57 protein-coding genes and 1 riboswitch (2 of these 58 only partly in view) are annotated in these 55,852 nt (G+C 71.1%); of the genes, 19 read left to right on the forward strand and 38 right to left on the reverse strand.

What is annotated here, in order from left to right:
• Nucleotides 1-251 carry the start of a 1-deoxy-D-xylulose-5-phosphate synthase gene (gene dxs, locus BM290_RS32755; RefSeq protein WP_093619798.1) on the reverse strand. It extends 1,660 nt beyond the left edge of the window, so 251 of the gene's 1,911 nt are visible here — the first part of the coding sequence; the start codon lies at nt 249-251; the stop codon falls past the left edge of the window.
• A gap of 143 nt (nt 252-394) precedes the next feature.
• Nucleotides 395-477, forward strand: a riboswitch (ZMP/ZTP riboswitch).
• 13 nt (nt 478-490) lie between these two features.
• Here dxs and BM290_RS32760 point away from each other — a divergent pair.
• Entirely contained in the window at nt 491-1,351 is an 861-nt protein-coding gene (locus tag BM290_RS32760; protein WP_093619799.1) for a bifunctional 5,10-methylenetetrahydrofolate dehydrogenase/5,10-methenyltetrahydrofolate cyclohydrolase, read from the forward strand.
• Nucleotides 1,352-1,573: 222 nt separating this feature from the next.
• Here BM290_RS32760 and BM290_RS32765 read toward each other — a convergent pair whose 3' ends face one another.
• The gene (locus tag BM290_RS32765; protein WP_093619800.1) at nt 1,574-2,887 is read right to left on the reverse strand and encodes a class I SAM-dependent RNA methyltransferase; all 1,314 of its coding nucleotides are present in this window, start codon (nt 2,885-2,887) and stop codon (nt 1,574-1,576) included.
• A complete protein-coding gene (locus BM290_RS32770) occupies nt 2,884-4,914 on the reverse strand; it encodes an APC family permease (RefSeq protein ID WP_093619801.1) in 2,031 nt (676 codons plus the stop codon). Before BM290_RS32770 ends, BM290_RS32765 begins: the two co-directional genes overlap by 4 nt.
• Nucleotides 4,915-5,027: 113 nt before the next feature.
• Between BM290_RS32770 and BM290_RS32775 the strand changes: the two genes are divergently transcribed.
• Nucleotides 5,028-5,693, forward strand: a complete 666-nt coding sequence (locus tag BM290_RS32775; protein ID WP_093619802.1) for a potassium channel family protein — start codon at nt 5,028-5,030, stop codon at nt 5,691-5,693.
• Nucleotides 5,690-6,376: a potassium channel family protein gene (locus tag BM290_RS32780; protein WP_177320006.1), complete on the forward strand. Its 687-nt coding sequence runs from the start codon at nt 5,690-5,692 to the stop codon at nt 6,374-6,376. Before BM290_RS32775 ends, BM290_RS32780 begins: the two co-directional genes overlap by 4 nt.
• Here the strand turns inward: BM290_RS32780 and BM290_RS32785 are convergent.
• From BM290_RS32785 to dut, 4 genes are all read right to left on the reverse strand, one after another.
• A complete protein-coding gene (locus BM290_RS32785; protein WP_093619804.1) occupies nt 6,344-7,156 on the reverse strand; it encodes a DUF3159 domain-containing protein in 813 nt (270 codons plus the stop codon). The two genes, BM290_RS32780 and BM290_RS32785, sit on opposite strands and share 33 nt — an antisense overlap.
• Nucleotides 7,153-7,530 (reverse strand): OB-fold nucleic acid binding domain-containing protein, encoded by a 378-nt coding sequence (locus BM290_RS32790; RefSeq protein ID WP_093619805.1) that lies wholly within the window; start codon nt 7,528-7,530, stop codon nt 7,153-7,155. The genes BM290_RS32785 and BM290_RS32790 overlap by 4 nt, the downstream gene beginning before the upstream one ends.
• 88 nt (nt 7,531-7,618) lie before the next feature.
• Nucleotides 7,619-8,293 (reverse strand): DUF3710 domain-containing protein, encoded by a 675-nt coding sequence (locus BM290_RS32795; protein WP_093619806.1) that lies wholly within the window; start codon nt 8,291-8,293, stop codon nt 7,619-7,621.
• 28 nt (nt 8,294-8,321) lie between these two features.
• Nucleotides 8,322-8,765: a dUTP diphosphatase gene (gene dut / locus BM290_RS32800; protein ID WP_373871102.1), complete on the reverse strand. Its 444-nt coding sequence runs from the start codon at nt 8,763-8,765 to the stop codon at nt 8,322-8,324.
• A gap of 101 nt (nt 8,766-8,866) precedes the next feature.
• Between dut and BM290_RS32805 the strand changes: the two genes are divergently transcribed.
• Nucleotides 8,867-9,361 carry a DUF3093 domain-containing protein gene (locus BM290_RS32805; protein WP_093619808.1) on the forward strand — a complete coding sequence of 165 codons (495 nt, stop codon included), beginning with the start codon at nt 8,867-8,869 and terminating at the stop codon, nt 9,359-9,361.
• Here BM290_RS32805 and BM290_RS32810 read toward each other — a convergent pair.
• Together BM290_RS32810 and BM290_RS32815 are read right to left on the reverse strand one after the other, a co-directional pair.
• Nucleotides 9,330-10,145, reverse strand: coding sequence for a hypothetical protein (locus tag BM290_RS32810; protein ID WP_239143834.1), 816 nt, complete (start codon nt 10,143-10,145; stop codon nt 9,330-9,332). The genes BM290_RS32805 and BM290_RS32810 overlap by 32 nt on opposite strands.
• 143 nt (nt 10,146-10,288) lie before the next feature.
• A complete protein-coding gene (locus tag BM290_RS32815; protein ID WP_045743100.1) occupies nt 10,289-10,585 on the reverse strand; it encodes a DUF4193 domain-containing protein in 297 nt (98 codons plus the stop codon).
• A gap of 347 nt (nt 10,586-10,932) precedes the next feature.
• On the opposite strand from BM290_RS32815, the gene BM290_RS32820 reads away from it, so the two are divergent.
• Nucleotides 10,933-11,484 carry a LytR C-terminal domain-containing protein gene (locus tag BM290_RS32820; protein WP_093619809.1) on the forward strand — a complete coding sequence of 184 codons (552 nt, stop codon included), beginning with the start codon at nt 10,933-10,935 and terminating at the stop codon, nt 11,482-11,484.
• Nucleotides 11,485-11,504: 20 nt separating this feature from the next.
• Here BM290_RS32820 and BM290_RS32825 read toward each other — a convergent pair whose 3' ends face one another.
• Nucleotides 11,505-12,326, reverse strand: coding sequence for an inositol monophosphatase family protein (locus BM290_RS32825; RefSeq protein WP_093619810.1), 822 nt, complete (start codon nt 12,324-12,326; stop codon nt 11,505-11,507).
• Between the two features lie 255 nt (nt 12,327-12,581).
• On the opposite strand from BM290_RS32825, the gene BM290_RS32830 reads away from it, so the two are divergent.
• The gene (locus BM290_RS32830; RefSeq protein ID WP_093619975.1) at nt 12,582-14,141 is read left to right on the forward strand and encodes an RNA polymerase sigma factor; all 1,560 of its coding nucleotides are present in this window, start codon (nt 12,582-12,584) and stop codon (nt 14,139-14,141) included.
• A gap of 246 nt (nt 14,142-14,387) precedes the next feature.
• Nucleotides 14,388-14,630, forward strand: a complete 243-nt coding sequence (locus tag BM290_RS32835; RefSeq protein ID WP_093619976.1) for a DUF7455 domain-containing protein — start codon at nt 14,388-14,390, stop codon at nt 14,628-14,630.
• Nucleotides 14,631-14,698: 68 nt separating this feature from the next.
• On the opposite strand, the gene BM290_RS32840 is transcribed toward BM290_RS32835, so the two are convergent.
• The 4 genes from BM290_RS32840 to BM290_RS32855 form a co-directional block, all read right to left on the reverse strand.
• A complete protein-coding gene (locus BM290_RS32840; protein WP_093619811.1) occupies nt 14,699-16,294 on the reverse strand; it encodes a GGDEF domain-containing protein in 1,596 nt (531 codons plus the stop codon).
• A 60-nt stretch (nt 16,295-16,354) separates the two neighbouring features.
• Nucleotides 16,355-18,085 carry a DEAD/DEAH box helicase gene (locus BM290_RS32845; protein WP_093619812.1) on the reverse strand — a complete coding sequence of 577 codons (1,731 nt, stop codon included), beginning with the start codon at nt 18,083-18,085 and terminating at the stop codon, nt 16,355-16,357.
• A 93-nt stretch (nt 18,086-18,178) separates the two neighbouring features.
• A complete protein-coding gene (locus BM290_RS32850) occupies nt 18,179-18,793 on the reverse strand; it encodes a trimeric intracellular cation channel family protein (protein WP_093619813.1) in 615 nt (204 codons plus the stop codon).
• 7 nt (nt 18,794-18,800) lie between these two features.
• Complete coding sequence (locus BM290_RS32855) at nt 18,801-19,025, reverse strand: DUF3039 domain-containing protein (protein ID WP_177320007.1); 225 nt, start codon at nt 19,023-19,025, stop codon at nt 18,801-18,803.
• A 103-nt stretch (nt 19,026-19,128) separates the two neighbouring features.
• Between BM290_RS32855 and BM290_RS32860 the strand changes: the two genes are divergently transcribed.
• Both BM290_RS32860 and BM290_RS32865 read left to right on the forward strand, forming a co-directional pair.
• Nucleotides 19,129-20,079: a pseudouridine-5'-phosphate glycosidase gene (locus BM290_RS32860; protein ID WP_093619815.1), complete on the forward strand. Its 951-nt coding sequence runs from the start codon at nt 19,129-19,131 to the stop codon at nt 20,077-20,079.
• The gene (locus BM290_RS32865) at nt 20,079-20,969 is read left to right on the forward strand and encodes a carbohydrate kinase family protein (RefSeq protein ID WP_177320008.1); all 891 of its coding nucleotides are present in this window, start codon (nt 20,079-20,081) and stop codon (nt 20,967-20,969) included. The genes BM290_RS32860 and BM290_RS32865 overlap by 1 nt, the downstream gene beginning before the upstream one ends.
• A gap of 583 nt (nt 20,970-21,552) precedes the next feature.
• On the opposite strand, the gene BM290_RS32870 is transcribed toward BM290_RS32865, so the two are convergent.
• The 14 genes from BM290_RS32870 to BM290_RS32935 form a co-directional block, all read right to left on the reverse strand.
• On the reverse strand, nt 21,553-21,933 hold the full coding sequence (locus BM290_RS32870) for a DUF3099 domain-containing protein (RefSeq protein ID WP_093619817.1): 381 nt from the start codon (nt 21,931-21,933) through the stop codon (nt 21,553-21,555).
• A 67-nt stretch (nt 21,934-22,000) separates the two neighbouring features.
• Nucleotides 22,001-22,579, reverse strand: coding sequence for an HhH-GPD-type base excision DNA repair protein (locus BM290_RS32875; protein WP_093619818.1), 579 nt, complete (start codon nt 22,577-22,579; stop codon nt 22,001-22,003).
• Nucleotides 22,576-23,103, reverse strand: coding sequence for a GAF domain-containing protein (locus BM290_RS32880; RefSeq protein WP_093619819.1), 528 nt, complete (start codon nt 23,101-23,103; stop codon nt 22,576-22,578). The genes BM290_RS32875 and BM290_RS32880 overlap by 4 nt, the downstream gene beginning before the upstream one ends.
• Nucleotides 23,100-23,372 (reverse strand): hypothetical protein, encoded by a 273-nt coding sequence (locus tag BM290_RS32885; protein ID WP_093619820.1) that lies wholly within the window; start codon nt 23,370-23,372, stop codon nt 23,100-23,102. Before BM290_RS32885 ends, BM290_RS32880 begins: the two co-directional genes overlap by 4 nt.
• Nucleotides 23,373-23,405: 33 nt before the next feature.
• On the reverse strand, nt 23,406-24,452 hold the full coding sequence (locus tag BM290_RS32890; RefSeq protein ID WP_093619821.1) for a methyl-accepting chemotaxis protein: 1,047 nt from the start codon (nt 24,450-24,452) through the stop codon (nt 23,406-23,408).
• Nucleotides 24,453-24,481: 29 nt separating this feature from the next.
• On the reverse strand, nt 24,482-24,853 hold the full coding sequence (locus BM290_RS32895; protein ID WP_093619822.1) for a response regulator: 372 nt from the start codon (nt 24,851-24,853) through the stop codon (nt 24,482-24,484).
• Nucleotides 24,850-25,125 (reverse strand): hypothetical protein, encoded by a 276-nt coding sequence (locus BM290_RS32900; protein WP_177319994.1) that lies wholly within the window; start codon nt 25,123-25,125, stop codon nt 24,850-24,852. Before BM290_RS32900 ends, BM290_RS32895 begins: the two co-directional genes overlap by 4 nt.
• Complete coding sequence (locus BM290_RS32905) at nt 25,106-27,481, reverse strand: chemotaxis protein CheW (protein ID WP_093619823.1); 2,376 nt, start codon at nt 27,479-27,481, stop codon at nt 25,106-25,108. Before BM290_RS32905 ends, BM290_RS32900 begins: the two co-directional genes overlap by 20 nt.
• The gene (locus BM290_RS32910) at nt 27,478-27,876 is read right to left on the reverse strand and encodes a response regulator (protein ID WP_093619824.1); all 399 of its coding nucleotides are present in this window, start codon (nt 27,874-27,876) and stop codon (nt 27,478-27,480) included. Before BM290_RS32910 ends, BM290_RS32905 begins: the two co-directional genes overlap by 4 nt.
• Nucleotides 27,876-28,742 (reverse strand): CheR family methyltransferase, encoded by an 867-nt coding sequence (locus BM290_RS32915; RefSeq protein WP_093619825.1) that lies wholly within the window; start codon nt 28,740-28,742, stop codon nt 27,876-27,878. Before BM290_RS32915 ends, BM290_RS32910 begins: the two co-directional genes overlap by 1 nt.
• Nucleotides 28,742-29,365: a HEAT repeat domain-containing protein gene (locus BM290_RS32920; RefSeq protein WP_093619826.1), complete on the reverse strand. Its 624-nt coding sequence runs from the start codon at nt 29,363-29,365 to the stop codon at nt 28,742-28,744. Before BM290_RS32920 ends, BM290_RS32915 begins: the two co-directional genes overlap by 1 nt.
• 23 nt (nt 29,366-29,388) lie before the next feature.
• Nucleotides 29,389-30,450 carry a chemotaxis-specific protein-glutamate methyltransferase CheB gene (cheB, locus tag BM290_RS32925; protein WP_093619978.1) on the reverse strand — a complete coding sequence of 354 codons (1,062 nt, stop codon included), beginning with the start codon at nt 30,448-30,450 and terminating at the stop codon, nt 29,389-29,391.
• A 14-nt stretch (nt 30,451-30,464) separates the two neighbouring features.
• Nucleotides 30,465-32,036, reverse strand: a complete 1,572-nt coding sequence (locus tag BM290_RS32930; RefSeq protein ID WP_093619827.1) for a chemotaxis protein CheW — start codon at nt 32,034-32,036, stop codon at nt 30,465-30,467.
• Nucleotides 32,037-32,058: 22 nt separating this feature from the next.
• A complete protein-coding gene (locus BM290_RS32935; RefSeq protein ID WP_093619828.1) occupies nt 32,059-33,999 on the reverse strand; it encodes a methyl-accepting chemotaxis protein in 1,941 nt (646 codons plus the stop codon).
• Between the two features lie 247 nt (nt 34,000-34,246).
• On the opposite strand from BM290_RS32935, the gene BM290_RS32940 reads away from it, so the two are divergent.
• Together BM290_RS32940 and dtd are read left to right on the forward strand one after the other, a co-directional pair.
• Nucleotides 34,247-34,495 (forward strand): hypothetical protein, encoded by a 249-nt coding sequence (locus BM290_RS32940; RefSeq protein WP_177319995.1) that lies wholly within the window; start codon nt 34,247-34,249, stop codon nt 34,493-34,495.
• Between the two features lie 65 nt (nt 34,496-34,560).
• Nucleotides 34,561-34,980 (forward strand): D-aminoacyl-tRNA deacylase, encoded by a 420-nt coding sequence (gene dtd, locus BM290_RS32945; RefSeq protein WP_093619829.1) that lies wholly within the window; start codon nt 34,561-34,563, stop codon nt 34,978-34,980.
• On the opposite strand, the gene BM290_RS32950 is transcribed toward dtd, so the two are convergent.
• Nucleotides 34,977-35,765 carry a sporulation protein gene (locus BM290_RS32950; protein WP_093619830.1) on the reverse strand — a complete coding sequence of 263 codons (789 nt, stop codon included), beginning with the start codon at nt 35,763-35,765 and terminating at the stop codon, nt 34,977-34,979. The genes dtd and BM290_RS32950 overlap by 4 nt on opposite strands.
• 275 nt (nt 35,766-36,040) lie before the next feature.
• Here BM290_RS32950 and sigB point away from each other — a divergent pair, with 275 nt between their 5' ends.
• On the forward strand, nt 36,041-36,994 hold the full coding sequence (sigB, locus tag BM290_RS32955; protein ID WP_239143833.1) for an RNA polymerase sigma factor SigB: 954 nt from the start codon (nt 36,041-36,043) through the stop codon (nt 36,992-36,994).
• Here the strand turns inward: sigB and BM290_RS32960 are convergent.
• The gene (locus BM290_RS32960) at nt 36,991-39,546 is read right to left on the reverse strand and encodes a bifunctional acetate--CoA ligase family protein/GNAT family N-acetyltransferase (RefSeq protein WP_093619831.1); all 2,556 of its coding nucleotides are present in this window, start codon (nt 39,544-39,546) and stop codon (nt 36,991-36,993) included. The two genes, sigB and BM290_RS32960, sit on opposite strands and share 4 nt — an antisense overlap.
• A gap of 3 nt (nt 39,547-39,549) precedes the next feature.
• On the reverse strand, nt 39,550-40,731 hold the full coding sequence (locus BM290_RS32965) for an acetoin utilization protein AcuC (protein WP_093619980.1): 1,182 nt from the start codon (nt 40,729-40,731) through the stop codon (nt 39,550-39,552).
• Nucleotides 40,732-40,882: 151 nt separating this feature from the next.
• On the opposite strand from BM290_RS32965, the gene BM290_RS32970 reads away from it, so the two are divergent.
• Nucleotides 40,883-41,572, forward strand: coding sequence for an iron-dependent transcriptional repressor DtxR (locus tag BM290_RS32970; RefSeq protein WP_093619832.1), 690 nt, complete (start codon nt 40,883-40,885; stop codon nt 41,570-41,572).
• Here the strand turns inward: BM290_RS32970 and BM290_RS32975 are convergent.
• Nucleotides 41,569-42,135 carry a hypothetical protein gene (locus BM290_RS32975; RefSeq protein ID WP_093619833.1) on the reverse strand — a complete coding sequence of 189 codons (567 nt, stop codon included), beginning with the start codon at nt 42,133-42,135 and terminating at the stop codon, nt 41,569-41,571. The genes BM290_RS32970 and BM290_RS32975 overlap by 4 nt on opposite strands.
• Before the next feature lie 67 nt (nt 42,136-42,202).
• On the reverse strand, nt 42,203-42,424 hold the full coding sequence (locus BM290_RS32980) for a C1orf53 family protein (RefSeq protein ID WP_093619834.1): 222 nt from the start codon (nt 42,422-42,424) through the stop codon (nt 42,203-42,205).
• A gap of 53 nt (nt 42,425-42,477) precedes the next feature.
• Here BM290_RS32980 and BM290_RS32985 point away from each other — a divergent pair, with 53 nt between their 5' ends.
• The 4 genes from BM290_RS32985 (at nt 42,478) to BM290_RS33000 (ending at nt 45,500) form a co-directional block, all read left to right on the forward strand.
• Nucleotides 42,478-42,936, forward strand: a complete 459-nt coding sequence (locus BM290_RS32985) for a MerR family transcriptional regulator (protein ID WP_093619835.1) — start codon at nt 42,478-42,480, stop codon at nt 42,934-42,936.
• Nucleotides 42,933-43,835 carry an alpha/beta fold hydrolase gene (locus BM290_RS32990; RefSeq protein WP_093619836.1) on the forward strand — a complete coding sequence of 301 codons (903 nt, stop codon included), beginning with the start codon at nt 42,933-42,935 and terminating at the stop codon, nt 43,833-43,835. Before BM290_RS32985 ends, BM290_RS32990 begins: the two co-directional genes overlap by 4 nt.
• Before the next feature lie 81 nt (nt 43,836-43,916).
• On the forward strand, nt 43,917-44,465 hold the full coding sequence (locus BM290_RS32995) for a hypothetical protein (RefSeq protein WP_093619837.1): 549 nt from the start codon (nt 43,917-43,919) through the stop codon (nt 44,463-44,465).
• Nucleotides 44,466-44,534: 69 nt separating this feature from the next.
• On the forward strand, nt 44,535-45,500 hold the full coding sequence (locus BM290_RS33000) for an SGNH/GDSL hydrolase family protein (protein WP_093619838.1): 966 nt from the start codon (nt 44,535-44,537) through the stop codon (nt 45,498-45,500).
• A 157-nt stretch (nt 45,501-45,657) separates the two neighbouring features.
• Here BM290_RS33000 and BM290_RS33005 read toward each other — a convergent pair whose 3' ends face one another.
• From BM290_RS33005 to BM290_RS48710, 3 genes are all read right to left on the reverse strand, one after another.
• Nucleotides 45,658-48,558 (reverse strand): vitamin B12-dependent ribonucleotide reductase, encoded by a 2,901-nt coding sequence (locus BM290_RS33005; RefSeq protein WP_093619839.1) that lies wholly within the window; start codon nt 48,556-48,558, stop codon nt 45,658-45,660.
• Nucleotides 48,559-48,640: 82 nt separating this feature from the next.
• Complete coding sequence (gene nrdR / locus BM290_RS33010) at nt 48,641-49,159, reverse strand: transcriptional regulator NrdR (protein WP_093619981.1); 519 nt, start codon at nt 49,157-49,159, stop codon at nt 48,641-48,643.
• A 364-nt stretch (nt 49,160-49,523) separates the two neighbouring features.
• Nucleotides 49,524-49,661 (reverse strand): hypothetical protein, encoded by a 138-nt coding sequence (locus tag BM290_RS48710; protein ID WP_177319997.1) that lies wholly within the window; start codon nt 49,659-49,661, stop codon nt 49,524-49,526.
• Between the two features lie 251 nt (nt 49,662-49,912).
• On the opposite strand from BM290_RS48710, the gene lexA reads away from it, so the two are divergent.
• Nucleotides 49,913-50,689: a transcriptional repressor LexA gene (lexA, locus tag BM290_RS33015; protein ID WP_093619840.1), complete on the forward strand. Its 777-nt coding sequence runs from the start codon at nt 49,913-49,915 to the stop codon at nt 50,687-50,689.
• 447 nt (nt 50,690-51,136) lie between these two features.
• On the opposite strand, the gene BM290_RS33020 is transcribed toward lexA, so the two are convergent.
• On the reverse strand, nt 51,137-52,903 hold the full coding sequence (locus BM290_RS33020) for a hypothetical protein (protein WP_093619841.1): 1,767 nt from the start codon (nt 52,901-52,903) through the stop codon (nt 51,137-51,139).
• Nucleotides 52,904-52,994: 91 nt separating this feature from the next.
• Nucleotides 52,995-54,407 (reverse strand): GTPase HflX, encoded by a 1,413-nt coding sequence (gene hflX, locus BM290_RS33025; protein ID WP_093619842.1) that lies wholly within the window; start codon nt 54,405-54,407, stop codon nt 52,995-52,997.
• A gap of 153 nt (nt 54,408-54,560) precedes the next feature.
• On the opposite strand from hflX, the gene BM290_RS33030 reads away from it, so the two are divergent.
• A protein-coding gene (locus tag BM290_RS33030; RefSeq protein WP_093619843.1) for an NAD-dependent malic enzyme crosses the window boundary here: on the forward strand, nt 54,561-55,852 show its 5' portion. Its footprint extends 169 nt past the window's final position; the window shows 1,292 of its 1,461 coding nt (coding positions 1-1,292); its start codon is at nt 54,561-54,563; its stop codon lies beyond the right edge, outside the window.

Below are 55,852 nucleotides of genomic sequence, written 5' to 3' on the forward strand. Positions count from 1 at the left end.
TACGACTGGTGGCCGGTGTCGAAGAGGATCTTGTCGCGCGGCGAGTCGAAGACGCGGTGCAGGGCCAGGGTCATCTCGACCACACCGAGGTTGGGCCCGAGGTGGCCCCCGGTGCGCGACACCTTGGCGACGAGGAAGTCACGGATCTCGGCCGCGAGCAGGGTCAGCTGCTCCGCGGTCAGTCGCTTCAGATCACCCGGATTGGTGATGCTGGTCAGCAGGCCGGCCGGGGTCGAGGGGGAGTCGCTCATGGGGGAAGAGTCTATCCGTGTGCCGCCCGCACGCGACTTGAGCGAACGGACCGTCACCATTCCTCCACACAATCGCGACCTCCCCCGACCGGCGTACCGCCGCACCCCGGGTGGGCGGCGGGCCGGGCCGTCCGGCATCCTGGGAGGCACGCAGCGACTGGCGGCACAGGGATGGTCCAACCATCGGGGAGCTCGTCACGAGGAGTCGACCGCCTGGGCTCCCGGCCGAGGAGTCACACATGTCCACTGCTCGTCTTCTGCCCGGCGCGCCCGTCGCCGAGGCCGTCCTCGACGACGTCAAGGCCCGGGTCGCCAAGCTCAAGGACCGCGGCATCCGGCCCAGCCTCGCCACCATCCTGGTCGGCGACGACGACGCCTCCGCCGGTTACATCCGGATCAAGCAGAAACAGGCCGCCGAGCTGGGCTTCGAGTCCCCCCACGAGCACCTGAGCGGCGACGTCGGCCAGGCCGACCTGCTCAAGGTCATCTCGGCGTACAACGACGACTCCGACGTGCACGGCGTCCTCATCCAGTACCCGATCCCCGCCCACCTCGACTACGACGCCGCCCTGCAGACCCTCGACCCCGACAAGGACGTCGACGGCATGCACCCGCTCAACATGGGCCGTCTCGCCGTCGGCCTGCCCGGCCCGCTCCCCTGCACCCCGGCCGGCATCGAGGCGCTGCTCGCCTTCCACGGCATCGAGGTCTCCGGCCGTGAGGTGGTCATCCTCGGCCGCGGCGCCACCCTCGGCCGCCCGCTCGCCATGCTGCTCGCCCAGAAACGGCCCACCGCCAACGCCGCCGTCACGGTCGTGCACACCGGCGTCAAGGACTGGCCCCGCTACGCCCAGCGCGCCGACATCCTGATCGCCGCCGTCGGCGTCCCCGGCATCGTCAAGCCGGAGCACGTCAAGCCCGGCGCGGTCGTGATCGGGGCCGGTGTCCGCTACGAGGGCCGCCGCCTGCTGCCCGACGTCGAGGAGACCTGCGCCGAGGTGGCGGGCGCGATCACCCCGCGGGTCGGCGGCGTGGGCCCGACGACGGTCGCGATGCTCTTCCGCAATGCGGTGGCCGCCGCCGAGAGAGCCAACCCCTGATTCCGTACGGGCCACGCCCCCTCCCGGGCCTACCCCGCGACGCGGTCCCGGCTCCGGACCGAAGCGCCCCGCCGGGCCGAATGCGGCCCGCACCGCCACCCCACCCCCGGCCGGCGCCCAGCGCTGTTTCGGGGGCTCTCGAACAGCGCTGAACGCCGGCCGGGCACGCTCAGAACCGGCCGGTGCTCGGTGCCTGGCGCCGGCGCGGGGAGGCGGACGGGGTCAGGCGGGGACCAGGTGGGCGACGCACTCGACGTGCTGGGTCATCGGGAAGCAGTCGAAAGCCCGCAGGCTCTCGACGCGCCAGCCCAGGGACGTGAACGTCTTCAGGTCGCGGGCCAGCGCCGCCGGATCGCACGCCACGTAGGCGATGGCCCGGGGGCGGGCGGCGGCCAGCGCCCGGACCACCCGGGCGCCCGCTCCGGCCCGCGGCGGGTCGAGGACGACCAGGTCGACCGGCCCGGTGACCCGCCGGCGGCTCAGGGCCACGTCCACCCGGGCCTCGACGATGTCGGCGTGCGGGAGGCCGCTCAGGTTGGCGCGGGCCGCGGCCACCCCGGTCGGGGACGACTCGACGACGGTGACCGGGGCGCCGGTGCGTTCGGCGAGGGCGGCGGCGAAGAGTCCGGCGCCACCGTAGAGGTCCCACACGATCTCGCCGGCGGTCGGCCGCAGCATCTGCAGCACGGCGGTGACCAGCGTGTCCGCGGCGGCCGGGTGGACCTGCCAGAAGCCTTGCGGCGGGATCCGCCACGCGCGGCCGGCGGCCAGCTCGATCACTTCGGCGGGGCCGGAGAGACGGAAGATCGGGCCGTTCTCGGGTGCTTCGGCGAGGTCGTCGCCGGGGGCCGGGCCGGTCGCGCCGGACGGGCGGCCCAGCACCGCGACGTCGCCGCCGGTGGAGGCGACGGCCTGCAGGGCGTCGACGTTGGGCCAGTCGTTGGCGAGCACGTCGAGCGCCTGGATCGCCGGGTGGGCGATGAGGCAGCGGTCGATCGGCACGACCTGGTGCGACCGGTGCTGCAGCAGCCCGGGGCGGCCGGCGGCGTCGATCGCGTACCGGATCCGGCTGCGCCAGCCGAGCAACTGGCCGGGCTCGTCGCCGGGGCGGTTCAGCGGGGGCGGGAGCGGCTCCACCCGTACCCCCAGGTCGTCGGGGTCGAGGCCGGCCAGACGGATCAGCTGTTCCCGGACCACCTCCGTCTTCCACCGCAGCTGTGCCTCGCCGGAGGCGTGCTGGAGGTCGCAGCCGCCGCAGGCGCCGGGACGGGCGTACGGGCACGGCGGGGTGACCCGGTCCGGCGAGGCCTCGTGGATCTCCACGGCGTCGCCGCGCAGGTAGCCGCGGTGCAGTTCGGTGATCTCGACGGTGACGCGTTCGCCGGGCAGCGCGTGCCGGACGAAGACGACCCGGCCGTGCGGGCCGCCGATCCGGGCGACGCAGTGGCCGCCGTGCGCGGGCGCGCCCACGACGACCTCGACCCGGTCGCCCTCGACGAGGTCCTCGGAGGAGGCGGAGGAAGCGGCGACTGTCACGGCCGATCACCGTCCTCCGGTTCGAGACCGCCCTGGACGCGGGGACCGCGGGCGGGGGCCTGGCTCAGCACCCGGTCCAGCCGGTCGAGGTTGCGGTCCTGGCTGGAGCGCAGCTGCCACGGCACGCTGACGACCATCACACCCTGTTCGAAGAGAAGCCGGCCCTTGATCCGCAGGGCGCTCTGGTTGTGCAGCAGATTCTCCCACCAGCGGCCGACCACGTACTCCGGGACGAAGACGGTGACCACGTCCCGCGGTGAGGCGCGGCGGGTGTTCTTGACGAAGTCGATGATCGGGCGGGTGATCTCCCGGTACGGCGAGTCGACCACCGTGAGCGGCACGGGCAGTTGCCGGCGCTCCCACTCGGCCTGGATGCCGCGGGTGTCGTTGTCGTCGACGTTCACGGTGACCGCGGTGAGCGTGTCGGGCCGGGTCGCCTGGGCGTAGGCGAGCGCCCGCAGGGTCGGCTGGTGCACTTTGCTGACCAGCACGATCGCGTGGTTGCGGGAGGGCAGGACGGGCCGTTCGTCGGTGGGTTTGAGCTCCTCGGCGACGCGGGTGTAGTGCCGGTGGATGGCGACCATCAGACCGTAGATCACGACCATCGCGGCGATCGCGATCCACGCGCCGAGCAGGAACTTGGTGATCAGCACGACGATCAGGACCGCGCCGGTGAGCACCATGCCGAACGTGTTGATCGCCCGGGAGCGGAACATCTGGCGGCGGCGCTGCGGATCCCGCTGGGTACGCAACAGCCGGTTCCAGTGCCGGATCATGCCGAGCTGGGACAGCGTGAACGACACGAACACGCCGACGATGTAGAGCTGGATGAGCCGGGTGACCTCGGCCTCGAAGGCCACGATCAGCACGACGGCGGCGACCGCGAGGAAGAGGATGCCGTTGCTGAACGCCAGCCGGTCGCCGCGGGTGTGCAGCTGGCGGGGCAGATACCGGTCCTGGGCGAGGATCGAGCCGAGCACCGGGAAGCCGTTGAAGGCGGTGTTGGCGGCCAGGAAGAGGATCAGGGCGGTGACCGCGCCGACCAGGTAGAGCAGGGCCGACCCGCTGCCGAAGACGGTCTCGGCGAGCTGTGTGGTGACGGTCTTCTGCACGTACCCCTCGGAGGCCGCGTTGGGGATGATCTGCAGCGTCGGGTTCTCCACGAACTTCAGGTGGGTCGCCTGGGCCAGCAGGATGATGCCGTAGAGCATCACGATCGACAGGCCGCCGAGCAGCAGCAGCGTGGTCGCCGCGTTCTTGCTCTTCGGCTTCTTGAAGGCGGGCACGCCGTTGGAGATCGCCTCGACGCCGGTCAGCGCCGCGCAGCCGGAGGAGAAGGTCCGCAACAGCAGGAACGCGAAGGCGAACTGGCTGAGATGGTCCTCCTCGGCCACGATCGTCAGGTCGGCGCTCGGCGCGCGCAGGTCGTCACCGAGGAGGAAGACCCGGACCAGGCCGGTGAGGATCATCCCGACGATGACGATGATGAAGAGATAGGTGGGTACGGCGAAAGCCGCCCCCGACTCCCGCAGCCCCCGCAGGTTGAGCGCGCTGAGCAGCAGGATCGCGATGATCGCGATGATCACCTTGTGCTGGGCCACCCAGGGCACCACCGAGCCGAGGTTGCTGACCCCGGACGAGATCGACACGGCGACCGTGAGGATGTAGTCGACGAGCAGCGCGCTGGCCACGCCCAGGCCGGCCTTGGGTCCGAGGTTGACCGTGGCCACCTCGTAGTCGCCGCCGCCGGAGGGGTAGGCGTGCACGTTCTGCCGGTAGCTGGCGACCACCGTCACCATGACCACCGCCACCGCGAGCGTCACCCAGGGCGAATACATGTAGGCGGCCGCGCCGGCGATCGAGAGCGTCAGCAGGATCTCGTCGGGCGCGTACGCCACGCTGGAGAGCGCGTCGCTCGCGAAGACCGGAAGCGCGATCCGCTTGGGCAGCAGCGTGTGCTGCAGCTTGTCCGAGCGGAACGGCCGGCCGAGCAGCAGCCGTTTGGCTAGAGAGGTGGTACTTGCCACGAGTGCCAAGCGTACGGGCGGACCTTTCGGCGTGTGGCCCGCCCCGGACAGCGTCCGTGCGCAGGGCATGGCAGGCTCACTGTGGTCCGTACAGATTCGGGAGGGCACGAACCGTGCACGTGGTCATCATGGGGTGCGGCCGGCTCGGTTCGACGCTGGCCCAGAAGCTCGACGCCCAGGGTCATCAGGTCGCCGTGATCGATCGCGACGCGGACGCGTTCCGCCGTCTCGGCGACGGTTTCGGCGGCGTCACCGTCAACGGCATCGGTTTCGACCGGGATGTGCTGCGTGCCGCCGGGGTGGAGCGGGCCGACGCGTTCGCCGCGGTCTCCAGCGGCGACAACTCCAACATCATCTCGGCCCGGCTGGCCCGCGAGACGTTCGGCGTCTCCCGGGTGGTGGCCCGGATCTACGACTCCCGGCGCGCGCAGGTCTACGAGCGGCTGGGCATCCCGACGATCGCCACGATCCGCTGGGCCGCCGACCGGATGTATCGGTTCCTCGTGCCGGATCAGCGGGTCGAGGTGTTCCGTGACCCGACGAGCGTGGTCAGCATCGTGGAGACCCCGCTGCACCGGGACTGGATCGGCCGCACGGTCAAGGCGCTGGAGGACCGGACCGGCGCGCGGGTCGCCTATCTGGCCCGGTTCGGCATGGGCACCCTGGCCCAGCCGTCCACCGTCCTGCAGGACGGCGACCAGGTCTACATGCTGGTCACCGACGAGACCGTGGACCAGGTGCTGGACATCGCCCAGGGCGCCGACAAGGAAGGGAACTGACCGTGCGCATCGCCATCGCGGGAGCCGGCAACGTGGGCCGGTCGATCGCCCAGGAGCTGATCGGCAACGGGCACGAGGTCATGCTGATCGAGCGGCACCCCCGGCAGCTCTGCCCGGAGCGGGTGCCGGAGGCGCGCTGGGTCCTCGCCGACGCCTGCGAGCTGAGCAGCCTGGAGGAGGCCGATCTGGCCGGCTGCGACGTGGTGGTCGCGGCGACCGGCGACGACAAGGCCAACCTGGTGGTGTCGCTGCTGGCCAAGACCGAGTTCGCGGTGCCCCGGGTGGTCGCCCGGGTGAACCGGGCGGAGAACGAGTGGCTCTTCACCGAGCAGTGGGGGGTCGACGTGGCGGTGAGCAAGCCCCGCCTGATGGCCGCTCTCGTCGAGGAGGCGGTGACGGTCGGCGACCTGGTCCGGCTGATGACCTTCCGGCAGGGCGAGGCGAACCTGGTGGAGATCACCCTGCCGAAGGACGCGCCCTACGAGGGCCAACCGGTGCGGTCGGTGCCGATGCCGCGGGACGCCGCCCTGGTCGCCATCCTGCGCGGCAAGCGGGTCGTGGTGCCGACGCCGGACGACCCGCTGGAGGCCGGCGACGAGTTGATCTTCGTGTGCACCAGCGAGGTCGAGGACCAGGTCCGCGCGGTGGTGCTAGGCGACCGTGGGCTCCCGCCGCTGGGCTGACGTCACCCGGTGGATGGCCCAGATGGTGAAGGCGAAGGTGGCGGCGTAGATCGGCCAGCTGACCAGGATCCGGACGACGCCGATCGCGTTCGCCTCGCCCATCAGGTAGAGCACGTACTGGATGCCGGCCCGGACGGTGAGCGAGACGGCCCAGAGCACGGTCAGCCACTGGAACGTACGGAACAGCCGGCCGTTGCCGAACCAGTCCTGCTTGCCCTTGTTGGCCATGATGCCCCAGGCATACCCGATGAGCGGTTTGCGGAACACCACCGAGACCAGCAGCACCGCGGCCTGGCCGAAGGTGAGCAGGATGCCGGGAAGATAGAAATTCTTGGCATCCCCGGTACGCCACGCGAGCCAGGCGCCGAGCGCGATGCCGAAGAGACCGTTCACCGCGTGCCGGATCGGCTGCCGGCGGGCCAGCCGGACACCGCCGATGGCCAGCGCCGAGCCGACCGACCCGACGATCGCCCAGAGCAGCGCCTGCCGTTTCTCCAGCCCCAGCGCCTCGAGGCTGAGCAGCACGTTGAGCAGGACGAACGCCAGCACCGGGACACTCGACTCGATGAGCCCGCGGACACCGCCGAGCTGCTCGGCGATCTGCTCGCTCATCGACGGGAGGGGCTCCTCCTCGTCGGGCTCCGGCTCGGTGACCGGGTGGAGGTCGTGCTCCGCGATGATCTCCGCGGCCAGCTTCTCCTCGGCATCCCCGACGAGTTCGGCGATCCGCTCCTCGACCGATTCGTGCGCGGCGTGACGCGGGTCGCTTCCGGCTGTCACCGGGGCGCCTCCAGCTCGTAGTAGGGGTTGAAGATCACCTTGCGATCGTCCCGGATCGCGATCCGGCCTCGCGCGGTGAGCTGACGCCCCGGTTCGATGCCGGCGATGGACCGGCGACCCAGGAAGACCAGCGTGACCACGTCACTGCCGTCGTAGAGGTCGGCCTCCAGCGTAGGCAGGTTGGTGCGTGGAGTGTACGCCACCGTGCGCAGCCGTCCCGACACCGAAACGACCTGCCCACGGCTGCACTCGCCGGCCGGGACGGCGCCGCACTTGGCGCTGTCCCGCTGCAACTCCTCCGCGTCCAGCTCCGAGTCCGTCGCCGTCAGCCGGCTCAGGAACCGGCGGAACCCGGTGCGCTCTTCGGTGGTCATGACTTCGCCGTCACCCTTCGTCGACGCGACGCAGTCTGCGCGTGTGTGCGACGACAACGCTACGCCCGAAGCGCACCGGTGATCTAGGTCACTGGAGCGGATTGCCGTTGGCGCCCTGCTGTGCCGCGGCCTGGCCCTGCTCGGCCATCTCCTTCGGCAGCCGCATCGGCAGCGGCTCACGCACCGGGCGGGGCTCGTTGTCCCGGACCACGACCAGGCCGGACAGCACCTCGCCGAGCACACCCTCACGCCCCGGGTCGGAGGCGGCCGCGCCCTGGTAGAGCGCCCGCACCATCCACCGCGGCCCGTCCACGCCGACGAACCGCACGTCGGCCGGCCCGTCCGGGGTGTTCACCCGGGCCAGCAGCTCCACGCCGTACCGCCCGTCGATCTCACGCGGGCTGACGCCGTCGGCGGTCATCGCCCCGGCGATCTCCTCGCGCACCTCGCTCCAGATGCCCTCGGTCCTCGGCGCCGCGAAGACGCCCAGTTGCAGGGCGCTCTCCCCGTCGACCAGGACGACCTGCTCCACACCGCCGTCCGGGTTGGCCTGCACCCGCACCTCGACGCCCTCGATCGCGGGGATCTGCAGGCTGCCCAGGTCGAGCCGCTGCACGCCCTCCGGGGCATACCGCGCGTCCCAGGGGCCGAACTCGGGCGGCGGCGGCGTGCCGTCGGAGGCGAGGCTGTCGGCGAGCGCCTTGGAGGGCGGCGCGTCGGCCGACCGGACGTGCTTCGCGGCACCGCGCTTACGGGAGAACATCACTGCCAGCCTTTCCTTTTCGCAAAGCTCAGAGGGCCTGGTGGCCGCCGGTCGACCCGTGGCCGCCCGTGCCGCGCACGGTGTCGCCGAGGGCGTCCACGGCATGGAACGCCGCCCGCTCCACCCGCTGGATCACGAGCTGGGCGATCCGGTCGCCCCGGGAGATCTTGACGGTGTTCTCCCGATCGTGATTGATCAGGTTCACCAGGATCTCGCCACGGTAACCGGCGTCGACCGTACCGGGCGCGTTGAGGACCGTCACCCCCAGTCGCGCCGCCAACCCGGAGCGCGGGTGAACCAGGCCCACGAAGCCGTCCGGAAGAGCGATGGCCACACCGGTGCGGACCTTGACGCGGGCGCCCGGGGCGATCTCCGCCTCCTCGGCCGCGACCAGGTCGGCGCCGGCGTCACCGGGATGAGCGTAGGCCGGCAGGGGCAGATCCGGGTCGATCCGGAGGACCTGGACGATCACATCGGTCACGGCGGGTGTTCCTTCACTGGGGGCACTGCGGGCGGCACCTACCCTGCCATCCTGCCGCGCCCGGCCACGGAGGCGCGCCGTACCCTTCGAGGGTGACACCCGAGTCCCCGGCCCGCACGGTGGCGGCCCATCAGGAACGGCTCCGGCTCCCGTGGTGGGCCTGGCCGGCCGCGTTCACGGCCGGCGCGGTCCTCGCCACCGAGCTGATGCTGGGGATCCCCGAGGTGCCGGTGTGGCTGCCCTACGTGGTGCTGCTCCCGCTCAGCCTGCTGGTCCTCGTCCCGCTGAACCGGTTGCCCGTCGAGGTCACCGCGGACGAGCTCCGGGTCGACGACGCCCGCCTGCCGGTCGAGTTCATCTCCGGCGTGGTCGCGCTGGACGCGGCGGGCAAACGCGAGGCGCTGGGCGTCGGCGCGCATCCGCTGGCCTTCGTGGTGCAGCGGGCCTGGATCGGCCCGGCCGTGCAGATCCTGCTCGACGACCCCGCCGACCCGACCCCGTTCTGGGTGGTGAGCACCCGCCGGCCGGTCGAGCTGGCGACCACGCTGCTGGAGGTCAGTCGCCGAGCTCGCGCCGAGCGGGCTTGACCAGACCCGGCGGCTGCTTGCGCAGATCGGCGTGGACGCTCTCGCCGACCTGACGGGTGGCCCGCCGGTTGAGGTAACTCGCGACCGCCGCGCCGGTCAGCATCGGGCCGAGGGTCGTCAGGTTGCGCCCGAAACGCTTCATCAGTGATTTCTGCAGCTCCTTGCGGGCCGCCGTGCCGAGCACCGTGGCCACCCCGACGCCGGGGACCAGCGGGTTCACCCCGCGCCGGCCGGACCACGCCTCGACCAGTTTCAGGGCCCGCTCGCCGACGGTCCCGGTGATCGGGCGGCCGTAGATCTCGTGCAGCTCGCCGATCAGCTTGATCTCGATCGCCACCACGGCGACCGTCTCGGTGGCCAGCAGCACCGGAGCGGAGAGCAGGGTCGGAGCGGCGACCCACTCGACCGAGGCCACGCCGCCCCCGGCCGCGCCCACACCGGCCGTGGCACGGGCCGCGTTGCGGATCAGGCGCTCGGCCAGCTCCCGGTCGTCCAGGCCGGGAAAGTGCCGGCGGAGGGTCTCCCGGTCCCGCACCGGGACGTGCGGAGCCACCTCGGCGACCAGATCGGTGATCCAGCGCAGGGCCGCCTTCGGCCGGAAGAGGCGTCCCACGTCGCGGCCGCGGACCTGCCCGGCGAGCCGGCCGAGCAATCGGCGCCGGCCACCGGGCTCCAGGTCGTCCGCGGTGAGGGCCGCCACGGTGCGGCCCACGTCCTGCGGCGTACGGGCGGTTGCGGGCACGACCTCGGCACCGGGCTCGGTGTCGCGATCAGACTGGCTCATCGTCGTCCTCCCCGTCGTCGTCACCGGCATCTGTGCCCGGTCACGCCCCAGGGTCAAACCCCCTGTCAAACCCCCCGTGAACGCCGTGCGCCCGACCGCGGCTGCCGCGATCGGGTGATGTGGCGCGCTGCGCGCGAGTGCGCTCAGGCGCACTCGCGGCAGATCAGCTCCCCATTGCGCTCCACCGCGAGCTGGCTGCGGTGGTGCACGAGGAAACAGCGGGAGCAGCGGAACTCGTCGGTCTGCATCGGCAGCACCTTGACGGTGAGCTCCTCGTCGGCGAGGTCGGCGCCGGGCAGCTCGAAGCTCTCCGCCACCTCGACCTCGTCGACGTCCACTGCGCCCGACTGCGAGTCGGCTCGGCGGGCCTTGAGCTCCTCGAGGCTGTCCTCGCCGAGGTCGACCTCATCGCGACGCGGGGCGTCGTAGTCGGTGGCCATCGGTCTTCACTCTCCTGTATCGATGTGTCACTTGGCGTTAGTAACGCCATTGGCAGGGTTTCGGTTCCCGGTTCCGCTGGAGGATTTCTGACACCCGTTCGGACCTCAGAAAACCGCCCCCGGTGGGCGCGGAACATTACCGCTGACGCGGCAGGCTTGTACGCACTCCGGCGGCACATTGTTCCCGATGTGACCGAGGCGACATCAAAGTAGGGGCCCCAGCCACTGGATCATCGTCAACGCGCCGGAAGCATTCCCTGTTTCCGCGCCCCTGGCGGACAGACGTTAACCTCTCGACAGGCCCGGGCACCTCACCCGGGTCCGTCCCCCGATCCTGGAGCCGACCCATGAGCTTTGCCCGCGTCCGAGCGCTGGTAGTCGTCGGTGTGCTCGCCGTGGCCGCGGTGGTCTTCGTCGTCGTCACCCTCTTCCGGGACACACAGCGCGGCAGCACGGGCGGCGGCTGTCCGCCCGGGGCGCCGCTGGCCGACATCCGCCTGCCGAACGACCCGGCCGTGGTCAAGATCAAGGTGTACAACGGCACCACCAAGGCCGATCTGGCCGAGCAGGTCACCAACGAGTTCGCCAACCGCCGGTTCGTGGTGGACAAGCCGGGCAAGAGCAAGACCAAGGTCGAGGGCGTGGCCGAGATCCGGTACGGGCCGGACACCGTCGGCAAGGCGCAGCTGCTCAATGCGTACTTCCTGGCCCAGTCGACGATGGTCTACAACGCCAAGCGCAAGGGCGACGTCGTCGACATCATCATCGGCGACAAGTTCCAGGCGCTGGCCACCACCACCGAGGTGAACCAGTCGCTGGGCGCCGAGGGCGAGCCGACCCTGCCCCCGGGCGCCTGCCTCAAGCCGGTCACCGAGACCACCGAGCCCGACACCGAGTGATCCGGCCGTGGCCGGCGTGCTCACGGGCCGCCGGCCGCGTCCAGCTCGACCAGCGCGTCGTGCAGGGCCGGGAAGAGCGCCGGCGGGGCGGCCACCAGCATCCGGTCGCCGGCCGGCTCCCCGGACAACCCCGCGACAATCAGGCCCGCCTCGGCCGCGATCAGCCCGCCGGCGGCATGGTCCCACGGGTTGAGACCCTTCTCGAAGTACGCGTCGAGCGAACCCTCGGCGGCCAGGCAGAGGTCCAGGGCCGCCGCGCCGAACCGCCGGATGTCACGCACCCGGGTGATCAGCCGGGCCAGCACCGCCCCCTGATGGGCCCGCCGCCGCGCGTCGTAGCCGAACCCGGTCCCGACCAGGGCCTGGTCCAGAGTGGTCCGCTCCGAGCCGCTGAGGCGCCGCCCGGCCCGCCACGCGCCGCCGCCCCGGGTGGCCGTCCACTCGTCGCCGGTGGCCGCGTTGATCACCACCCCGGCCACCACCTCGCCGTCGCGCTCGGCCGCCAGCGACACCGCGTACTGCGGCAGGCCGTACAGGTAGTTCACGGTGCCGTCGATCGGGTCCAGGATCCAGCGGACCGCGCCGGGATCCACGCTCCGCGAGTCGCCGTACTCCTCGCCGAGCACGCCGTCGCCGGGCCGCTCCTTCGCCAGCGCCTCCACCACCTGCCGCTCCACCGCCTTGTCGGCCGCGGTGACCACGTCGGTGTCGGTGCTCTTGGTCTGGACGTCGCCGATCGCCTCGTCGCGCATCCTGCGGGCCGTCACGGCCGCCTCCCGGGCGATCCGCAGGGCCACGGACAACAGCTCGCCGGGTGTCGATATCACCGGAATCTCGCTCACGTATGGGTCCTTTCCGCCGATAGCATTCTCGCTTCAGGCGTCTCTGACGAGGTCGTCGGGCCCCGGCGGCGTGCTGTGGGCGGAGGATCTCGGTAAGCGGCGCTACAATTCACCCCTGCCCACCGCTTCACGGACACGCCACCGGTACGGTCCGTGACCCGGGGGCCCCCACAAACCGACTCCGGCGACGCTCGCCCCCGCGTGCTGCGCTGGACCGTGGCCGTGCCCAACCTCATCGCCTCCGGAAGGTCATTCGTGACAGAAGCCCACCAGAACGGTGCCGACGTTCGCTCTCTCACCGAGGCCTTGATCACCCATGCCCAGGGTGCGGGCGGGCAACTCACATCGGCCCAGGTCGCGCACACGCTCGAGTCCGCCGCGGTGAACCCGGCGCAGGCCAAGAAGATCCTGCGCGGGCTGGTGGACGCCGGCATCACGGTCGTGGTCGACGGCTCCGCCAGCACCCGCCGGCCGAAGGTCGCCGCCGCCCGCTCCACCACCCCGGCGTCCCGGGCCACCACCGCCAAGACCGCGCCGGCCAAGAAGGCGGCGCCCGCACCCAAACAGGCCGCCCCGGCCGTCGGCGGCGACGCCACGCCGGCCCCGGCCAAGAAGGCGGCGCCGGTCCGCAAGGCCACCGCCGCCAAGACCGCCGCGCCGGCCAAGAAGGCCGTGCCCGGCAAGCCGGCCCAGCCCGGCGAGGAGGGCCCCGGCGAGGAGATCGATCCCGAGGAGCTCGCCGCCGAGATCGAGGACGTGGTCGTCGAGGAGCCGCCGGCCATGGTCGCGGCTGCCGCCACCGACGCCGCCAGCTCGGCCACCGACGGCGACTTCGAGTGGGACGACGAGGAGTCCGAGGCTCTCAAGCAGGCCCGCCGTGACGCGGAGCTGACCGCCTCGGCCGACTCGGTCCGCGCCTACCTCAAGCAGATCGGCAAGGTTCCGCTGCTCAACGCGGAGCAGGAGGTCGAGCTCGCCAAGCGGATCGAGGCCGGCCTCTACGCCGCCGAGCGGCTGCGCGCCGCCGACGAGGGTGAGGAGACGCTCGAGCGCAACTTCGAGCGCGACCTCAAGTGGATCAACCGGGACGGCGAGCGGGCCAAGAACCACCTGCTCGAGGCCAACCTCCGTCTCGTCGTGTCGCTGGCCAAGCGCTACACGGGCCGGGGCATGGCGTTCCTCGACCTGATCCAGGAGGGCAACCTCGGCCTGATCCGCGCGGTCGAGAAGTTCGACTACACCAAGGGCTACAAGTTCTCCACGTACGCCACCTGGTGGATCCGTCAGGCCATCACCCGCGCCATGGCCGACCAGGCCCGCACCATCCGTATACCGGTGCACATGGTCGAGGTCATCAACAAGCTCGGCCGTATCCAGCGCGAGCTGCTCCAGGACCTGGGCCGTGAGCCCACCCCGGAGGAGCTGGCCAAGGAGATGGACATCACGCCCGAGAAGGTGCTGGAGATCCAGCAGTATGCTCGGGAGCCGATCTCGCTCGACCAGACGATCGGCGACGAGGGCGACAGCCAGCTCGGTGACTTCATCGAGGACTCCGAGGCGGTCGTCGCGGTCGACGCGGTGTCCTTCTCGCTCCTGCAGGACCAGCTTCAGCAGGTTCTGCAGACGCTGTCCGAGCGTGAGGCGGGTGTGGTCCGGCTGCGGTTCGGCCTGACCGACGGGCAGCCGCGCACGCTCGACGAGATCGGTCAGGTCTACGGGGTGACCCGGGAGCGGATCCGGCAGATCGAGTCGAAGACCATGTCGAAACTGCGGCACCCGTCGCGGTCTCAGGTCCTCCGGGACTACCTCGACTAGATCCTTTGGTCAACATTCAGTGTCTGATTGGTCACCACCCGTACATCAACGGGTGGTGATCAGACCGTTGTGCAGAAGTGATCGTTGACGTGGCACCCTTGGATCACGGCACACTAGCCGGAACCAACGTGTGATCCCGGTCCCCCCGGGGCACTCTGGGAAGGCTGCAACGGTGCAGGGTGTTGCACGATGTGTGAGCAGTAGCCGAGGAACATGTTCATCGGTGACGAACAGAGGAGGAAGGCGATGACCCCGACTCTCACGCCGTCGGCAGGAAGTCTGGCCGGCCCCGCAGCCGATGAACGGTGCGACCGCTGCAATGCAGCAGGGAAGCTCCGTTTGACCCTGGCGGGTGGCAGTGAACTCGTTTTCTGTGGCCACCACGCCAACCGGTACGCCGAGGACCTGGTGAAGATCGCGGTTCAGTACGCGGCTGACCCCGAGTTCACCTGGCGCGGCGCGGACATGATGTCGAACTCCAGCAACTAGCAGCGGTCCCCCAACCGATACGTGTGACAAGAACGGGCGCTTCCCCTGCAGGGAGCGCCCGTTCTGCGTCAGGCGGCCAGCGCCGCCTCGTCGTCGTCACACAGCTGCATCCCGTCGCCTCCGGCGCGCTTGACGGCGTACATGGCCTCGTCGGCACGTTCCAGGGCGGCCGGGAGCTCGTCGGCGGGCGCCACCGCGATCCCGATGCTCACGGTGGCGGGGCAGTCCGGGATCGCCCGCACCGCCCGGACCATGCGGACTGCCACGTCGACGATGGCGGCCTGGTCGCTGCCGTCGAGCAGGGCCGCGAACTCGTCGCCGCCCAGCCGGGCGACGAGATCACCGGGGCCGGCCTGAGCGTTCAGCGCGGTGGCGATGGCACGCAGCGCGGTGTCACCGGCCGCGTGGCCGTACGTGTCGTTGATCTGCTTGAACCGGTCGGTGTCGATCAGCAGCACGGCGATCCGGCGGCGGCCGGCGTCCGGCGACGACCCGGCGTCCTCCAGCGCGTGGTCGAAGGCCCGCCGGTTCGCGATGCCGGTCAGCGCGTCCAGGTCGGCGGCGCGGGCCATCTGCTCGTGCTGCAGGCGCAACGCCTCCAGGTCGTGCAGGCTGCGGGCGGCGTGCAGGGTGTTCAGCCGCTGGCGCCAGAGCGCGGCGGCGAGCGCGTCACCGTAGGCGAGGGTGGCCCGGGCGTCCTCGGAGCCGAGCTGGGCCATCAGGACCGCCCTGGTCCGGTGGGTGCTCGCCAGGACCAGCCAGTCGGCGTCCACCGGCAGATCACGCACGGCGTCGGCCATCACCTGCAGGGCCTCCTCCGGCCGCCCTGAGCGGCTCAGAGCGACCGCGTAGAAGGGCTTGCTGATGGTCAGGGCGTCCGGCATGAATCCGCGGGCCACCAGACGAGCCAGGTAGATCTCGATGTCGGCCGCGGCGCCCACCGGATCGTGCCGGTCGGCCCGGGAGCAGGCGGCGTACAGCAGGGCATTCTCCCGCCAGGCGGCCGCGTCGTCGCCGGAGACCTCCTCGGCGGCCCGGACGGCGTAGCGCTCCGCCTCGGCGGTGTGCTCCTCGGCCTCCTCGACGTGGGAGATCTGATAGAGCTCCAGGGCCCAGCCGAGGTGCATCTCGGCGAGGTTGAGCAGCCACATGGCACGGTTGCCGTTCTGGCCGTCCTCGGCACGGCTCATCTCGTAGGCCATCCGGAACTGCGGCTCCGCCAGCTCGTAGAGGCGCAGCTCCCAGTAGCCGATCGCCACCGCCACCAGGGAGTTGAGAGCGGCGATCGGCTCGCGCTCCTCGGCCGCCAGCGACTCGGCGGTCACGAGATCCCGCAGGACCCTGTCGATGTCGCTCTCGGCCGGGCTCATCTTGTCCCGGCGGTGCAGCTGCCAGGCGCGGGTGGCGAGAGCGCAGGCCTGCCAGCCGGCGCTGCCCTCGCGTTCGGCCGCTGCCAGCATCAGCTCGGCCGCCTCGATCGCGCGTGTCGGCTCCGCCTGCGCGATGAACGTCACGGACCGGACGAAATGCATGCAGGCCGGGCCGTCGGCGAGGTCGCCGGAGGCCGACCGCAGCACCGTTTCGGCCCGTTCCCGGACCGCGGCGGCCTCGCCGGTCATCGCCCGCTCCAGCAGACGAGCCGCCTCGCGTGTGATCTCCCGCATGTATCCCCTCCCCGCGCTCTATCGGCACCGACGGGACTGATCGGAGAGAACGTCGTGGCCCTAGAAGGACTGGATCGTGGCGATCCTCTCCTCGAGCTGCTCGATCGTGGCCTGCGCGCTGGGCGGACCGCCACAGATGCGCCGCAGCTCGGCATGGATCTTCCCGTGCGGGAGGTTGGTCCGGTGGTGATGGGCCGCGACAAGAGTGTTCAGCTGGCGGCGCAGGCTGTTGCGCCGCTCCCCCGCGCTCATCGGCACGACCGGCTCCGGACGCTCCGCCACCTCGGTGCGGACCTCCTCCGCCTGCCGCCGTTTCTGGGCCGCCATCTGGTCGGCCTGGCGCTTGTTCAGCAGGGTGGTCACCTGGTCCGGGGTGAGCAGGCCCGGCAGCCCCAGATAGTCGGCCTCCTCGGCCGTCCCGGTGCGCGCGCCGGTGCCGAACGACGTGCCCTCGTAGATGACCTGGTCCAGCTCGGCGGTGGCGGACAGCGCCTCGAACATCTTGTCCAGGTCGCCGAGCGCGTCCTCGGTCTTCTGCGCCCGCTCCAGGATGTCGTCGTCGAGCCCGTCCTTGTCCTTGGGCGCGCCGATCACGTGATTGCGCTGCGCCTCCATCTCGCTGGCCAGGCCGAGCAGGTGCGGCACGCTGGGCAGGAAGACGGTGGCCGTCTCGCCGGGCACCCGGGACCGCACGAAACGGCCGATCGCCTGGGCGAAGTAGAGCGGGGTGGAGGCGCTGGTGGCGTAGACGCCGACGGCCAGGCGCGGGATGTCGACGCCCTCGGACACCATCCGGACAGCCACCATCCAGCGTTTCTCCGAGGCGGCGAACTCGGCGATCCGGCCGGAGGCGCCCTCGTCGTCGGAGAGGACCACGGTGGCCGGCTCGCCGGTCAGGTCGTGCAGGAGCTTCGCATACGCCCGGGCGGACTGCTGATCACTCGCGATGACCAGGCCGCCCGCGTCGGTCATGCCGTGCTCGCGGATCTTCGTGAGGCGGGCGTCGGCGGCTCGCATCACCTGCGGCATCCAGTCGCCCCGGTGGTCCAGGGCGGTGCGCCAGGCCTGCGCGACCAGGTCCTTGGTCATCGGCTCGCCGAGGCGGGCGGCCAGCTCGTCACCGGCATTGGTCCGCCACCGGGTCTCACCGGAGTAGGCCATGAACAGCACCGGGCGCACGACCCGGTCCCGTAGCGCGTCGGCGTAGCCGTACACCGAATCGGCTTTTGATCTCTGAATGCCGTCCTGGCCGCGCTCGTAGGACACGAACGGGATCGGGTTCTCGTCGGACCGGAACGGTGTCCCGGTGAGCAGCAGGCGCCGCTCGGCGGGCTCGAAGGCGTCCTTGACCCCGTCGCCCCAGGTCCGCGAATCGCCGGCGTGGTGGATCTCGTCGAGGATCACGAACGTGCGGCGCGACAGGGTACGCCGTTTGTGCACCGCCGGGGCCATGCCGACCTGGGCGTAGGTGAGCACCGCGCCGTGGAAGTCGCGGGACGAGTGCACGTCGGAGTTGCGGAATTTCGGGTCCAGCTGGATGCCGACCCGGGCCGCCGCCTGCGCCCACTGCGTTTTCAGGTGCTCGGTCGGGCAGACCACGGTGACCGCGTCGCACGTGCCGTCGACGAGCATCTCGGCCGCGATCCGCAGCGCGAACGTGGTCTTGCCGGCGCCGGGCGTCGCCACGGCCATGAAGTCCTCGGAACGGCGACGAAGGTACGTCACCATCGCCTTACGCTGCCAGTCCCGCAGCGGCGGAAAGATCTCCAGGTTCGGCACAGGCGGGCTCAAACTGCGATGGTCCCTTCTCCCAAGGAAAAACCCCCGCGATGAAGGGGCGCGGAGGCGGGGTCCAGCATAGCCGTGGAATGTTGCCCGCCGGCGTCACGGCACCGCGACGGGGGCCGACCAGCGCCGGCGCAGCGCGATCAGCCGGACAGCCGTCATCGCGACCGCGGCGGCCGCGAGCGGGATCACACCGGCCAGGCCGAGCCGGTGCAGGACCGCCACCAGCACGGCGCCGCCGAGGGCGACCACCGCGTAGATCTCTCGTTGCAGCACCACCGGGATCTCGCCGGTGAGCAGGTCGCGGATGACGCCCCCACCGATCCCTGTAAGCATCCCCACCAGGCAGGCGCCGACCGCGGGCACACCCGCCTCCAGCGCCTTCAGCGTGCCGGTCACGGTGAACAGGCCGAGACCGGCGGCGTCCAGTGCCAGCACGGTACGCCGCACCCGGTGCAACGCCGGGTGCAGCCAGAACGCCGCGATCGAGGCGGCCACCGCGGTCACCGCATACCGCCAGTCCGCGAATGCCAGCGGAGGCGCGGCGCCGATCACCAGGTCACGCAGGATGCCGCCACCGAGTGCGGCCGCGAATCCGACGAAGGCGACACCGAACAGGTCGAGTCGTTTCGCCACGCCGGCCGAGGCGCCGGAGGCAGCGAACACCGCCACACCGACCAGATCCGCGACGAGCAGCGGGTATCCGCCCGTCACGCCCCGATCAGGCCTTCATGGCTTCGTAGATCTCCTTGCACTGCGGGCACACCGGCGAGCCCGGCTTCGGCGACTTGGTCACCGGGAACGTCTCGCCGCAGAGAGCGATCACATGAGTGCCCATGACGGCGCTCTCGGCGATCTTCTCCTTGCGCACGTAGTGGAACATTTCGGGACCGGTGTCGGTGTCCTGAGTTTCCGGACGCTCCAGGATCTGGGTGCTCACGGTTATCTGCCCTTCATGAAATAAGCCAAGCTCCAGCCGCCAAGTCTGACACCTCACGCCTGAGCGGTCCAACGACAACGCGAGGGGTGAGAGCCGTACGGTTTACCCCGTGACTGACTTCGCGATTCGATACGGCGAGCACGTGATCCGTGCCCGCCGGGACGGCCGGCCCGTGGTGGCTCTGGAGAGCACGATCATCTCGCACGGGCTCCCGCACCCCGACAACATCCGGGTCGCCCGGGAGATCGAGCAGGCCGTCCGGGACAACGGGGCGGTGCCGGCGACCATCGGCATGATCGACGGCGAGGTGATCGTCGGGCTGGAGGACGCCCAGGTGGAGCGCCTGGCGTCGGCCGAGTCGGTGGCCAAGCTGTCGGTGCGCGACCTGGCGATCGCCGCGGCCCGGCGCGCCGACGGGGCGACCACGGTGGCGGCCACCAGCGCCATCGCCGCCGCGGCCGGGATCGGCGTGTTCGCCACCGGCGGGCTCGGCGGCGTCCACCGGGAGGCGAACGTCACGTATGACGAGTCCGCCGACCTGACCGCGCTGGCCCGTACGCCGATCGTCGTGGTGTGCGCCGGTGTCAAGTCGATCCTGGACGTCGGCGCCACCCTGGAGCGGCTGGAGACCCTGGGCGTCTCCGTCGCCGGCTACCGGACCCGCCGCTTCCCCGGCTTCTTCATCACCGACGGCGGCTTCGACCTCGATTGGCAGCTCGACTCGCCGAAACAGGTCGCCGACTTCATCAAGGCCCGCGCCGACCAGGGCGTCGCCGAGGGCGCGCTGGTGCTGGCCAACCCTCTGCCGGCCGACGAGCAGCTCGACCCGGCCCTGCACGACCGGACCCTGGCGACCGGGCTGGACCTGCTCGCCGAGCAGAACATCACCGGCAAGGCGGTCACCCCGTTCCTGCTGGGCCACTTCCACTCCAGCACCGAGGGCCGGAGCCTGGCGGTCAACATCCGGATCATCCTGCGCAACGCCGCCCTGGCCGCCGAGATCGCGGTGGCCGCGACCGACGGCTCGGCGGCGCCGGTCGGCTTCGCCGTCCCCGCGTGATCCTCGTCGTCGGCGACCTGGTCACCGACGTCCTGGTCGAGCACGCCGGAGAGATCCGGACCGGCTCCGACACGGACGCGGCGATCCGGGTCGCCGGTGGCGGCCAGGCCGCGAACACGGCCGCCTGGCTGGCCTCCACCGGCCGGGCGGTGACGCTGATCGCGGCCGTCGGCGACGACCGGGCCGGCCGCGACCGGGTGGCCGAGCTGACCGCCGCCGGGGTGCGGTGCGCGGTGCAGGTGCTGCCGGGTGTCGCCACCGGCAGTGTGGTGGTTCTCACCGGGGCGGCCGAGCGCACCATGATCACCGATCGGGGCGCCTCGCTGCGCCTCGCCGCGGACCACGTGACCGCCGTGATCGCCGCCGCTCCGGCCGGAAGCCACCTGCACCTGTCGGCCTACCCGCTGCTGCACGTCGGCTCCCGTCCGGCGGGCCTGGCGGCCCTCACGGCCGCGTCGCGGTCGGGGCTCACGGTGAGCGTCGACGCGGCGTCCGCGGGCCCCTTGCGCGATGCGGGGGCCGGTCGGTTCCTGGATTGGGTACGGGACACCGACCTGCTCCTGTGCAACGCCGACGAGGCCGACGTGCTCGCGGGGCCGGGCAGCGCGGCCGAACAGGCGGGGCGGTTGACGGCTCACGTGCGCAACGCGGTGGTGAAACAGGGCGCGGGCGGGGCGGTGTGGGCCGGCTCGGGCGGGGTGTGGCCGATTGTCGTCTCGCCGGTGCCGGTGAAGGACCCCACCGGCGCCGGGGACGCCTTCGCGGCGGGGTTGATCGCCGCCTGGCGGGCGGGAGCGGGACCGTCGGACGCGCTGCGGGCGGGGGCGGCGCTCGGTGCCCGCGCCGTCTCCCGGATCGGGGCCCGGCCGGCTCCGGCCGGCGCTGCCTAGCTCGTTCGGCGCTGCCCCTGTCGCGTGCGCTTGCCCCGGACCGGCTCCGGACGACGCTGCCTGGCCCGTGAACCCTCCGCCGCCCGACTCGCCGGCGCTGCTCGACACCCACGCCGGCCCTGGTCGGCGAGCGGCCGGCGCGGGGTGGCCCGGCACGAAGCGGGCGAGGGCGATTCGGCGCGGCGTGGGGTGACCGGGCACGGAGTGGGCGAGTCGGCCGGCGCGGGGCGGCCGGGCACGGAGTAGGCGAGTCGGCCGGCGCGGGGCGGCCGGGCACGGAGTAGGCGAGTCGGCCGGCGCGGGGTAGCCGGGCACGGAGCAGGCGAGCCGACCGGCGCGGGGTAGCCGGGCACGGAGCAGGCGAGCCGACCGGCGCGGGGTAGCCGGGCACGGAGCAGGCGAGCCGACCGGCGCGGGGCGGCCGGGCACGGGAGTGGGCGAGCCGGCCGGCGCGGCGCGAGACGGCGCACGACAGCGCGGCGTGGGGTGGGTGGCTTGGTGCTGGTGGGGCGAGGCGGAGGCCTCTTGCGCGGCCACGGGGCTCGGGGACCGTACCGCCGCGGGGGTTTGATCTTGAGGGTTTTCAGTCCTTGCGGGAGCGGGGGTCGTCGACCACCTCGGCGTCGATGGTGATGTAGTCGGGCTCCGGGGGTGGCTCGGTGAGGGCGCGGCGGACGTCCTCGCGGGCGGCGGCGTCGGCCGCTCGCTCCTCCCTGGTCTTGGGGGGACGGTCGTTGGCGATCAGCACGGCCATCCACGGGAGCAGGACCATGCCCAGGGCACACAGCGCCAGCCAGAGCGGCAGGAGCGGGACCCGGGCACTGATCAGGATCCCGCCGAGGATCAGGCAGAGTGCCCGCACGCTCATCATCGTGACGTAGCGGATCTGGCGGCTGCGAAGCTGATCGTCCTGGCTGCGAGCGGCATCGGTGATCAACACCGGACGCTCCGGGTGCTTCTTCACGCGAGGTCTCCGATCGACCCCGCCATCCTCCCACCGGCCGGGCCGTCCCGCCCACCGGGGCCGGGACTCAGGCCTCTTTTGCCGCTTTCGCCTCGGCCTTGACCTGCTTCTTGTAGGCGCGGACCCGGGCCAGGGACGCGGCGTCGACGATGTCGGCGACCGACTTGTAGGAGCCCTCCTCGCCGTAGCCGCCGGCCGCCTCGCGCCAGCCCTCGGGCCGGACGTCGCAGAGCTTGCCGAGCAGCGCCACGAAGATCTGCGCCTTCTGCTTGCCGAAGCCGGGCAGCGCGAGGATCCGCCGGTAGAGCTCGGCGCCGGTGGCCGCGTCGCGCCAGAGGCCGGCGGGGTCGCCGGCGTACTCGTCGGTGATGACGCGGCAGACCTCCTGCGCCCGAGCCGCCATCGCCTTCGGGAAGCGGTGCAGCGCGGGCGGCTCGGAGAAGATCGCGACCAGCGCCTCCGGGTCGAAGTCGGCCAGCTCGGCGGCGGTGGGCTCGTGGCCGAGCCGCTGCGCCAGCACCCACGGTGAGGTGAACGCCTTCTCCAGGGTGATCTGCTGGTCCAGCACGATTCCGAGGGTCACCGCGAGCGGGTCGCGGTTGAGCAGGTCGTTGGCTTCGGCGGGCACCGGCAGGGAGAACGTCACGGCACCATGATGGCAGGCTCGGCCCGTGCCTCGATGCGGCGGACCGTCTCCGCGGCCAGCTCGCGCATGATCCGCAGCTCGTCGTCGCCGAAGTCGCGGGGACGGACGTCCAGGCCGCACAGGCCACCGATCACCACGCCGTCGCTGGTGATCAGGGGCGCCGCCACGTACGACCGCACGCCCTCGACGGTGACCAGCGGATTGTCGCGGTAGGCCGGGTCCGCGGCGAAGTCACCGACGAACCAGGGCTTCGGGGTTCGCAGCATCGGCAGGCAGAACGCCCACTCGATCGGGGTGCCGCCGGCCTCGCCGATCCACTCGGGAACCGGGCCGGCGCCGGCCAGGAAGACCTGCGCGCCGTCGAGCAGCACGCTGATCACCGCGAACGGGGTGTCGATCCGTCCGGTGACCGACTCCACCATCTCGGTCAGCTCGGGCCGCTCCATCTGCCGGTCCACGCCGATCCGGGCCAGCGCGAGCAGCCGCCGCCGGTCGTGGAGTTCCGGGTACGTGTCCAGGATCACGCCTTGACCGTCCTGGCGAGCGCTTCGTAGGTGATGATGCGGACCTTGAGCGAGCGGCCGGCCACCCGGCTCAGCTCGCCGACCTCCATCACGTGCTCGGCGACACGCCGCAGTTCGGCGGGTGTGCTGACCGGGCGCCGGAGGCCGAGCGCCTGCACCGACAGGCCCCACAGTCCCTCGGCCATCTGTGGCCCGACGAGGTCCGCGAGAGCCCTCACGGCGTCCTGCTCGGTCGGCTGGTCCTGGCCGTAGTTCTCGATGCGGGCCATGGCGGCACCTCTCGCTGGGCTGGTCATCGCTGGTCAGAACAGTTCGATGAGGGGTTCGGCGTCGGTGTGCTCGGCGCCGCCGGTCTGCGCGGCGTGCGTGGTCCGCTGCCGGGACATCACGTGCTTGGCACGGAGGTCCTCCACGCTGATCCGGCGGGCCATCAGTTCCTCCTCGGTGAGGCCGCCACTGACGTAGGCCACGACGTCCTCGGTCTGCCGCCGGACGTCGCCGACCGCCTCGGCGACGTGCTCCAGCATCTGCCGGCTGATGTCCTGGAACTGGACGTGCCCGACCGCGCCGGTGGTCTCCGAGGTGAGCGCGTCCGAGCTGCGCTGCACCTGGTCGGCGGCCTTGACGGTGTCCTTGAGGATGCCGGCGACCATCTCCGACATCTCCCGCTGGGCGTTGGCGATGCCGCCGAGCCGCCGGGTCATGGCGGTCTCCTCGCTGGTCTCCGGCATGTCCTGGGCGCGGTCGAACTGGCTGTCGTCGGAGAGGACCGCGTCCAGCTTGGCGGTCAGGTCGCCGATGCTCGAGCCGATGCCGTGCGCGGCCTCGGCCGACCGGTGGGCCAGCTTGCGGACCTCGTCGGCGACGACCGAGAAGCCCTCGCCGGCCTCCCCGGCCCGGACCGCCTCGATCATCGCGTTCAGGGCGAGGATGTTGGTCGCCCGGCTGACCTCCTCGATCTGCTTGACGTGCTGGTCGAGCTCGCGCATCTGGTCGACCAGCGCCCGGATCTGGTGGTCGCGGTGCAGGAAGTACGAGATCAGGCGGCCCACCAGCTGGTCGTTGCCGGCGCTGACCTGGCTCAGCTCGGTCTCGGTCCGGGTGAGGGTGCCGGCGAGCTGTGCCACGTCGCCGGCCATCACCTCCGCCAGTGAGTCGACCTTCACGAGCTGCTGGATGATCGCGTACGCGGCCTCACCGGTCTGCTCGATGACGTCGTGCACGTGCCCGTCGACCACGTCGCAGTACGACGGGACCGCGTCGAGCGCGCCGGCCACCACGTCGGGGCGCAGCGCCGGCTCCTCCGGCTCGGCCTGGGCCAGCGAGAGCTTGCGGAGAAGACTTGGCATGCGATACCTCCGTTTCGCCGGTCAGTCGGTCAGGCCCCGGGGAGAACCTGCTTGATCACGCCGAGAAGCTGGTCCGGGCCGACCGGCTTGACCAGCCATCCGGTGGCGCCGGCGGCCTTCGCCTCGGCACGCTTGGTCTGCTCCGACTCGGTGGTCAGCATGAGGATCGGGGTGAAACGCATGCCCGGGGCCTTGCGGGCCTCGCGGGCGAAGGTGATCCCGTCCATCTGCGGCATGTTGACGTCGCTGATGATCAGGTTCGGCTTGACACCCTTGCCGAGCTTGTCGAGCGCCTCCTTGCCGTGGCCCGCGGTCTCGACGGCGTAACCCGCCTTCGTGAGGATGGACTTCAGGCTCATGAGCATGGTGGCGGAGTCGTCGACGAGCATCACAGTGGTCATGGAGGATCGCTTCCCTGCTTGTGGGCTGGGCCGTTGCTCCCGGTGAGCAGCGGCAGCACCTGAGCCGCCAGGAAGGCGTCATTCGGCGCTGAAGAAATCTTCGGCTTGAAAAGAAGCAGGGCCTGGAGTGCGCCGGTGTGCAGATGGTTGCATCGGCGCAGGGACACCTTCGGCCGCTTGGCGGTCCGCAGCCATCCGGCCAGCTGCTCCACCTCGTCGACGGTGACCACACCGACCAGGTTGGCGGTCTCCTCATGCAACTCGAGCGGCAAGGCCGAGCACCTCCTTCATGTTGAGCACCAGCAGGACGAGACCGTCGCCCAGCAGGGCGGTTCCGGAGAACTCGTCGGCGTACGCCAGCAGGCCCTCCATCGGCTTGAGGATGACGTCGACCTCGCGGTGGAACTGTTCGACCAGCAGGCCGACCCGCTGGTTGTTCACGCTGACCACGAGGATCGGACGGTCGGCGCCCTCGGCGAGCGTCCACGGCATGTCCAGGGCACGGGCGAGGTCGACGACCGGGACCACCTCGCCGCGCATCATCACCACCTCCTGGTGCAGCACCCGGCTCATCTCGCCGGCGGGCACGCGGACCGTCTCGACGACCAGGTCCACCGGGATGCCGAAGCGCTGCCCCGCGACGCTGACCACCATCACCTGGGTGACCGCCATCGACAGCGGCAGCCGCAGCCGGGTGGACGTGCCCTGGCCCAGCTTGGAGCGCATCGTGACGGTCCCGCCGAGCTTCTCCACGCTGGCCCGGACGGCGTCCATGCCGACTCCCCGCCCGGAGAGGTCCGAAACCTGGTCGGCGGTCGAGAACCCCGGACGGAAGACCAGGTCGACGGCCTCGGTGTCGGTCAGGGTCTCCAGCTCCTCCTCGGAGATCAGGCCTTTCTCGTACGCCTTGCGTTTGACCCGCTCCGGGTCGACACCTCGTCCGTCGTCCGCCACCTCGACGATGACCGCGTCGCCGTCGGCCACCGCGGCGAGGGTCAGTTTGGCCGCGCCGTGCTTGCCGGCCGCGAGCCGTTCCTCGGCCGTCTCGATGCCGTGGTCGAGGCTGTTGCGCACCAGGTGCACCAGCGGGTCGCCGAGCGCCTCGATGACGTCCTTGTCGGCCATCGTGTCCTCGCCCTCGGTGACCAGGTCGATGGTCTTGCCGAGCCGCCGGCTGAGGTCGCGCACCAGTCGCGGGAACCGGCCGAAGGCCACCGACAGCGGCAGCATCCGGACGTCCATGACGGCCGCCTGCAGCTCCTCGGCGATCCGGTGCATGCCCGCGTACTGGTCCTTGATGCGGCGGCTGAGCACCCGGCTGCCGAACTCCTCCTCGGCCGCGTCGGCCAGGAAGGTCAGGCCGTTCTTCGCCACGTTCAGCTCGCCGACCAGCTCCATCAGCCGGTCCACCTTCTCCTGGTCGACCTTGAGGACGCGGGTGCCGACCTGACCGCCCGGGTCGTCGGCGCGGCCGGGCGCATCGGCCGGGACCACCATCGGCGGGGGCGGCGGCACCGCTACGTCGGACATGTCCGACATCGGCGCCGCCATGGCCGGGGCGGGCGCGGCCTCACCGGCGAGCCGGGCGACCGTCGCGAGCAACTCGTCCGGGCCGGACTCGGCCAGGTCCACCGGCACGCCGAGGGCGCGGGCCGCCGCGGTGACCGCGTGCCGTACCGACCGCAGCCGGGGCCCCTCGTTGACCACGCCCTCCATGGTCAGGGCGCTGTGCGCGGCGCGGAGCACGGCCCGGGCGTCGGCGGCCAGCTCGGTGTCGATCATCGGGGTGATGGCGACGGTGACCGGCTCCTCCGCGGTGAGCGGTGGCTCGCCGCTGAGGTGGCGGGTGATCGCGCCGGCGTCCAGCTCGACGATCTCGATCTGGTCGGGGACGTAGCGGAACAGGTAGTCCAGCTCGCCGAGCGCGGCCCGGGTGGCCACGACGAAGGAGATCAGGCAGGTGTACTCGTCGTAGTCCTCCGGGTCGGGCCAGGCCGGCGGCTGCACCAGGCCGAGCCGTTCCAGGGCGGGCACCTGCCGGACCAGGTGGAGCGGGTCCTCGGCCCGGAAGAAGCAGTCGGTGTCCGGCGTGTAGTGGACGAACCGCATGGTCGACGAGGTGGTGCCGAGCCAGGCGGCGATCTCGGTGAGCCACTCCGCGTCGAACCAGGCCAGCCAGTCGGGGGCCGCGCTGATCACCGGAGCCGGGACGCCGGCGGTCGCGGCGGCCGGGGCGGTGTCGCCGCCGCCGAGCGGGGAGCGCAGCCGGGTGATCAGGCCGGCCGCGTCGCCGCCGGCGCTGGCCGGGAGCCGCTCGTGCGCGGTGACGTGCGCAAGCCAGCCGCGGATCAGGTCGAACGCGGCCAGCAGGTCGTCGGTCATCTGGGAGTCGAGTGCCAGCCGGCCGCCGCGGACCGCGTCGAGCAGGTCCTCGGCGGCGTGGGTGAGCCGGGTCAGCTCCGGGAAGTCGAAGAGGCCGGACGAGCCCTTGAAGGTGTGCGCGGCCCGGAACACCTCGTTGACCAGCTCCGGGTCGCCGGGCACCCGCTCCAGCTGGAGCAGGCCCTCGTCGACCTGGGCCAGCAGGTCGTTCGCCTCAGCCAGGAACTGGGCGAGCAGCGGGTTCATGCCGCCACCTCCACGGCGGTGAGCATGCCGGCGACCCGGACCAGACGATCGCCGGCCACCGGTTTGACCAGATAGAGGTTCGCGCCGGCCCGGTACGCCCGCTCGGCGTCGCCCGGCCGGTCCTCGGTGCTGATCATGACGACCGGCGCGGCGGTGCCGACCGTCTCCGAGCGCAGCGACTCGACGCAGGCGTATCCGTTCATCTTCGGCATGTTCACGTCGACGACGAAGAGGTCGAACTCGGCGCCGAGAGCCGCCTCGACCGCTTCCAGGCCGTTCGCCGCCTCGCTCACCTCGAACCCGGCGTCGGTGAGCAGGCTGGAGTGGTAGAGCCGCACCGTGGCGGCGTCGTCGACGACGAGCACCCTGGCTCTGGTCGGGGTATCCGAGGTCATCACTTGGCTCCGGTCGGTCGCTGGTAGACGAGGCCCTCCGGCAGGCGGGTCGGCGTGAAGATCGGCGAGATCCGGCTCATCGACTCGGAGTGGCCGAGGAACAGGTAGCCGCCGGGGCGCATGGCGCCGTACAGGTTCTCGGCGGCCCGGCGGCTGGACAGCTCGTCGAAGTAGATGAGCACGTTGCGGCAGAAGACGATGTCGAAGTCGCGGAACGAGCGCATCGCCGCGGTGTCGCAGATGTTCACCTTGTGCAGGGTCACGGCGCTGCGGATGCCCTCGTCGACCTGGTACCGGCCGGCGCCGACCGCGACGAAGTACTTGTTCAGCCAGGCCTTCGGCACCCGTTGCACGGACCGTTCGCCGTAACTGGCGTGCGCGGCCTTGGCGAGCACGTCGCTGTCGATGTCGGCGCCGTGGATCTCGACGTCCACGTGGTCGATCTGGTCCCACTCCTCGAGCAGGCGCAGCGCGATCGAGTACGGCTCCTCGCCGGTCGAGCAGGGCAGCGACAGGATCTTGACGGGGCCGGCGATCCGGCTGATGCCCCCGCGGGCCGCCAGCACGTTCGGCAGCACCGTGGTGAGCATCGCGTCGAACTGGTAGTCCTCGCGCAGGAAGTACGTCTCGTTGACGGTGAGCTGGTTGATCAGCTCCTGCAGCATGGGCCCCTGGTCGGAGGTCCGCAGCGCCGCGAACCAGCTGCCGAACGTGTCGTACGGGGAGTTGCGGATGCACGTGTCGATCCGCTTGTCGACAAAGTACCGCTTCGCCGACGTGAAGTGGATCCCGGTGCGCTTGTAGAAGTACTCACAGAACCGGGTGAAGTCCGCGTCGGACAGCCCGGTGGCGGCGGCGCCGGCCATCACGCCGTCCCGGTCAGCCGGGGCAGCGCCGTGTTCACCGTGAACCGCAGGAACGGATCGTCGGGGAAGCGCTCCACGGCGTCGCGCAGCAGCTGGGCGTCCTCGGCCGTGGCCGACGGCAGGAGCGCGTCGATCGCCCCGGTCACCACGTTCGGGTGCGGGTCCTCGCAGATCATCTTGACCAGCCAGTCATGTGCCTCCGGATGCGGCAGGTCGGCCAGCACCATCGCGGTCATCACCCGTACGTCGTGGTCGGGGGCGGCGAGCAGGTCGGGCAGCAGCGCCGGGACCGAGCGCGGCATGGTGGCCAGCGCCGCCGCGACCGCCGTCCGCAAGACGGCCTCGTCGCTGGCCAGGTGGACGGCGAGACCGCCGGCGACCTCCTCGGTGTCGCGGGCCGCGAGCGTGGTGAGGATCGACTCCAGGACCCTCGGGTCCTTCTCGGTGCCGACCCGGGCGAGCAGCTCGGGCACCGCCTCGGCGGCTTCGACGAGACCGAGCGCGGCCTCCCGGCGGCAGTCCGGGTCCGGGTCGTCCAGTTGACCGAGCAGCGTCCCGGTGTCGGGCGGCTCGGGCAGGACCTCCTCCGGCTCCCGCGGGGCCTGCTTGCGGACGAGTCCCATCGTGGTTCCCTCCTCCTCAGCGCTCAGCGGACCCAGTCGGCCAGCTTCTCGGCGATCTCGTACGCCGGCAGCACGACGGAGGCCCCGCCGCGACGGGCGAGCTCCCCCGGCATGCCCCACACCACGGCGGTCTCCTCGGCCTCGGCGATGGTCCGGCCGCCGCCCTCCTTGACCGCTGTCATCTCCTTGGCGCCGTCGTCACCCATGCCGGTGAGCAGCGCGCACACCAGCCGTTCCGGGTCGATGTACCGGCGCGCCGAGGCGACCAGCCGGTCCACGCTCGGATGCCAGCGATACTCGGGCGTGGCCGGCACGCTCTTGACGATCAGCCCATCGGTACGGCGAGCGACCACCACGTCGGCGTTGCCCCGTCCGATGTAGATGTTCCCGCGCTGCACCGTCATGATCCGGTCGACCTCGTGCACCCGCAGCGCGCAGATCTCGTCCAGCCGGCGGGCCAGCGCCCCGGTGAACGAGGCCGGGATGTGCTGGGCCACCACCACCGGCGCGCCGAGGGTGCCCGGCAACTGCGGGAGCAGGTCGGACAGCAGCGCCGGGCCACCGGTCGACGAGCCGATCAGGACCAGGTCCACCGCGCCGACCGCGCCGATCTCCCGCCTGGGCGGCGTGGCGGCGACCCGCTTGCTGTGCGCCTTGATCCGGGCGCTCAGCCCGCCGGCCCGCTTGATCTTCGCCGCCGACGCGTTGCGCACCTTGTTGATCAGGTCGGCCGAGACCTCGTCGATGTTCAGCGACACGGTGCCGCCGGGCTTGGGCACGTAGTCCACCGCGCCGAGCTCCAGCGCCTCCAGCGTGACCAGGGCGTTGTGCTCGGTCAGCGAGGAGACCATGACGACCGGGGTGGGCTGCTCCTCCATGATCCGGGCGAGGCAGGTGAGCCCGTCCATCTCCGGCATGTTGATGTCCAGGGTCACCACGTCGGGTTGGAGGCGACCGAGCTGCTCCAGCGCGTCCACCCCGTTGCGGGCGGTGTGCACCTCGAAGTCACCGGCATCGGTGAGGATCCCCTTGAGCGCGCGCCGCATCAGCGCCGAGTCGTCGACCACGAGTACGGACGTAGGCACCGGCAAGACTCCGATCAGACCCCGACGAGCACTTCGTCGGGCACCGTCACACAGAGCTCCGTGACCTGATCCGCCTGGCCCGCCGCGAGCAGCTGGTCGACCTGGACGAGCAGGAGCATCCGCTGCTGCTCGGGCAGGTTCGCCACCCGGGACACCACCCGGGCCTGCTCGGCGGAGAGCTCCGGCGCCGGCTCCAGCACGTTGCGGCCGACCCGGGCCACCTCGGCCACCGAGTCCACGATGAACCCGGTCCGTACCCCGCCGATGATCAGCACCACGATCCGCTGCCGCTCGTCGCGCTCGGTACGGGGCAGCCCGAGCCGGGTCCGCAGGTCCACCACCGGCAGCACCGTCCCGCGCAGGTTCACGAGGCCCTCCACGAAGTCGTACGACTTCGGCACCCGGATCAGCGACTCCGGCACCCGGATGATCTCCTGCACCGCGTCGACGTCGACGGCGTACTCCTCGTCGTCGAGGCGGAACACCACGAACAGCTCCTCGTCGCCGCGCCCGTCGTCGGCCGCGTCGCTGCGTTCGTCGACCATGTCGCGCTCGTCCTCCTGCCGGTAGTCGGCGATCTCGTTGCGTACCTCCGGCGAGTCGAACATCCGGTTCACGCTCAGCACCGAGACCAGCCGCTTGCCGTCCTCGAGCCGGCACACCGACTCCACCTCGGTCTTGCGGCCCTCCCCGGCCACCACACTGGGCAAGGGGGCGACCAGCTGGTGCGGCACCCGCAGCACCTCGCGCACGGTGTCCATCACCACGCCGACCACGCCACCGTCGATGGAGACCACCACGATCCGGTTCTGCGGCTCCAGCGGCGTCACCGGCAGCCCGAAGACCCGGCGCATGCTCACCACCGGCAGCAGCCGGCCGCGCAGGTCGATCACGCCGAGCACCCGGCTGCCCGCGTTCGGCACGTGGCTCACCGACTCGGGGGCCTGCACGATCTCCTGCACCTGGTCGATCGGGAGGGCGTACTCCTGGCCCTCGACGGCGAAGCTGACCAGCTCCAGGGTGTCGTCGAGATCCGCGTCGGCGTCGCTCTCCTCGGAGACCCGGGCCACCGCCGAGTTGTCGCGCCCGCCGGCCTTCTGCGAGGCGAGCCGGGTGAACTGGCTGCCGATCAGCCGGTCCACGTCCAGCACGGTGGTCATCTCGCCCTCGCCGGACTTGATCACCCCGACCAGCACGTCCGAGTTGACCGTCGACTGCACCGACTCGGCCGGCTCGACCTGCTGCGGATCGATGCTGATCACGCTGGACACCCGGTCGACGACGAAGCCGAGCGGCACTCCGCCGTCCACCACGATCACCCGGGTGGTCTCGTCGTGTTCGGTCTGCTCCATCGTGCAGCACGTCCGCAGGCTGACCACCGGCAGGACCCGGCCGCGCAGGTTGGCCAGGCCCTCCAGAGACGGCGGCCCGAGCGGCACCTTCACCACGGCCGGCATCCGGATGATCTCCTGGACCCGTTGCATCGGGAAGGCGTAGCGCTCCCCCGCCATGTCGAACGTGACGAAGTCGCTGTTCTCGTCGAACTCCTCGTCGGCTTCGCGGGCGAGATCCTCGGCGGTATCCATCGTGTGATCCCTTTCCGGGGCGTCAGGCGGCGTTCTGCAGCTCGTCGGCGAGCGCGGCGATCTCCTCGACCGCGGCCGCGAGCTCCTCGGCGCCCTGGGCCTGTTCCCGGGCCGCGGTGGACGCCTGGCCGGCCAGTTGCTCGGCCTGGTTGGCGGCCGACGAGATCTGCTCCAGGCCGGTCTTGACCTCGCCCAGGTTGCTGGCGATGGCCTGCGCCGACTCGCGGACCTCCTCGTTGCCGCCGCGGACCTGCTGCATGTCGCGCTCGATCTCCTCGAGCCGGGCGGTGGTGGCCTTCGCCGACTCCACCTCGGCCAGCGACAGCCGGCTGGTCTCCTCCAGGTCGGCACGGACCTCGACGATCCGGTCCTGCACCGACTTGACCAGGTCCTTGATCCGGTCGGCGTTGTCCGCCGAGTCGCGGGCCAGGTTGCGGATGTCGGTGGAGACCACGGCGAAGCCCTTGCCGAACTCGCCGGCCCGGGCCGACTCGACCGACCCGTTCACGGCCAGCATGTTGGTCTGGATCGACACGTTCGCGATGGCGTCCACGATCTTGTCGATCCGGCGGGAGATCTGCTCCAGCTCGGTCACCTTGCGGACGTTCTCGATGCCCTCCCGGGCGGCGGTGCCGATCGCGGTGATCATCGAGTCGACCGCCTGCTTGTTCGTGGCCAGCAGCTCCAGGATCACGTCGGCGCGCTCGACCGCGGCCCCGCCCCGGGTGGACGAGAGCTGGGCGCCCTGCTCGATCTGGTTCACCGCCTCGGCGGTCTGCTGGCCCTTCTCGGCGGCCGTACGCGCGCCGGTGTTGATCTCGTTGATCGCCACGTTGATCTGGGTGGCGGCCCGGTTGATCTCCTCCACCGCCGCGGACAGCTCCTCGGCCGCGGAGGCCACCTCCTCGGCGCTCTTGGCGATGTCGGTGCTGCTGCGCAGTGTCTCGGAGACCTCGGCCAGCGCCTCTGCGGCCTGCTCGCTCTGCCGCAGGGCCTGGGTCTGCTGCGCCACCGTCTGCAGCGACTCCTCGCAGGCCGCGGACTGCTGCTCGGCCGCCGCGGCGATCTCCTCGGACCGTTGCTTGGCACTGCCCGCAGCCTTCCTGGCCTGCTCGGCGGCGGCCGCCATCTCGGTCGCCCCGGCCATGATCGTGCCCATGTCGGCGCGGATCGTCTCCAGCTGCGAGGTGATCGTCATGCCCTTCTCCACCTCGCCGCGGGCGGTCTCGGCGGAGGTCTGCACCGCGCCGGCGATCTCGGTGACGCTGTTGCGCACCTCGTCGATCAGGTCGCGGATCTGCCGGGCGCTGCGCTCACTGGTCTCCGCCAGCGTGCGGACCTCGTCGGCGACGACCGCGAAGCCCTTGCCGTGCTGCCGGGCCCGGGCCGCCTCGATCGCGGCGTTCAGTGCCAGCAGGTTGGTCTGGTCGGCGATGTGCGCGACCGTCTTGACGATCTCGCCGATCTCGTCGGCCTGCTTCTCCAGCTCGGTGATGGTCGCCACCGAGGCGCTCTGCCGGGTCGACGCGCTGTCCACGTTCGCCAGCAGGTTGCTGATCCCGTTGCGGGTCTCGTTCAACAGGTTCTGCAGGGCCTGGCTCAGGTCGGCGACCTGACGGGTGGTCTGCTGCTGGCCGCCGACCTGCTCCTCGATCTGGTTCATCGCGGCGAGGCTCTGCTGGGTCGCGCCGGAGGCCTGCTCGGCGCCGGCCGCGATCTGCTGCATCGCCTCGGAGAGCTGGCGGGACGCCTCGGCGGCCTCGGCGTTCTGTGCGGAGATCTCGGCGGTGGCGGCGGCTATCCGCTCCGCCGCCTGCTGCTGTTTGGCCACCGACCGGGCCTGACGCCGGTTCGCGTCCGGGTCGCCTCCCTTGGCCGGGCGGGCCGCCGCCGGCTGACCGGCCGGACGGGTCGCTCGGGAGGTGTCGGCGCCGCGCCCGGTGGCGGTGCTGGTGAGGGGCATGGGTTGAACTCCCATCTGAGTCCGGTCGATCCGGCGCAGGGACAAGTCGCCTGGATCGGGGCACGTCGGTCGCTCACTGACGGAGCTCACATTTCGACGACCCCCTCCGACCAGGCAAATCCTGGCACCGCCCTAAACCTCGACGACGCGATATTCACGGAGTTCACGATCAACAGCGCGGGTTTGGCCCCGTCGGCACCGGGCAAACGGGGACATCTATCGCATTGACCGAACGGGAGGGTGGACGATGAGCGACTCACGATCCGACGAACTGTCCAGCACGCTCGACGCGCAGACCGATGTCGAGGAGCTGCGCAACGGTGGGCCGGCTCCGGCCGAGGGCATCATGACCACGACCGGAGGCACCGCCGGGCCGGCCAGCTTCCCGAACCGGGCGCGCACCGGGCCCGGCGTGGCGAACACGACCACCGGGGACGCCACCACGGGCGCCCTGCGCACCCCGCCGGAGCAGTACACCAGCGACACGGCCGGCTGAGCCGTTCGGATAACGTCCGTCCCGGCTCCGCGACCCGCGCGGGGACCGGGACGGACGGGAACCTGATGCGAGCCCTGGTGCAGACCGTGAACCGGGCGGCCGTGACCGTCGACGGAACGATCGTCGGCGAGATCACGGACGGCCTCCTGGTGCTGGTCGGCGTGACCCACGACGACACCCCGGCCAAGGCCGCCGAACTGGCCCGCAAGACGTGGGAGCTGCGGGTGCTGGACGACCGCTCGGCCGCCGACCTGGGCGCGCCGCTGCTGGTGATCAGCCAGTTCACCCTCTACGGCGACGCGCGCAAGGGCCGCCGCCCCAGCTGGAGCGCGGCCGCGCCGGCCGAGGTCGCCGAACCGCTGATCGAGGAGTACGTGAAAGCACTGCGCGCCCGGGGAGCGACGGTGGAGACCGGCCGCTTCCGGGCGCACATGCTGGTGGAATCGGTGAACGTCGGACCGTGCACGGTCCTGCTGGAGCTCTAGAAGAACAGGCCCCGGCGTGAGGCGGACTGGCGCAGCCACTGGTCCAGCCGGGACACCCAGTCGATCTGGTCGGCGCTCGCGTAGTCGACGTCGAAGCTGCCGAACGCGTCGTGACCCTCGGTGAAGACGCCGCCACGCTTGTCCAGCTCCAGCACCACCTGCAGCTTCTGCGGGGTCGGCAGGAAGGTCAGCTCCAGCTGGTTGATGCCGCCGGCGTACTGCGGCGGCGGGTAGAACTCGATCTCCTGGTAGAACGGCAGGTGCTGCTCCACCCCGTAGACCCGGCCCTGCTCCACGTCGGCCTTGCTGAACCGGAAGCCGATCTGCAGCAGCGCGTTGAGGATCCGCTCCTGGGCCGGCAGCGGGTGCACGGCCACCGTGTCCAGGTCCGACTTGTCGACCGCGCGAGCCACCTCGAGCTCGGTGGCCAGGCCCATCGTCATGCCGTGCAGGTGCTGGCCGTACACCTCGGTGATCGGGGTCTGCCAGGGCACCTCGAACCGGAACGGCACGTCGTGGCGCACGCCGGGCTCCAGTTTGAACGAGCCGGTCAGGCGCTGGCGGTGGAACTCCTGGTTCGACTGGTACTCGCTGTCGCCGCTCTCCACCTCGACCCGGGTCATCAGGCCGATCGCCACATACTCGATGTCGACCGCGTGATCACCACCGACCACGTGGACGTGCCCCTCGAGGTACCCGCCCGGGTAGGTGTTCGGATTGGTCAGCACGGTGTCGACCGACGGGCCGCCCACGCCGAGCGCTTGCATCATTCGCTTGAAGACCACGCAGATCCCCCTCCTAGGGCCGAACACATTATCGAGTTCCGGCAAGTTCCACGCACGGTGACCGAAACCCACGTTTGTCGGTTTGGCGACGTCAGGGTTCTCCCCGATTCATGCCACCTGGACGCTGGCCTCACCTCCGCTTAACGCGCCACGGACGAAGCTAGCCCTCACACCGGCACGGATGCGGCTGGTACGCACGAGACGTTACTCGGGGGAGGGGACTCGAAGTGGTCCTGAACATGAAGGCGTCGGAGTCCATGGCGGCTGAGGACAGCATGACCGACGATGTCGAGCCGCTGGCCGACCTGGACGCCACGGATGAGCGCGGAGTCTCCGCCGACCTCGTTCGCGCCTACCTCAACGGCATCGGCCGGACCCGGCTGCTCACCGCCGTCGAGGAGGTGACGCTCTCCAAGCGCATCGAGGCCGGCCTCTACGCGGAGGAGAAGCTGCCGTCGGCGCCCGCCGACCTGGCGCCTCTGCTGCGCATCATCGCCGCGGAGGGCAAGTCCGCGAAGAACCACCTGCTCGAGGCGAACCTGCGCCTCGTCGTCAGCATCGCGAAGCGGTACACGGGCCGGGGCATGGCGTTCCTCGACCTGATCCAGGAGGGCAACCTCGGCCTGATCCGCGCGGTCGAGAAGTTCGACTACACCAAGGGCTACAAGTTCTCCACGTACGCCACCTGGTGGATCCGTCAGGCCATCACCCGCGCCATGGCCGACCAGGCCCGCACCATCCGGATCCCGGTGCACATGGTCGAGCAGGTCAACCGGATGGTCCGCTGCCGGCGCGACCTGGCCGCCCAGCTCGGCCGCGAGCCCAGCATCGCCGAGATCGCCAAGGCGATGGACGTCCCGGAGTTCCAGGTCATCGAGCTGATCTCGTACGACCGGGAGCCGGTCAGCCTGGACCAGGCCGTCGGTGAGGACGGCGAGAGCGCCCTCGGTGACTTCGTCGCCGCCGTCGACCCGAACGTGCCCGGCGAGGGCCACACCCAGGGCGAGCTGCGCAGCGAGGTGGAGATCGTGCTGGCCACCCTCTCCGAGCGGGAGTCCGCGGTGATCCGGCTCCGCTTCGGCCTCGACGACGGCCGGCAGCGCACGCTCGACGAGGTGGGCCGCGAGTTCGGTCTCAGCCGCGAGCGGATCCGCCAGATCGAGAAGGTCACGATGCTGAAGCTGCGTGACCCGGAGCGGGCGTCCCGCCTCGAGGCATACGCCTCCTAAATGCTCCGCAACCTCCGGGGGCCGGTGTCCGGCCGGGCCCCCGGGTCGCCGAACTCGATCGCTGCGTGCAGCACGGACCAGCCGTCCGGGCGGGCCAGCACCGGGTTCAGCGTCAGCGACCGGACCCGCGGGTGCTCGTCGGCGAGCCGGCCCACCCGCAGCAGCAGATCGATCAGGGCGGCCCGGTCCACCGGCGTGGACCCGCGGTAACCGTGCAGCAGCGGGGCCGCCCGTGGCTCGTCGACGAGCGCCTCGGCGGCCCGGTCGGTGAGCGGCGCGGCTCGCCACGCCAGATCGCCGAGCAACTCACTGGCGACGCCACCGAGGCCGAAACCGATCACCGGGCCGAACGCCGGGTCCTCGACCATCTCGATCGTGCAGGCGACGCCCGGCGCGACCATGGTCTGCACCAGGACGTCCGGGCCGAAGGCGTCGGCCAGCTCACCGTACGCCTCGCGTACCCCCTGCTCGCCGGAGACCGCGAGGCGCACCGCGCCGAGGTCGATCCGATGCCGCAAGGCCCCTCCCGCCGCTTTGAGCGCGACCGGGAAACCCAGCTCGACCGCTGCCGCGACGGCCTCGTCCACACTGTGCGCCAGCGTCGACGGCAGCACCGGGACGCCGTAGGCGGCGAGCAGCCCGGTCGGTGACTCGGCGGCGACCGCGGCCTCCGCGGCGACCGGGTCCACACCGGACAGAGCCGGCATGACACCCGGCGGGCGGCGCAGCCAGTCGGCGTAACCCACCACCCGGGCCAGCGCGCGGACCGCCTCCTCGACCGAGGGATAGGCGGGCACCCGCGGCGGCGCCTGACCGAAGACCATCGTCGCGACCGTCGGTTTCTCCCCGGCCAGGGCCACACTCGCCAGCGCCGCGGTGAAATCCGCGTCCTCGTCGGCGTGCCGGCCCGGCATCGGCGGGGCGAAGACCACCACCAGCGCGTCCACCGACGGGTCGACGGCCGCGTCGGCCAGCGTGTCGGCCAGATCGTGGGCGCCCGCCTCCGGGCCGGTGTCGCGCGGGTAGCCGTCGGCCACCACCAGCCCGGCGGAGCGGCAGGCCACCACGGCGAGCGCGGCCAGCGCCGACGAGTTGCCGACCACGGCGACCCGGCGGCCGGCCGGCAGCGGCTGATGCGCCAGCAGCATGCCGACGTCGAAAAGCTCCTGAACGGTGTCCACCCGGATCACCCCGGACCGGGCGAACAGGGCGGTCACCGCATGCGCGTCGGGGCTGGGCGCATCGCCGGAGAGGCCGGGCGGGCGGGTCGCCGAGGCCACCGCCACCACCGGCTTGACCCGGCTGATCCGGCGGGCCAGGCGGGCGAACTTGCGCGGGTTGCCGAAGGTCTCCAGGTAGAGCAGGACCACGTCGGTGCCGGGGTCGTCCTGCCAATACTGCAGGAGGTCGTTGCCGGAGACGTCGGCCCGGTTGCCGGCCGACACGAAGCTGGACAGGCCCAGCCCGCGACGATCGGCCTCGGCCAGCAGGGCGACCCCGAGCGCGCCGCTCTGGCTGAAGAATCCGACACGGCCCGCCATCGGCAGACGTGGCGAGAGGGTGGCGTTCAGCCGTACCCCCGGGTCGGTGTTGGCGATCCCGAAGCTGCTCGGGCCCACCACCCGCAACCCGGCAGCCCGTGCCGCCTCCACCAGGCCGCGCTGCTGCGCGGCGCCCTCCGGGCCGGTCTCGGCGAAGCCCGCCGAGACCACCACCCCACCGCCCGCCCCGGCGCGGGCCGCATCTCGCCCGGCCTCCGCGACCCGGTCGGCCGGCACAGCGATCAGGGCCAGGTCGATCGGGACACCGGCATCGGCAGCGCTGCGGTACGCCGTGAGCCCCGCCACACGTTCAGCGGAGGGATGCACGGGCACCACATGCCCGGTGTAGCCGCCGTCGCGCAGATTGCCGAGCATGTGCGCGCCGATCCCGTGGCCGGTGGCGCTGGCGCCGTAGATGGCGATGCCCCGCGGCGCCAGCAACCGCGCGATCGACCGTGCCTCGGTGAGATGCTCGCGGGACTCCTGCACCTCCCGCGACTTCTCGGTCGGCTCGATCGGGAAACTGAGGTGGACCACACCGTCGGCGTAGCGGCGCTGCACCTGATAGCCGGTGTCGCCGAAGACGCGCAGCATCCCGTTGTTCTCCGGGAGGACCTCGGCGACGAACCGGGTGATCCCGTTCTCCCGGGCGGCGTCGGCGAGATGCTCCAGCAGCACCGACCCGATCCCCCGGCCCTGATGCGCGTCCTCCACCACGAACGCGACCTCGGCGTCCGGCGAGTCCGGGCCGAGCCGCTCATACCGCCCGACCGAGGTGATCCGGCCGTCGGCGATCGTCACGAACGCCTCACGGTCACGGTGGTCGACGTTGACGAACCGGTGCAGGTCACGCTCCGGGATCCGCGGGTAGGGCGAGAAGTAGCGCAGATAGCGGGTGCGGTCGCTCATCCGGGAGTGGAAGTCCACGATGGCCGGGGCGTCCTCCGGCCGGATCCGGCGCAGGTGCACGGCCGTCCCGTCGGAGAGGAGAACGTCTGCGCTGCGCTCCATGAGTCAATCCCGGGGATCGTGGGGGTCCAGGCCGTGCAACGGGAAGACCGCGGTCCGGGTGGCGAGAACGGCCCGGTCCACCGGGTCCTCGCTCGTCCCCGGCCAGGACTCGATCGGAGGCTCTGTCCCGTCGGTCATCGCCTCCGGAATCGTAGCCTCCGGCCGGCGCGCCGCCGCCAGCGTGCGCCACCGCTGCGGGATGCGCGTCTCCGGCGCCAGCGGCTCCCCGGTGGCCACCGCGAGCAGGTGCGCCCAGGCCCGGGGAACCACCTCGACCAGCGCATATCCTCCGCCGCCGGTGGCCACCCAGCGGCCGTCGCAGACCTCGTCGGCGAGCGCGCGCATCGCGATGTAGGCGGCGCGCTGACCGTCCACCGACAGCCGCAGGTCGGCCAGCGGGTCGAGCCGGTGCGCGTCGGCGCCGCACTGGCTGATGATGATCTCCGGGGCGAAGGCGCGGACCACCGACGGCACCACGGCGTGGAAGGCCCGCAGCCAGCCGGCATCGCCGGTGCCCGGCGGCAGCGGCACGTTGACGGCGGTGCCCTCGGCGCCCGGCCCGCCGATCTCGTCGGCGAAGCCGGTGCCCGGGAAGAGCGCGAGCGGCGACTCGTGCAGGCTGATCGTGAGCACCCGCGGGTCGTCGTAGAAGACGGTCTGCACCCCGTCGCCGTGGTGCACGTCGACGTCGATGTACGCCACCCGCTGCGCGCCCTGCTCCAGCAGCCAGGCGATCGCCACCGCCGGGTCGTTGTAGACGCAGAAGCCGGCCGCGCGGGCCGGCATCGCGTGGTGCAGGCCGCCGGCCACGTTCACCGCGCGCCGGGCCACCCCGTGCCACACCGCTCCGGCAGCGGCCAGGGTGGCGCCGCAGATCCGGGCGGAGGCCTGGTGCATGTCGTCGAAAACGGGATTGTCCGGAGTGTTCAGTCCCCAGCCGCGGAAGAACGGATCGATCGGGGCGAGCCGGACCGCCTCCAGATAGTCCGCGCGGTGCACCCGGGTGAGATCGATCTCACTCGCTTCCCCAGGGGTGATCATCTGGACCCCGGGCCGGTCGAGGATGCCCAGGTCACGGGCGAGCGCCATGGTCAGCTCGACCCGCACCGGATTGAGAGGATGATCGCCCATGTCGTAGTCGAGCAGGGCGCTGTCCCAGACCACCGCCGTCGTGTCGTCCGCCATGCCCGCCATGCTGCCATGCGCCGGACGTCCCCCGGTCGTGGCGATGTGCTGTTAGCACACGTGTTCCGCCGTCGGGTAGGGTCGTCAGGCACTTGTCCGGGGCGGAGGTCAACCCTGCGCAACGCGGTATTATCGCTGCTGGGAGGGCCGCATCGTGAACGATCTCGTCGATACCACCGAGATGTACCTGCGCACCATTCTCGAGCTTGAGGAAGAGGGTGTGCCCGCACTCCGCGCCCGGATCGCCGAGCGCCTGCACCAGAGCGGTCCCACGGTCAGTCAGACCGTCGCGCGGATGGAGCGTGACGGCCTCCTCACCGTCGAGGGCGACCGTCATCTGGTGCTGACCGACCTCGGCCGTACGTCGGCTGTCGCGGTCATGCGCAAGCACCGGCTCGCCGAGCTGCTTCTGGTCAACGTCATCGGGATGCCCTACGAGGAGGCCCACGAGGAGGCCTGCCGCTGGGAGCACGTGATGAGCGACGCCGTCGAGAAGCGGGTCTACGAGCTGCTCAACAAGCCGACCCGCTCGCCGTACGGGAATCCGATCCCGGGTCTCGACCACCTCGGCGCGCCCGACGACACCTCCGACATCCTGGTGCACGGTGAGCGCAACCTGGCGTTCCCCGGGCTCAGCGGCAGTGTCGTCATCCAGCGGATCTGCGAGAGCGTGCAGACCAACTCCGACGTGCTGCGCCAGTTGCACGCCGCAGGGATAAATCCGGGCACGACGGTGACCGTGGCCCAGGAGCGTGACGGGGTGACCATCGACGGCTCGGCCGGTGACAAGATCCGGCTGCCGCGGGAGGTCGCGTCCCGGGTGTTCGTGGCGGCGCGCTAGCCGTTCGTGGTGCTCAGAGCTTTCGCCAGCTCCAGGAGCTTCGCGTTCATGTCCTTCACGTCGGCCGCCGTGGCGTCCTTCGCGAAGGTGAACCGGAGCGTCTGGAGCTGTTTGGCCTCACTGAGCCAGCCGATCTCCACTGTCGGGCCGTGCTCGCCGGACGCCTTGGTGTTCATGCGATAACCGGCCTTGCCCAGCCCGGTCAGCTTCGTCGCCTTCTCCGGCATCCGGGTGTCGAGGAAGATCGTCGCGTTCGCCTTCGTGGTCTCCACGACGGACAGCGCCAGGTCCGGCCAGGGCGCGCTCAGCGTCTGCACCACGCAGGTGGAGGTGTCGTCGACCTGATCGGCGGCGGCGACCGCGAACCGGACACCGAGATTCTGCTCGATGAAGTCGTAATCCCACAGGATGCACGCGCCACCGGCCGACGCCGCGGGCAGCTCGGCCAGATCCTCGGCGGGCGAGGGTGGGGTCACGATGGTGGCGGACTCGTCGGCCGGGCTGCTGCAACCGGCGACGGCGAACAGCACGGCGGCGCCGAGAGCGGCCAGACGTGTAGGCACTAGGGATCCTCCCCGGGGGCGGGCGCACACACCGTACTGGGCGCGGGGCGATCACGGAAGAGGGCGATCAGGGGCCGGTCACGTACGGACAGTGGCGGCACCCTCGGGAGCAGCACGTCCCCCGGGCCGCCAGAAAGCCCGCGGTCAGCACGAACAGGCCGGACTCGGGATCGAGATAGCCGGCCTGGCCCGCATCGAGAGCGGCCGTGTGGGCGGCGAGGATCTCGGCGCGGCGCGGATGGTCCGGCGCGAGCCGGGACGGGTGCGGCTCGGTCAGGGGGCGACTCACGTTACGGACCCTACCGCTTGACACTCACTGTCAAGTAGGGACAGGATGCTCGTATGGACCTCGCCGGGCAGCTGCTCCGCCTGCTCGACAACCGCCTGCTCGACCCGCTGGAGATCCTCCTGCAGGACGCCGGGCCGCCCGACGCGATACGTACCCTGCTGCGCCGCCGTGTCGCCGAGTGGGCCGAGACGCTCCAGCACGGCGACGACACCGCCGCGGTCCAGGTGATCGCCCGGCTGATGGGCACGCTCTATCCCGGCGACGAAGGCTTCCAACCACCGGCCGACTGGTGGCGCACCCCGCTCGGGCAGATCGTGGTCCGGCGGGTCGGTCATCCGTACGCGGCCTCGGTGTCCCTGTCCACCGCCGGCGCGATGCTCGGCATCAGCCGGCAGGGCGTGCACGATCTCGTTCGCCGCGGCCGCCTGCCCCGCCATCCGGACGGTGGCGTGCCCGTCGCCGCCATCCGCGACCGGCTCCGCACCAACCCGCCCATCGAGGAGTCCTCATGATCAACGACCGTCTTATCGACGCCGGCAGTGTGCAGCTCGCCGTCCGCGACTTCGGTGGCGACGACCCACCGCTGCTGCTGGTGCACGGCGCCGGCGCCAACCTGGCCCACATGACCACCCTGGCCCGGGCGCTGCGCCCGCACCATCGGGTCGTCACCCTGGACCTGCGCGGCCACGGCCGCTCCGCCGACGGCGACTGGAGCTGGGACGCCGCCCTCGGCGACCTCGCGGCCGTCTGCGTCCAGCTCGAGCTGGAGCGGCCCGCCGTCGTCGGCCACTCGCTCGGCGGCATGCTCGCCGCGCTCTGGGGCCAGCGGCACCCCGAGTCCCCCGGCATCGTCAGCCTCGACGGCAACCCGCCGCCCACCCGACCCGAGCACCTGCCCGGCCTCGACCCGGAGAAGGCCGCCGCCGAGCTGGCCCGGCTGCACGAGGTCTTCGACGCCGTCGAGGCGGCCGCCGGCCAGGTGATCCCCGCCGACCAGCTGCCCGACCTGGTCGAGCGGCAGCAGATGGCGGCCCGTGACATGGGCGCCAACGAGAAGGTGTGGGTCGAGGGCTTCCGGCGCAACCTCGTCCACCTCGGCGGCGAGACGTCGATCCGCCCGTCGGCCGCGCTCACCAGCCGGCTGAGGGTCGCCATGAACGAGCTGGACCTGACGCCGGTCTACGCGGCCACCACCTGCCCCGAGCTCGTCGTCCTGCCCACCCGCAACCTGCCCCAGCAGGAGCCGTTCGCCGAGCTGTACGCCGCACACCGCCGGTTCCTCGTCGAGCAGGCCCAGTCGATCCCGCAGCTGCGTCACCTCTCGCTGGCCGACGCGTCCCACGCCATGGTGATCGAGCAGCCCACCCTGCTGGCGAAAGTGATCACCGACTTCCTCCTCGAGCATCGCTAGGGGGTCATTTCCCGCGCGGACCGGTCACATCCGACAATGTGCGTCAACGGGGGTCGGAACGCGGTCGGGGAGGAGAGCAGGATGGCCAGCCCGGAGGATCTGCAGGCGGAGGCGCGCTCGGTGCTCGCGCTGCTGGAGCCGCTGGGACCGGTGACGCCCACCGGCAGCTTCGTGTCCGGGCTGATGGTGTGGCGGGACCTGGACGTGATGCTCACCGGCGGTCCGGAGTTCGGCCCGGCAGATGTGGTCACGCTGCTGGGCCGGGCCGTGACGATCCCGGGGTTGACCGGTTTCGATTACCGCGACGAGCGTGGTGACCGGTCGCCGACCGGGAAGCCGCGGGACGAGCGGCACCATGTCGTGCTCACCGTCGGCGAGTGGCGTGTCGATCTGTCGATCTGGCTGCACGACGACCACGCCGACGTCAGCCGGTGGCACCGGGAGCTCGCCGAACGCCTGACCGACGAGGAGCGGCAGGCGATCCTCGCCATCAAGAGCGTCTGGCACCAGCGTCCGGAGTACCCGGACGAGGTCGGGGGCTTCGACATCTGCACCGCTGTCCTGGAGCACGGGGTGCGGACCGCCGTCGAGTTCGGCGTCTGGTTGCGAACCGGGCGCAACTCCCGCTGACCGGGTCAGCCGCCCATCCGGGGCCGCCGATAGCCAGGAGATGGCATCGGCACTCCAGGATGGGCAGAGATGACGCGTTCGCGGTTCGGCATGTTCGCCTCTTCGTTGGCGGGGCTCCTGTTCTGCACCGGTCTGGCAACGCCGGCCGCGGCGTCGCCCCTCGACAGGCCGCTGCGGATCATGCCGCTCGGCGACAGCATCACCGTCGGGGTCGGCTCGCCCGGGAAGAACGGGTGGCGCGCCGACCTGCAACGACGGCTGCATGACGCGGGGGTGTCCGCCGACTTCGTCGGATCCGAGAGCGATGGCACGAGCGGCGACCTCGACCACGAGGGCCACGGCGGGTGGACGATCGAGCAGATCGCCGGAATCGTCGACCAGAGCCTGTCCTCGTTCCGGCCGGACGTGGTCCTGCTGCACGCCGGCACCAACAACATCACCCGGTCCGACGACCCGGTGGCCGCCGCGGGCAAGCTGTCCGGCCTGATCGACCGGGTCCGGGCCGGCGCGCCACAGGCGGAGATCTACGTCGCGAAGATCATCGGTACGGCCGTCGCCTCGGAGGCGCCCGCCAACCGCGCGTACAACGCCCTGATCCCCGCGGTGGTCCAGCAGAAGGGCCCGCGAGTGCACCTGGTGGACCAGTCCACCGTGGCCGGGCTCGACATCTACGACGCGCACCACCCCAACGAGTTCGGCTACCGCAAGATGGCCTACACCTGGTACGAGGCGATGCGCGGCACTCTGCACCCGGAGTGGCCGGGCACCGGGAACCCGTTCAAGGCCCGTCAGGCGTACCTGTGTCACGCCTCCAGCCGGACCGAGCGGGAATGCCGGACCTGGCACCTGCGCCGGGTCATCGTGTCCGCCGAGGACGGCCGGACGGCGGACCGCTGGCAGACCGTGCGGACGGTGACCGAGCGGGTCCGGGTTCGCGAGCCGGGGCACTACCGGCGGCACCGGCACGGCAAGACCTGGGTGCCGGCCCGCTACGTCGTGAAGAACCGCAAGGTCATGCGGTGGGTCAGCAACTGAGCAGCACCACGTCGATCAGCAGTGGCAGCGGGGCCGGGGCGGCGAACAGGCCGCCCCGGCCCTCGTCGTTCCTGGACCACCCGAACGCCGCCACCCGGACAATAAGAAGTCCCCCGGACCGTGACAGGTCCGGGGGACTTTCTCAGTGCTTCAGGACTCAGCTGCAGCCCGACGTGGAGCCGCAGCCCTCACAGACGTAGCAGCTGCCGGCCCGGCGCATCTTGGTGCCGCAGGTGAAGCAGAGCGGTGCGTCGGCGGCGTGGCCGGTCACGATCTCCAGCAGCTCGGTGGAGGAGCCCGCCGTCACCGGGGCCTCCTTCTCCGGGGCGGTCGAGGCCTTCACCTCGGCCACGGTGACCTTGGAGGTCGCCGGAGCCGGCGAGACCGGCGCGGAGGCGGCCAGGTTGGCCAGCTCCTCGGCCGCCTCGGCAGCCGCCGCCTCGGCAGCGGCCTGCGCGGTCCGCTCCTTGTTGGTGAAGATGCCCAGCTCGGCCCGCGTCTCGTACGGCAGGAAGTCCAGCGCCAGGCGACGGAAGATGTAGTCCATCACCGAGGTCGCCATGCGCACGTCCGGGTCGTCGGTCATACCGGCCGGCTCGAAGCGCATGTTGGTGAACTTGCTGACGAACGTCTCGAGCGGCACACCGTACTGAAGCCCTATCGAGATCGCCACCGAGAAGGCGTCCATGACGCCGGCCAGGGTGGAGCCCTGCTTCGACATCTTGAGGAAGACCTCGCCGAGACCGTCGTCCGGGTAGGACGAGGCGGTCAGGTAGCCCTTCGCGCCGGCCACCGAGAACGACACCGTCTCCGACGTCCGCTTCTTCGGCAGGCGCTTGCGGATCGGGCGGTACTCGATCACCTTCTCGATGATCTTCTCGACCTCGGCCGCCGGAAGGACCGGGGCCTCGACCTCGGTGGTCTTCTTCTTGGCTGCCGACAGCGGCTGGCCGACCTTGCAGTTGTCCCGGTAGATCGCCAGCGCCTTGAGGCCCAGCTTCCAGCCCTGGTAGTGGATCTCCTCGATCTCCTCGACGGTCGCCGTCTCCGGCATGTTGACCGTCTTCGAGATCGCGCCGGAGATGAACGGCTGCACCGCGGCCATCATCTTGACGTGGCCGATCGGGGAGATCACCCGCTCGCCCATGGCGCAGTCGAAGATCGCGTAGTGCTCCGGCTTGAGACCGGGCGCGTCGACGACGTTGCCGTGCTCGGCGATGTGCTCGACGATCGCCTCGACCTGCTCCTCCGGGTAGCCGATGCTGCGCAGCGCCCGCGGAACCGTCTGGTTGACGATCTGCATCGAGCCGCCGCCGACCAGCTTCTTGAACTTGACCAGGGCCAGGTCGGGCTCGATGCCGGTGGTGTCGCAGTCCATCATCAGGCCGATGGTGCCGGTCGGCGCGAGCACCGACGCCTGCGCGTTGCGCCAGCCGTTCTTCGCGCCCAGCTTGTTGCCGGACTGCCACTGACGGGTCGCCTCGCGGAGGATCTCGGTGGCGACCGGGCCCAGCGGGCGGACCTCGTCGTTGGCGGCGGCGTGCTTGCGCATGACGCGCTGGTGCGCCTCGGCGTTACGGGCGTAGCCGTCGTACGCGCCGACGACACCGGCCAGCTCGGCCGAGCGCCGGTACGCCGTACCGGTCATGAGCGAGGTGATCGCCGCGGCGACGCTACGGCCACCCTCGGAGTCGTAGGGCAGACCGGACGCCATGAGCAGCGCGCCGATGTTCGCGTAGCCGATGCCGAGCTGCCGGTACGCCCGGGTGGTGACCCCGATCCGCTCGGTCGGGAAGTCGGCGAAGCAGATCGAGATGTCCATCGCGGTGATGATGAACTCGACGCTCTTGACGAACTTCTCCACCTCGAAGCCGCCGTCGGCCTTGAGGAACTTCATCAGGTTGAGCGAGGCCAGGTTGCAGGACGAGTCGTCCAGCGACATGTACTCCGAGCACGGGTTGGACGCGGTGATCCGGCCGGTCTCGGGGTTGGTGTGCCAGTCGTTGATCGTGTCGTCGTACTGCAGGCCGGGGTCGGCGCACTCCCAGGCGGCCTGGGCGATGCCACGGAACAGCTTCCGGGCGTCGATGGTCTCGATGACCTCGCCGTCGAGACGGCCGCGGAGACCGAACTCGGTGCCCTCCTCGTACGCCCGCATGAACTCGTCGCTGACCCGCACCGAGTTGTTCGCGTTCTGGTACTGCACGGAGACGATGTCGGCGCCACCGAGGTCCATGTCGAACCCGGCGTCGCGCAGCGCGCGGATCTTGTCCTCCTCGCGCGCCTTGGTCGCGACGAACTCCTCGATGTCGGGGTGGTCGACGTCGAGGATGACCATCTTCGCCGCGCGCCGGGTGGCGCCGCCGGACTTGATGGTGCCCGCGCTGGCGTCCGCGCCGCGCATGAAGCTGACCGGGCCGCTCGCCGTCCCCCCAGACGACAGCAGCTCCTTGGACGACCGGATCCGGGACAGGTTGACGCCCGAGCCGGAGCCGCCCTTGAAGATCAGCCCCTCTTCCTTGTACCAGTCGAGGATCGAATCCATCGAGTCGTCGACCGAGAGGATGAAGCAGGCGCTGACCTGCTGCGGCGACTTGGTGCCGACGTTGAACCAGACCGGCGAGTTGAAGCTGAACACCTGGTGCAGCAGCATCCAGGTCAGCTCGTGGTCGAACAGCTCGGCGTCGGCCGGCGTGGCGAAGTAGCCGTGCTCCTCGCCCGCCTTGCGGTACGTCTGGACGACGCGGTCGATGAGCTGCTTGAGCGACCACTCCCGCTCAGGGGTGCCCACCGCGCCACGGAAGTACTTGGTCGTGACGATGTTGGCCGCGTTCACGCTCCAGAACGCGGGGAACTCGACGCCACGCTGCTCGAAGTTGATCGAGCCGTCCCGCCAGTTCGTCATGACGACGTCGCGGCGTTCCCACTCGACCTCGTCGTACGGGTGAACGCCCTCGCTCGTCCAGACCCGCTCCACTCGCAGCCCCCCGGCCGCCGCGCCGCCGCCGCCGTTCGCCCGGCTGCGCTGACGACCTGCAGTGATGCCGTCTCCGGCCATATGGATGTGCTCCCCCTCGTTGGTACCGCTACAAATGAGTCGGTAAGAAGTGCCTCGGGCTGAGGCCGGCCGAACTGACGCCTCAGCCGTTCAGCTTGGGTGCGCGTCCCCCGGACCGCGGCGCGACAGGGTGTCGCGTCCCGGGTTCCCGGTCGGGGCCGGCTTCGCGCAGCGCGGCGATCTCCTTCTCGAATTCGTCGAGAGAGTCGAACGACTTGTACACGCTGGCGAACCGGAGGTAAGCCACCTGGTCGAGCTCACGCAACGGCGTGAGGATCGCCAGTCCCACGTCGTGGCTGGGGATCTCGGCGGCGCCGCGGGCCCGGACGGCTTCCTCCACGCGCTGCGCGAGCTTCGCGATGGAGTCCTCGTCGACGGGCCGGCCCTGACAGGCCTTGCGCACGCCACTCATGATCTTTGTCCGGCTGAAGGGCTCGGTGACGCCACTGCGCTTGACCACCGCGAGCACGGCCTCCTCGACGGTGGTGAACCGCTTGCCGCACTCGGGGCACGATCGGCGGCGACGGATCAGCTGACCGTCGTCGGCCTCACGCGAGTCGACCACGCGCGAATCGGCGTGACGACAGTACGGGCAGCGCACCGCGATCTCCCTCCGGATCCATCGCCCCGGGGCTCCGGGCATGACGAAACGCAGCTCAACCAACGCCGAAACAATCGGTTGCGCTGTGGACGACATGTGGATAACCGGTGAGAAGGAAACCCAACCTGTGGACGACTTACATCCGTGTAACCACTAGATGTTGGGGTAGACGCTAGGCCCCGGCGGACGCCGATGCAAGTTCAGCAGCGTGCCGCCGCGCCGTATTTTCCGCCTCACCACCTGGGGTGATGACACCATCACGCGCAGCGGCCGGATCGAGCGATACGACGCGCCGGAGAATCGGGCACCACACCCGACGGAGATCAAACCGGGCGGCCGCGCCGGCCCGGGAGGCCGCAGCGCGTCAGCTTGGCGAAGCCGTGGTGAGGAGGACGACATAGGCCAGCCCGACGGCGGCGAAGAACAGGCTCAGCAGCACCACCCGGCCACGGCGGGTGAGGCGCAGCGGCGGCTCGGCGTGGCGCGCACCACTGACCGTCATGACTTGACCCCTTTCGGACACCCGTTCGATAGAACGCCCGTACGAGGGTCTATCAGAACAGGGGTACGGAAGTCGAGTGCTTCTACAGCGACACGCCGGAGAAATCTCGTACAGATGTTTGAATATGTCGTACCTGCACACTAGGTTTTCCGACAAGAAGGGGTCAGCCGGACGCACGCCATCCCCACGGCGGCGCCCGGCTCCGCGACGCACCACGTGCCGCGAGGCACTTGGCCGACAGGGAGGGCGACGTGTCGACCGAAGACCGCACCAGCCGACAGCAGCAGACCAGGAAGCCCGAGACGGTCCGGCGCCGCACCACGCCGAGCCGGTCCCGCGGTTCCGACGCGCCACAGCTACGCGCGGTCACACCGATCGGTCACGTCCCGGAAGTGGTCGCCAGCGACCTGACCGCGCGCCAGCGGCGCATCCTCGAGTTCATCCGTGACTGGGTGGAGAAATACGGTTATCCGCCCAGCGTCCGGGAGATCGGCGAGGCGGTCGGCCTGGTCTCCCCCTCCAGCGTGGCCTACCAGCTGAAGGCGCTGGAGACCAAGGGCTACCTGCGCCGCGATCCGAACCGGCCACGCGCCGTCGACGTCCGCGCCCCCGGCGAGCTGGTCGACGACGAGGCGCTGCGCGCGGCCCGCCCGCAGCCCGCCTACGTGCCTCTGGTCGGCCGCATCGCCGCCGGCGGCCCGATCCTCGCCGAGCAGTCCGTGGAGGAGTTCTTCCCGCTGCCCCGCGAGCTGGTCGGCGAGGGCGACGTCTTCATGCTCGAGGTCAAGGGCGACTCGATGATCGACGCCGCGATCTGCAACGGCGACTGGGTGGTCGTGCGCCAGCAGCCCAACGCCGAGGCCGGTGACATCGTCGCCGCGATGATCGACGGCGAGGCCACGGTCAAGAGCTACCGCCAGCGCGACGGGCACGTCTGGCTGATGCCGGCCAACCCGGCCTTCGATCCGATCCCCGGCGACGACGCCACCATCATGGGCCGCGTGGTGGCGGTCCTCCGCCGCGTCTGACCCACCGCGGGCCGGACACCGGGCGTTTCCCGGCGTCCGGCCCAAACCTTTTCAGAGGTACGGTCCACGCGCCCCCACCTCACGCAAGAGGCATCCCCACCTGCCCGCCCTTCACGTCAGCAAGCACTCGGAACCAGTGTGGTCCGGCCGGCGCTCAGAGCCGTCCCGAGCCCACACGACAGCACGCAGGACCAGCCAGGCTGGGCCGGCACTCAGAGCCGTCCGAGCCCACGCGACAGCACGCAGCGCCAGCCAGGCTGGGCTGGCGCTCAAAGCTGTCCCGGGCCCCACACGGACCAGCCGGGCCGGGCTCGCACTCAGGGCTGTCCCGGGCGCCGGAGGACAGCCCCTGGCGGCCAGCTGGGGTCGACACGGGCGGCGGCCGTGAGGGAACGCAGAAGGCCGGCTCCGCGGTGGGCGGAACCGGCCTTCAGGAGCTGGATCTGGTTACTGACGGGCGTCGGGGCGGCCGCCGCCGTACACACCGTTCGAGCGCTGCGCCTGCCCCTGCGGGCCACGAGGCGGCTGCTGCCCACCATAAACGCCACCACCGCCACCACCGCCGCCGCGGCTCGGGGGCTGCTGCGGGCCGCGAGGGGGCTGCTGCTGCGGACCACGCGCGGGCTGCTGTTGCGGGCCTCGGGCCGGCGGCTGCTGCGGGTTACGCGGAGGCTGCTGCTGCGGGCCAGGGCCACCACGACCCGGCGCCTGCTGCGGGCCACGGGCCGGCGGCTGCTGCTGCGGGCCTCGGGCCGGCGGCTGCTGCGGGCTGCGCGGCGGAGCCTGCTGTGGGCCGCGCGGAGGCTGACCGGCAGGCCGCCCGTACTGCGGACCACCGCCACCCTGACCTCCGGCGCCCTTGCCGCCGTACACACCGTTGCCCCGCTGCGGACCGCCGCCGGAACCCGGGCCACCACCGGAAGCCGGGCCGCTGCCACCAGAGGCCGGACCGGACTTCGCGCCGTAGACCGGCCCACCACCCCCGGGCCGCCCCGAACCGTAGGCGGCCCCGCGCTGCGGCGCCCCGCCGACACCGATCAGCTCGGTCTCCGGGTCGCCCTTGGCGAGCCCGCCGGACGGCAGGTCGTCCACGTTCGCCCCGAGGGCTTGCGGCGACCGGCGGAATCGCACGATCCCGAACACGCCGGCGGCGACCAGGATCAGCCCGAGGACACCGACGCCACCCACGATGTAGGTGACGTCGTCGATGTCGAGATTCGAATACCAGGAGTCGCCGCCCGCGCCCTTGCCGGATTTCTCCGACTTCACCGCGACAGTGGTGGCCGGCGTGTACTCCCGGATGTGGTTGGCCGCGTCCTTGACACCGCTCATGTCGGAGACGGTGTAGAAGAGCTTGCCGTCGGTGCTGTACGCGATCGCCTCGCCGAGTGGCTCGTTCGGCAGGCCGGTGGTGCGCGGCTCCTTCTTCAGCGCGCCGAGCACGTCCTTGTTGGTGACGTCCCACTCGACGGCGTCGGTGTAGGTGCGCAGCACCACCTTGGTCAGGCCCTGGGAGACAGCGCCGCCGGTGACGGTCTTGTTGCCGATCCGGGCGACCGGGTTGCCGGCCGTCTCGGTGGCCGAGAGCTGGATCTCGCCGACCCGCTTCAGCGGCACCGGGGTGTTGCTGTTCTTCTTCAGCTCGGCGGTCGGCTTGTAGATGCCGGCGGGCGCGCCGATCTCCTTGGTCACGATCATCGGCGTGCCGTCGCCGTCGAAGATCAGCGCCTCGGCGTCGTGCTTGTCCTTGTCCGGGTAGCTGACCCGGTAGATGACCGCGTCGCTGTCGCCGCTGACCGGCAGGCTCCAGAGCGCGACGTGGGGCCGCACATTCGACGGATCGGTGCGGACGTTGTTGTCGCCGATGTCGGCGACCCACAGCGTCTCGCCGTCGGGCGAGAGAACGAGGTCCTCGGCGTCCAGCGGGGTGCCCTTGAACCCGGTCTCACTGACCTTCTTGCACTCACGGTTGAGGAAGACGATCTTCGGGGTGACGCCCTGCTGGCCGTTGTTGACGACGATGAAGCCGTTCTTGGTGGCCACCAGCCCGGAGAGCTGGGTCAGCCCCGCGTCGGTGATCTTGCAGAGCTTCTTGCCGGGCGTCGACTTGGCGCTGACGGTGGGCGCCGGTGTCGGGTCCTCGGCGGACGCGCTGGAGGAGCCGACCATTACCAGACCGATGGCCACGATGGTCGGGAACACGAGACGCCGCATCCGCACAGTGTCGCACGCGACGTCTCGTGCCGGTATTACGTGTGGATCAACACAGGAACCTGGTCCCGGGAAGTCCGAATTGCGTTTCGGATCAGCTCCGGAAACCGGACAGCTCGGCAGCGAACTGTTCATCGACGCGCACGGAGAGTTCGGTCCCGTCGTCCAGATGCCGGGACTGCAGCACCTGACCGGACCGGTGCACCCGGGCCACCAGGTCCCCCCGGTCGTACGGAATGAGGACCCGCATCTCGACCGCGGGCCGGGGCAGCCGGTCGGCGATCGCCTTGTGCAGCTCCGTGATGCCGGCCCCGGACCGCGCCGAGACGAAGATCGCCTCCGGCCAGGTCCGCTTGAGCCGCAGCACGGTCTCCTCGTCCGCCGCGTCGACCTTGTTGATCACGAGCAGCTCGGGCAGCTGGTCGGCGCCGACCTCGCCGAGCACCTCGCGAACCGCGCTGACCTGACCCTCCGGGTCGGGGTGGGCGCCGTCGACGACGTGCACCACCAGGTCGGCCCGGCCCACCTCCTCCAGCGTCGAGCGGAACGCCTCGACGATCTGGTGCGGCAGGTGACGGACGAACCCGACGGTGTCGGAGAGCGTGAAGACCCGCCCGTCCTCCGCGGCGGTGCGCCGGGTGGTCGGGTCGAGGGTGGCGAACAGCGCGTCCTCCACCAGCACGCCGGCCTGGGTCAGCCGGTTGAGCAGGCTCGACTTGCCCGCGTTGGTGTAACCGGCGATGGCCACGGCCGGCACGCCGCTCGCCGCACGACGGGAGCGCTTGGTCTCCCGTACCGTCTTCATGGCTTTGATCTCGCGCCGCAGTTTGGCGATGCGGGTGTTGATCCGCCGCCGGTCGGTCTCGAGTTTGGTCTCACCGGGACCACGGGTGCCGACGCCGCCGCCGCCCGAACCGCCACCGGCGCCACCGCCCTGCCGGGACATGGCCTCACCCCAGCCGCGCAGCCGCGGCAGAAGGTACTGCAGTTGGGCCAGCTCGACCTGGGCCTTGCCCTCACGGCTCTTGGCGTGCTGGGCGAAGATGTCGAGGATCAGGGCGGTCCGGTCGACCACCTTGACCTTGATCTGCTGCTCCAGGTTGCGCAGCTGGGACGGGGACAGCTCGCCGTCGCAGATGACCGTGTCGGCGCCGGTCATGACGACCACGTCGCGCAGCTCGTCGACCTTGCCACGGCCGATGAAGGTGGCCGCGTCGGGCTGTTTCCGTCGCTGGATCAGGCCCTCGAGGACCTGGGAGCCGGCGGTCTCGGCGAGAGCGGCCAGCTCGGTGAGTGAATTGTCGGCGTCTTCGACACTGCCCTCGGTCCACACCCCGACCAGCACGACCCGTTCGAGTCGCAACTGCCGGTACTCGACCTCGGTGACGTCGGTCAGCTCGGTGGAAAGACCGGCCACCCGCCTGAGCGAGTGCCGCTCCTCGAGCTCCAGGTCCCCGGTCGTGGGGTCCAGCTCGTCAAGGACGGGTGTCTGGTACGTGTTTCGCAAAAGTGACCTCCTACGTCCGATCGTGGCACGTCACGAGAGCGAACGCATCCGCATAACTCCACCTGACCCACGAGTAACCACCGAGCGGTGAGCCGATATTCCGCAAGAGCGACAATCGTCAGGACTCACCCCACCAACGTCGGAGGGAACACCGTGGTGACCACCCGCCTGCCGAGCGCAGGATTCTCGATCACGATCCGTATCGCCGTTACCGCGGACGCCTCGTCCATCGGCCGGCTCACCACCTGCGTCGGTGAGGCCGGGGCGATCGTGACGGCGCTGGACGTGGTGGACTCCGATCCCACGCGCGTGCTCGTCGACCTGACCTGCGACACCGCCGACGCCGCGCACGCCGACCAGGTCGTCAAGCAGCTGGAGGAGCAGGACGGCGTGGACGTCCGCAAGGTCTCCGACCGGACGTTCCTGCTGCACCTGGGCGGCAAGATCGAGGTGTCGTCGAAGGTCGCGCTGCGCAACCGGGACGAGCTGTCCCGGGCGTACACCCCCGGGGTCGCCAGGGTCTGCATGGCCATCGCGGAGAACCCGGCGGACGCCCGGCGCCTCACCATCAAGCGCAACACGGTCGCCGTGGTCAGCGACGGCTCGGCCGTGCTGGGCCTGGGCAACATCGGGCCGGCCGCGGCGATGCCGGTGATGGAGGGCAAGGCGGCGCTGTTCAAACGGTTCGGCGGGGTGGACGCCTGGCCGGTGGTCCTGGACACCCAGGACACCGACGAGATCGTGGCCATCGTGAAGGCGATCGCCCCGGCCTACGGCGGCATCAACCTGGAGGACATCGCGGCCCCGCGGTGCTTCGAGATCGAGGCGCGGCTGCGGGAGCTGCTGGACATCCCGGTCTTCCACGACGACCAGCACGGCACCGCGATCTGCGTGCTGGCGGCGCTCACCAACGCGCTGCGGGTGGTCGGCAAGCGGATGCAGGACGTCAAGGTCGTCGTCTCCGGCGCGGGCGCGGCCGGCACCGCGATCATGAAGCTGCTGATGCGTCAGGGTGTGGGCGACATCATCGCGTACGACCGGAACAGCGCCCTGCACCGCGGGATGCCGGGCCTCAACGAGTCGATGCAGTGGCTGGCCGACCACACCAACAAGGAGAACTACTCCGGCGACCTGCCCGGCGCGATCGTCGGCGCGGACGTCTTCATCGGCGTGTCCGCGCCCAACCTGCTGACCGGCGACGACATCGCGAAGATGGCGGAGAAGTCGATCGTCTTCGCGATGGCCAACCCGGACCCGGAGGTCGACCCGCGCGAGGCCCGCAAGCACGCCGCGGTGGTGGCGACCGGCCGGTCCGATCAGCCCAACCAGATCAACAACGTGCTGGCGTTCCCGGGCGTCTTCCGCGGCATGCTGGACGTCAGCGCCGAGGAGTTCACCGAGGAGATGGCGCTGGCCGCGGCCCGGGCCATCGCCGACGTGGTCGG

The organism is Actinoplanes philippinensis (assembly GCF_900113015.1).
Classification (GTDB): domain Bacteria; phylum Actinomycetota; class Actinomycetes; order Mycobacteriales; family Micromonosporaceae; genus Actinoplanes; species Actinoplanes philippinensis.

Coding starts and splice junctions, on each gene's coding strand:
- BM290_RS32760 (WP_093619799.1), top strand. CDS start 491: ATGTCCACTGCTCGTCTTCTGCCCGGCGCGCCCGTCGCCGAGGCCGTC.
- BM290_RS32790 (WP_093619805.1), bottom strand. CDS start 7,530: ATGACCACCGAAGAGCGCACCGGGTTCCGCCGGTTCCTGAGCCGGCTG.
- BM290_RS32795 (WP_093619806.1), bottom strand. CDS start 8,293: ATGTTCTCCCGTAAGCGCGGTGCCGCGAAGCACGTCCGGTCGGCCGAC.
- BM290_RS32810 (WP_239143834.1), bottom strand. CDS start 10,145: ATGAGCCAGTCTGATCGCGACACCGAGCCCGGTGCCGAGGTCGTGCCC.
- BM290_RS32815 (WP_045743100.1), bottom strand. CDS start 10,585: ATGGCCACCGACTACGACGCCCCGCGTCGCGATGAGGTCGACCTCGGC.
- BM290_RS32820 (WP_093619809.1), top strand. CDS start 10,933: ATGAGCTTTGCCCGCGTCCGAGCGCTGGTAGTCGTCGGTGTGCTCGCC.
- BM290_RS32835 (WP_093619976.1), top strand. CDS start 14,388: ATGACCCCGACTCTCACGCCGTCGGCAGGAAGTCTGGCCGGCCCCGCA.
- BM290_RS32840 (WP_093619811.1), bottom strand. CDS start 16,294: ATGCGGGAGATCACACGCGAGGCGGCTCGTCTGCTGGAGCGGGCGATG.
- BM290_RS32885 (WP_093619820.1), bottom strand. CDS start 23,372: ATGGCCCGCATCGAGAACTACGGCCAGGACCAGCCGACCGAGCAGGAC.
- BM290_RS32890 (WP_093619821.1), bottom strand. CDS start 24,452: ATGCCAAGTCTTCTCCGCAAGCTCTCGCTGGCCCAGGCCGAGCCGGAG.
- BM290_RS32895 (WP_093619822.1), bottom strand. CDS start 24,853: ATGACCACTGTGATGCTCGTCGACGACTCCGCCACCATGCTCATGAGC.
- BM290_RS32905 (WP_093619823.1), bottom strand. CDS start 27,481: ATGAACCCGCTGCTCGCCCAGTTCCTGGCTGAGGCGAACGACCTGCTG.
- BM290_RS32910 (WP_093619824.1), bottom strand. CDS start 27,876: ATGACCTCGGATACCCCGACCAGAGCCAGGGTGCTCGTCGTCGACGAC.
- BM290_RS32915 (WP_093619825.1), bottom strand. CDS start 28,742: ATGGCCGGCGCCGCCGCCACCGGGCTGTCCGACGCGGACTTCACCCGG.
- BM290_RS32920 (WP_093619826.1), bottom strand. CDS start 29,365: ATGGGACTCGTCCGCAAGCAGGCCCCGCGGGAGCCGGAGGAGGTCCTG.
- BM290_RS32930 (WP_093619827.1), bottom strand. CDS start 32,036: ATGGATACCGCCGAGGATCTCGCCCGCGAAGCCGACGAGGAGTTCGAC.
- BM290_RS32935 (WP_093619828.1), bottom strand. CDS start 33,999: ATGCCCCTCACCAGCACCGCCACCGGGCGCGGCGCCGACACCTCCCGA.
- BM290_RS32940 (WP_177319995.1), top strand. CDS start 34,247: ATGAGCGACTCACGATCCGACGAACTGTCCAGCACGCTCGACGCGCAG.
- dtd (WP_093619829.1), top strand. CDS start 34,561: ATGCGAGCCCTGGTGCAGACCGTGAACCGGGCGGCCGTGACCGTCGAC.
- sigB (WP_239143833.1), top strand. CDS start 36,041: ATGACCGACGATGTCGAGCCGCTGGCCGACCTGGACGCCACGGATGAG.
- BM290_RS32960 (WP_093619831.1), bottom strand. CDS start 39,546: ATGGAGCGCAGCGCAGACGTTCTCCTCTCCGACGGGACGGCCGTGCAC.
- BM290_RS32965 (WP_093619980.1), bottom strand. CDS start 40,731: ATGGCGGACGACACGACGGCGGTGGTCTGGGACAGCGCCCTGCTCGAC.
- BM290_RS32985 (WP_093619835.1), top strand. CDS start 42,478: ATGGACCTCGCCGGGCAGCTGCTCCGCCTGCTCGACAACCGCCTGCTC.
- BM290_RS32990 (WP_093619836.1), top strand. CDS start 42,933: ATGATCAACGACCGTCTTATCGACGCCGGCAGTGTGCAGCTCGCCGTC.
- BM290_RS32995 (WP_093619837.1), top strand. CDS start 43,917: ATGGCCAGCCCGGAGGATCTGCAGGCGGAGGCGCGCTCGGTGCTCGCG.
- BM290_RS33000 (WP_093619838.1), top strand. CDS start 44,535: ATGACGCGTTCGCGGTTCGGCATGTTCGCCTCTTCGTTGGCGGGGCTC.
- BM290_RS33005 (WP_093619839.1), bottom strand. CDS start 48,558: ATGGCCGGAGACGGCATCACTGCAGGTCGTCAGCGCAGCCGGGCGAAC.
- BM290_RS48710 (WP_177319997.1), bottom strand. CDS start 49,661: ATGACGGTCAGTGGTGCGCGCCACGCCGAGCCGCCGCTGCGCCTCACC.
- BM290_RS33020 (WP_093619841.1), bottom strand. CDS start 52,903: ATGCGGCGTCTCGTGTTCCCGACCATCGTGGCCATCGGTCTGGTAATG.